The sequence below is a fragment of the Pseudomonas sp. BN102 genome, assembly GCF_029871245.1.
Taxonomy (GTDB): Bacteria; Pseudomonadota; Gammaproteobacteria; order Pseudomonadales; family Pseudomonadaceae; genus Metapseudomonas.
On record NZ_SSON01000067.1, the window covers coordinates 114,010 to 167,877 of the forward strand.

General features: G+C 65.7%; 54 protein-coding genes (1 of these 54 only partly in view). 29 read left to right on the forward strand and 25 right to left on the reverse strand.

The genetic code is table 11. The features are described from left to right. Nucleotides 1-1,026: the 5' portion of a branched-chain amino acid ABC transporter substrate-binding protein gene (locus E8F12_RS15050; protein WP_280326054.1), read on the reverse strand. Its footprint begins 96 nt before the window's first position; only the first 1,026 of its 1,122 coding nucleotides appear in the window; the start codon lies at nt 1,024-1,026; the stop codon falls past the left edge of the window. Nucleotides 1,027-1,328: 302 nt separating this feature from the next. Here E8F12_RS15050 and E8F12_RS15055 point away from each other — a divergent pair, with 302 nt between their 5' ends. Both E8F12_RS15055 and E8F12_RS15060 read left to right on the forward strand, forming a co-directional pair. Continuing rightward, complete coding sequence (locus E8F12_RS15055; protein ID WP_280286856.1) at nt 1,329-1,646, forward strand: DUF2288 domain-containing protein; 318 nt, start codon at nt 1,329-1,331, stop codon at nt 1,644-1,646. A gap of 147 nt (nt 1,647-1,793) precedes the next feature. After that, nucleotides 1,794-2,162, forward strand: a complete 369-nt coding sequence (locus E8F12_RS15060; RefSeq protein ID WP_280326055.1) for a DUF5064 family protein — start codon at nt 1,794-1,796, stop codon at nt 2,160-2,162. A gap of 251 nt (nt 2,163-2,413) precedes the next feature. On the opposite strand, the gene phnE is transcribed toward E8F12_RS15060, so the two are convergent. Genes phnE through E8F12_RS15080 form a run of 4 tightly spaced genes read right to left on the reverse strand, consistent with a single transcriptional unit; the run spans nt 2,414 to nt 5,653 of the window. Continuing rightward, nucleotides 2,414-3,181: a phosphonate ABC transporter, permease protein PhnE gene (gene phnE / locus E8F12_RS15065; protein WP_280326056.1), complete on the reverse strand. Its 768-nt coding sequence runs from the start codon at nt 3,179-3,181 to the stop codon at nt 2,414-2,416. Further along, complete coding sequence (locus E8F12_RS15070; RefSeq protein WP_280291164.1) at nt 3,178-4,005, reverse strand: ABC transporter permease; 828 nt, start codon at nt 4,003-4,005, stop codon at nt 3,178-3,180. Before E8F12_RS15070 ends, phnE begins: the two co-directional genes overlap by 4 nt. Beyond that, nucleotides 3,999-4,805 (reverse strand): ATP-binding cassette domain-containing protein, encoded by an 807-nt coding sequence (locus tag E8F12_RS15075; protein WP_280326057.1) that lies wholly within the window; start codon nt 4,803-4,805, stop codon nt 3,999-4,001. The genes E8F12_RS15070 and E8F12_RS15075 overlap by 7 nt, the downstream gene beginning before the upstream one ends. Next, the gene (locus E8F12_RS15080) at nt 4,802-5,653 is read right to left on the reverse strand and encodes a putative selenate ABC transporter substrate-binding protein (protein WP_280326058.1); all 852 of its coding nucleotides are present in this window, start codon (nt 5,651-5,653) and stop codon (nt 4,802-4,804) included. Before E8F12_RS15080 ends, E8F12_RS15075 begins: the two co-directional genes overlap by 4 nt. 125 nt (nt 5,654-5,778) lie before the next feature. Between E8F12_RS15080 and E8F12_RS15085 the strand changes: the two genes are divergently transcribed. From E8F12_RS15085 to mnmH, 4 genes are all read left to right on the forward strand, one after another. Further along, nucleotides 5,779-6,666, forward strand: a complete 888-nt coding sequence (locus E8F12_RS15085; protein WP_280326059.1) for an NAD(P)-dependent oxidoreductase — start codon at nt 5,779-5,781, stop codon at nt 6,664-6,666. Then, the gene (locus E8F12_RS15090) at nt 6,666-7,451 is read left to right on the forward strand and encodes a TIM barrel protein (protein ID WP_280326060.1); all 786 of its coding nucleotides are present in this window, start codon (nt 6,666-6,668) and stop codon (nt 7,449-7,451) included. Before E8F12_RS15085 ends, E8F12_RS15090 begins: the two co-directional genes overlap by 1 nt. Nucleotides 7,452-7,597: 146 nt before the next feature. Then, nucleotides 7,598-8,632, forward strand: a complete 1,035-nt coding sequence (selD, locus tag E8F12_RS15095) for a selenide, water dikinase SelD (RefSeq protein WP_280326061.1) — start codon at nt 7,598-7,600, stop codon at nt 8,630-8,632. Continuing rightward, the gene (mnmH, locus tag E8F12_RS15100; RefSeq protein WP_280326062.1) at nt 8,632-9,723 is read left to right on the forward strand and encodes a tRNA 2-selenouridine(34) synthase MnmH; all 1,092 of its coding nucleotides are present in this window, start codon (nt 8,632-8,634) and stop codon (nt 9,721-9,723) included. Before selD ends, mnmH begins: the two co-directional genes overlap by 1 nt. 95 nt (nt 9,724-9,818) lie before the next feature. On the opposite strand, the gene E8F12_RS15105 is transcribed toward mnmH, so the two are convergent. Next, complete coding sequence (locus E8F12_RS15105; protein WP_280326063.1) at nt 9,819-12,020, reverse strand: bifunctional diguanylate cyclase/phosphodiesterase; 2,202 nt, start codon at nt 12,018-12,020, stop codon at nt 9,819-9,821. Nucleotides 12,021-12,319: 299 nt separating this feature from the next. Between E8F12_RS15105 and E8F12_RS15110 the strand changes: the two genes are divergently transcribed. After that, nucleotides 12,320-13,645 (forward strand): MFS transporter, encoded by a 1,326-nt coding sequence (locus tag E8F12_RS15110; protein WP_280326064.1) that lies wholly within the window; start codon nt 12,320-12,322, stop codon nt 13,643-13,645. A gap of 126 nt (nt 13,646-13,771) precedes the next feature. Here the strand turns inward: E8F12_RS15110 and rapA are convergent, their stop codons facing one another. Next, nucleotides 13,772-16,621, reverse strand: coding sequence for an RNA polymerase-associated protein RapA (gene rapA, locus E8F12_RS15115; protein ID WP_280326065.1), 2,850 nt, complete (start codon nt 16,619-16,621; stop codon nt 13,772-13,774). A 155-nt stretch (nt 16,622-16,776) separates the two neighbouring features. Here rapA and E8F12_RS15120 point away from each other — a divergent pair, with 155 nt between their 5' ends. From E8F12_RS15120 to E8F12_RS15140, 5 genes are all read left to right on the forward strand, one after another. Then, a complete protein-coding gene (locus E8F12_RS15120) occupies nt 16,777-17,073 on the forward strand; it encodes an aspartate-semialdehyde dehydrogenase (protein ID WP_280326066.1) in 297 nt (98 codons plus the stop codon). Between the two features lie 44 nt (nt 17,074-17,117). Beyond that, nucleotides 17,118-17,714, forward strand: a complete 597-nt coding sequence (locus E8F12_RS15125) for an alpha-ketoglutarate-dependent dioxygenase AlkB (RefSeq protein WP_280326067.1) — start codon at nt 17,118-17,120, stop codon at nt 17,712-17,714. Continuing rightward, on the forward strand, nt 17,711-17,866 hold the full coding sequence (locus E8F12_RS15130) for a hypothetical protein (protein WP_280291152.1): 156 nt from the start codon (nt 17,711-17,713) through the stop codon (nt 17,864-17,866). Before E8F12_RS15125 ends, E8F12_RS15130 begins: the two co-directional genes overlap by 4 nt. Before the next feature lie 206 nt (nt 17,867-18,072). Beyond that, nucleotides 18,073-18,189, forward strand: coding sequence for a cytochrome c oxidase subunit CcoM (ccoM, locus tag E8F12_RS15135; RefSeq protein ID WP_280326068.1), 117 nt, complete (start codon nt 18,073-18,075; stop codon nt 18,187-18,189). A gap of 100 nt (nt 18,190-18,289) precedes the next feature. Next, nucleotides 18,290-19,417 carry a GNAT family N-acetyltransferase gene (locus E8F12_RS15140; protein WP_280326069.1) on the forward strand — a complete coding sequence of 376 codons (1,128 nt, stop codon included), beginning with the start codon at nt 18,290-18,292 and terminating at the stop codon, nt 19,415-19,417. Here the strand turns inward: E8F12_RS15140 and E8F12_RS15145 are convergent, their stop codons facing one another. The 6 genes from E8F12_RS15145 to E8F12_RS15170 form a co-directional block, all read right to left on the reverse strand. Beyond that, a complete protein-coding gene (locus tag E8F12_RS15145) occupies nt 19,418-19,774 on the reverse strand; it encodes a DUF2790 domain-containing protein (RefSeq protein WP_280326070.1) in 357 nt (118 codons plus the stop codon). Nucleotides 19,775-20,159: 385 nt separating this feature from the next. After that, nucleotides 20,160-20,426: a DUF2790 domain-containing protein gene (locus E8F12_RS15150; protein ID WP_280290086.1), complete on the reverse strand. Its 267-nt coding sequence runs from the start codon at nt 20,424-20,426 to the stop codon at nt 20,160-20,162. A gap of 144 nt (nt 20,427-20,570) precedes the next feature. Continuing rightward, on the reverse strand, nt 20,571-22,403 hold the full coding sequence (locus E8F12_RS15155) for an ABC transporter ATP-binding protein (protein ID WP_280326071.1): 1,833 nt from the start codon (nt 22,401-22,403) through the stop codon (nt 20,571-20,573). A 54-nt stretch (nt 22,404-22,457) separates the two neighbouring features. Beyond that, entirely contained in the window at nt 22,458-23,012 is a 555-nt protein-coding gene (locus E8F12_RS15160; RefSeq protein WP_280326072.1) for a peptidylprolyl isomerase, read from the reverse strand. Further along, on the reverse strand, nt 23,006-23,815 hold the full coding sequence (locus E8F12_RS15165) for an alpha/beta hydrolase (protein WP_280326073.1): 810 nt from the start codon (nt 23,813-23,815) through the stop codon (nt 23,006-23,008). The genes E8F12_RS15160 and E8F12_RS15165 overlap by 7 nt, the downstream gene beginning before the upstream one ends. A gap of 13 nt (nt 23,816-23,828) precedes the next feature. Beyond that, nucleotides 23,829-24,755 carry a LysR family transcriptional regulator gene (locus E8F12_RS15170; protein WP_280326074.1) on the reverse strand — a complete coding sequence of 309 codons (927 nt, stop codon included), beginning with the start codon at nt 24,753-24,755 and terminating at the stop codon, nt 23,829-23,831. A 109-nt stretch (nt 24,756-24,864) separates the two neighbouring features. On the opposite strand from E8F12_RS15170, the gene E8F12_RS15175 reads away from it, so the two are divergent. The 3 genes from E8F12_RS15175 (at nt 24,865) to rarD (ending at nt 27,293) form a co-directional block, all read left to right on the forward strand. Beyond that, entirely contained in the window at nt 24,865-25,179 is a 315-nt protein-coding gene (locus E8F12_RS15175) for a 3-phosphoglycerate kinase (RefSeq protein ID WP_280290081.1), read from the forward strand. 161 nt (nt 25,180-25,340) lie between these two features. Continuing rightward, a complete protein-coding gene (locus tag E8F12_RS15180) occupies nt 25,341-25,940 on the forward strand; it encodes an FMN-dependent NADH-azoreductase (protein ID WP_280326075.1) in 600 nt (199 codons plus the stop codon). Between the two features lie 444 nt (nt 25,941-26,384). Further along, on the forward strand, nt 26,385-27,293 hold the full coding sequence (gene rarD / locus E8F12_RS15185) for an EamA family transporter RarD (RefSeq protein WP_280326076.1): 909 nt from the start codon (nt 26,385-26,387) through the stop codon (nt 27,291-27,293). 10 nt (nt 27,294-27,303) lie between these two features. On the opposite strand, the gene E8F12_RS15190 is transcribed toward rarD, so the two are convergent. Then, nucleotides 27,304-27,699: an NUDIX domain-containing protein gene (locus tag E8F12_RS15190; RefSeq protein WP_280326077.1), complete on the reverse strand. Its 396-nt coding sequence runs from the start codon at nt 27,697-27,699 to the stop codon at nt 27,304-27,306. Then, nucleotides 27,696-28,241 (reverse strand): dihydrofolate reductase family protein, encoded by a 546-nt coding sequence (locus E8F12_RS15195; RefSeq protein ID WP_280326078.1) that lies wholly within the window; start codon nt 28,239-28,241, stop codon nt 27,696-27,698. The genes E8F12_RS15190 and E8F12_RS15195 overlap by 4 nt, the downstream gene beginning before the upstream one ends. A gap of 137 nt (nt 28,242-28,378) precedes the next feature. On the opposite strand from E8F12_RS15195, the gene E8F12_RS15200 reads away from it, so the two are divergent. Both E8F12_RS15200 and E8F12_RS15205 read left to right on the forward strand, forming a co-directional pair. Continuing rightward, nucleotides 28,379-29,710, forward strand: coding sequence for a DEAD/DEAH box helicase (locus E8F12_RS15200; RefSeq protein ID WP_280326079.1), 1,332 nt, complete (start codon nt 28,379-28,381; stop codon nt 29,708-29,710). Between the two features lie 3 nt (nt 29,711-29,713). Continuing rightward, nucleotides 29,714-30,010, forward strand: coding sequence for a DUF1294 domain-containing protein (locus E8F12_RS15205; RefSeq protein ID WP_348532424.1), 297 nt, complete (start codon nt 29,714-29,716; stop codon nt 30,008-30,010). 99 nt (nt 30,011-30,109) lie between these two features. Here the strand turns inward: E8F12_RS15205 and E8F12_RS15210 are convergent, their stop codons facing one another. Continuing rightward, nucleotides 30,110-31,087: a zinc-dependent alcohol dehydrogenase family protein gene (locus E8F12_RS15210; protein ID WP_280326080.1), complete on the reverse strand. Its 978-nt coding sequence runs from the start codon at nt 31,085-31,087 to the stop codon at nt 30,110-30,112. 352 nt (nt 31,088-31,439) lie between these two features. On the opposite strand from E8F12_RS15210, the gene E8F12_RS15215 reads away from it, so the two are divergent. Together E8F12_RS15215 and E8F12_RS15220 are read left to right on the forward strand one after the other, a co-directional pair. Then, nucleotides 31,440-32,498, forward strand: coding sequence for a haloacid dehalogenase-like hydrolase (locus tag E8F12_RS15215; protein WP_280326081.1), 1,059 nt, complete (start codon nt 31,440-31,442; stop codon nt 32,496-32,498). Nucleotides 32,499-32,667: 169 nt separating this feature from the next. Next, entirely contained in the window at nt 32,668-34,017 is a 1,350-nt protein-coding gene (locus tag E8F12_RS15220; RefSeq protein WP_280326082.1) for a phospholipase, read from the forward strand. Here E8F12_RS15220 and E8F12_RS15225 read toward each other — a convergent pair. After that, a complete protein-coding gene (locus tag E8F12_RS15225; protein WP_280326083.1) occupies nt 33,967-35,070 on the reverse strand; it encodes a DUF2855 family protein in 1,104 nt (367 codons plus the stop codon). The two genes, E8F12_RS15220 and E8F12_RS15225, sit on opposite strands and share 51 nt — an antisense overlap. Nucleotides 35,071-35,152: 82 nt before the next feature. On the opposite strand from E8F12_RS15225, the gene E8F12_RS15230 reads away from it, so the two are divergent. After that, nucleotides 35,153-35,797: a TetR/AcrR family transcriptional regulator gene (locus E8F12_RS15230; protein ID WP_280326084.1), complete on the forward strand. Its 645-nt coding sequence runs from the start codon at nt 35,153-35,155 to the stop codon at nt 35,795-35,797. 43 nt (nt 35,798-35,840) lie between these two features. Here the strand turns inward: E8F12_RS15230 and E8F12_RS15235 are convergent, their stop codons facing one another. Next, nucleotides 35,841-38,174 (reverse strand): LTA synthase family protein, encoded by a 2,334-nt coding sequence (locus E8F12_RS15235; protein ID WP_280326085.1) that lies wholly within the window; start codon nt 38,172-38,174, stop codon nt 35,841-35,843. Between the two features lie 268 nt (nt 38,175-38,442). Here E8F12_RS15235 and E8F12_RS15240 point away from each other — a divergent pair, with 268 nt between their 5' ends. After that, on the forward strand, nt 38,443-39,279 hold the full coding sequence (locus tag E8F12_RS15240) for a S1-like domain-containing RNA-binding protein (RefSeq protein ID WP_280326086.1): 837 nt from the start codon (nt 38,443-38,445) through the stop codon (nt 39,277-39,279). A gap of 141 nt (nt 39,280-39,420) precedes the next feature. Beyond that, nucleotides 39,421-39,804 carry a DUF3509 domain-containing protein gene (locus E8F12_RS15245; protein ID WP_280326087.1) on the forward strand — a complete coding sequence of 128 codons (384 nt, stop codon included), beginning with the start codon at nt 39,421-39,423 and terminating at the stop codon, nt 39,802-39,804. 46 nt (nt 39,805-39,850) lie between these two features. On the opposite strand, the gene E8F12_RS15250 is transcribed toward E8F12_RS15245, so the two are convergent. Next, a complete protein-coding gene (locus E8F12_RS15250; RefSeq protein WP_280326088.1) occupies nt 39,851-40,174 on the reverse strand; it encodes a hypothetical protein in 324 nt (107 codons plus the stop codon). A gap of 284 nt (nt 40,175-40,458) precedes the next feature. On the opposite strand from E8F12_RS15250, the gene E8F12_RS15255 reads away from it, so the two are divergent. Further along, the gene (locus E8F12_RS15255) at nt 40,459-41,373 is read left to right on the forward strand and encodes a c-type cytochrome domain-containing protein (RefSeq protein ID WP_280326089.1); all 915 of its coding nucleotides are present in this window, start codon (nt 40,459-40,461) and stop codon (nt 41,371-41,373) included. A 70-nt stretch (nt 41,374-41,443) separates the two neighbouring features. Here the strand turns inward: E8F12_RS15255 and E8F12_RS15260 are convergent, their stop codons facing one another. Continuing rightward, nucleotides 41,444-42,379 carry a DMT family transporter gene (locus E8F12_RS15260; RefSeq protein WP_280326090.1) on the reverse strand — a complete coding sequence of 312 codons (936 nt, stop codon included), beginning with the start codon at nt 42,377-42,379 and terminating at the stop codon, nt 41,444-41,446. Nucleotides 42,380-42,505: 126 nt separating this feature from the next. Here E8F12_RS15260 and E8F12_RS15265 point away from each other — a divergent pair, with 126 nt between their 5' ends. Next, the gene (locus tag E8F12_RS15265) at nt 42,506-43,429 is read left to right on the forward strand and encodes a LysR substrate-binding domain-containing protein (protein WP_280326091.1); all 924 of its coding nucleotides are present in this window, start codon (nt 42,506-42,508) and stop codon (nt 43,427-43,429) included. A 62-nt stretch (nt 43,430-43,491) separates the two neighbouring features. Here E8F12_RS15265 and E8F12_RS15270 read toward each other — a convergent pair whose 3' ends face one another. The 4 genes from E8F12_RS15270 to E8F12_RS15285 all read right to left on the reverse strand — a co-directional run bounded on the left by E8F12_RS15270 (nt 43,492) and on the right by E8F12_RS15285 (nt 45,962). Continuing rightward, on the reverse strand, nt 43,492-44,046 hold the full coding sequence (locus tag E8F12_RS15270; RefSeq protein WP_280326092.1) for a magnesium transporter: 555 nt from the start codon (nt 44,044-44,046) through the stop codon (nt 43,492-43,494). A 188-nt stretch (nt 44,047-44,234) separates the two neighbouring features. Then, nucleotides 44,235-44,414 carry a hypothetical protein gene (locus tag E8F12_RS15275; RefSeq protein WP_280290060.1) on the reverse strand — a complete coding sequence of 60 codons (180 nt, stop codon included), beginning with the start codon at nt 44,412-44,414 and terminating at the stop codon, nt 44,235-44,237. 94 nt (nt 44,415-44,508) lie between these two features. Next, nucleotides 44,509-44,718, reverse strand: a complete 210-nt coding sequence (locus E8F12_RS15280) for a cold-shock protein (RefSeq protein ID WP_280290059.1) — start codon at nt 44,716-44,718, stop codon at nt 44,509-44,511. A gap of 344 nt (nt 44,719-45,062) precedes the next feature. Further along, nucleotides 45,063-45,962, reverse strand: a complete 900-nt coding sequence (locus E8F12_RS15285) for a LysR family transcriptional regulator (protein WP_280326093.1) — start codon at nt 45,960-45,962, stop codon at nt 45,063-45,065. Between the two features lie 129 nt (nt 45,963-46,091). Here E8F12_RS15285 and E8F12_RS15290 point away from each other — a divergent pair, with 129 nt between their 5' ends. Next, nucleotides 46,092-46,850 carry an SDR family oxidoreductase gene (locus E8F12_RS15290; RefSeq protein WP_280326094.1) on the forward strand — a complete coding sequence of 253 codons (759 nt, stop codon included), beginning with the start codon at nt 46,092-46,094 and terminating at the stop codon, nt 46,848-46,850. 136 nt (nt 46,851-46,986) lie between these two features. Here the strand turns inward: E8F12_RS15290 and speB are convergent, their stop codons facing one another. Next, entirely contained in the window at nt 46,987-47,961 is a 975-nt protein-coding gene (gene speB, locus E8F12_RS15295; RefSeq protein WP_280326095.1) for an agmatinase, read from the reverse strand. Between the two features lie 157 nt (nt 47,962-48,118). On the opposite strand from speB, the gene E8F12_RS15300 reads away from it, so the two are divergent. From E8F12_RS15300 to gcvP, 4 genes are all read left to right on the forward strand, one after another. Continuing rightward, complete coding sequence (locus E8F12_RS15300; protein ID WP_280290056.1) at nt 48,119-49,036, forward strand: LysR family transcriptional regulator; 918 nt, start codon at nt 48,119-48,121, stop codon at nt 49,034-49,036. A gap of 17 nt (nt 49,037-49,053) precedes the next feature. After that, a complete protein-coding gene (locus E8F12_RS15305; protein WP_280326096.1) occupies nt 49,054-50,577 on the forward strand; it encodes a sigma-54-dependent transcriptional regulator in 1,524 nt (507 codons plus the stop codon). Nucleotides 50,578-50,991: 414 nt separating this feature from the next. Next, nucleotides 50,992-51,369 (forward strand): glycine cleavage system protein GcvH, encoded by a 378-nt coding sequence (gene gcvH / locus E8F12_RS15310; protein ID WP_280326097.1) that lies wholly within the window; start codon nt 50,992-50,994, stop codon nt 51,367-51,369. Nucleotides 51,370-51,382: 13 nt separating this feature from the next. Further along, a partial coding sequence (gene gcvP, locus E8F12_RS15315; RefSeq protein ID WP_280326098.1) for an aminomethyl-transferring glycine dehydrogenase occupies nt 51,383-53,868 on the forward strand: 2,486 nt, incomplete at its 3' end.

Here is a 53,868-nt window from a genome sequence, read left to right on the forward strand (position 1 = left end):
GGTCGGGGTGGGGAAGGTGTTGGCGCGCAGGGCCGCAGCGACCTTGGCGGTGTCGTCTTCGCCGGCTTTCTTGATGCCTTCGGCGATGACTTGCACAGCGGCGTAGGCCGGGAACACGAACGGACCGGTCGGGTCTTCGTTCTTGGCCTTGAAGGCGTCTACCAGGGCCTGGTTCTTCGGATCCTGGTCGAAGGACTTCGGCAGGGTTACCAGCAGGCCTTCGGAAGCCGGGCCAGCGATGGCGGAGAGCTCTTTGTTGCCCACGCCTTCCGGACCCATGAAGCGAACTTTCAGGCCTTTCTCAGCCGACTGGCGCAGCAGCAGGCCGAGTTCCGGGTGGTAGCCGCCGTAGTAGACGAAGTCCACGCCGCTCTGCTTGATCTTGGCGACGATGGTGGAGAAGTCCTTGTCGCCGGCGTTGATGCCTTCGAACAGCGGCACCTTGACGCCCTTGCCTTCCAGGGTCTGCTTCACGGCAGTGGCGATGCCTTCGCCGTACTGCTGCTTGTCGTGGATGACCGCTACGCTTTTCGGCTTGACGTGGTCAGCGATGAAGTTGCCGGCGGTCGGGCCTTGCAGGCTGTCCAGGCCGATGGTGCGGAAGACCAGCTGGTAGCCACGGGAGGTGATGTCCGGGCTGGTGGAAGCTGCGGTGATCATCAGGATGCCTTCGTCTTCATAGATGTCGGACGCGGGCTGGGTGGAGCTGGAGCAGAGGTGGCCAACCACGTAGTGAATACCGTCGTTGACGATCTTGTTGGCTACGGCAACGGCCTGTTTCGGGTCGCACGCGTCGTCGTAGACCACGCCTTCGAGCTGAGAGCCGTTCACCCCGCCGGCCTTGTTGATCTGCTCGATCGCCATCTTGGCGCCGATGAACTGCATCTCGCCGTACTGGGCAACCGCACCGGTCACCGGGCCGGCCAGGGCGATCTTGATGGTGTCGGCCGCTACGGAATAGCTGGCGACACCGGCGAGAGCCATGGCGGCGAACAGTTTGGAAATCTGCTTGGTAGCCTTATTCATAGTGCTCCACTCTTGTGTTTTTCATTGTTGTTGTCCTGTTTGCCGAAGCTACGGGACAGGGAATTGCACCCCGCCAACACCCCCCGGCAACTGTACCGGAACAGTGTAGATTGCCGGTTTGCGGCTTGAAAAGTCGGGTTTTGATGGCGGAATGATCTTGTGTCGCTAAATCGAAACAAACGTACAGAAATACGGCGTGTCTCGGGCGTGGCAGGTGTCGTCGAGCCGGGCTTGTCTGAATGTTGACCGACGCTATCATTGCGCCCCCAATCCCTTTGTTACCAACCAACACGAAACAGGCCATGAACGATAACGCTAGCACCCTCTATGCCAAGCTGCTCGGCGAAACCGCCGCTATTTCCTGGGAGGAGCTGCAGCCCTTCTTCGCCCGTGGCGCCCTGCTCTGGGTGGACGGCGCTGCCGACCTGGTGGGCGTGGCACTGGCCGTGGCCGAGGACGACAAGGCCCAGGTCGCGGCCCTGCTGGCAGCCGGAACGCTCGGCAAGGTTGAGGAGGATCGCGCCCAGGACCTGCTGGCCCGCGACCCGAAACTCTGGGCGGTGGTGGTGGCGCCCTGGGTGCTGATCCAGGAGCGGGACGAGGCGCCTACCCGACATTGAAAGCGGCGTTCCAGAGCGGCAGGGAACTGATCCAGGTGCGTGCCGCCGGTCCGGGCTGGCACTGATCCGGGGCAACGGCAAAGGCGGTGGGGCGAGCTAGACTGAATCCACCTTCTTTTACGTTGTTCATCAACAGGGAGCGCCATCATGTTCGAGCCAGGCCATGTACATCGGGCCAATGTGCCCGGAATTCCGGGGCAGCAGGAATTCTCCATCGACCTTTATTACCAGGCCCGCCCAGACGCCAAGGAAGGGACCATGCTGCACTTCCGCATGGTGGGCGAGATCGGCGGCAAGCATTTCGAAGAGGAATTCGAGATGCACCGTGATACGGCGTTCAACTTCGCCGCGGTGGTTTCCAAGGTCGCCGTGAAAAACGGGCTTAACGCCAATCAGACGCTGATCATGCGCAACCACAAGGAATACGACCTGATCTTCGAAGACATCCGTCGCGTACTCGGCGCCAAGCCGGGTGAGTCGGTCAACCTCGACCATCTGGAAAAGGACGGTCTCTGACCGTTTTCCTGCCCAAGCCACTCAGCTTGGGCTTTTCCTGTGGGGGCGAATTCATTCGCCAAGGGCAGCAACGCTGCCCCCGGGACATCCGATGGGCAGACCTTCGGCCTGCTCAGCGATTGAAATTGCCCCCACAGGCCAGCCGCTGAAAATTGGGTGCGCCGCACGCACCAGCCGTTTCGACCGGATGAAATCCAGCCCGGACCTCAGGTTTCTCGGTGCGCATGGCGCACCCTACCGTTGAGTTCGCTCTACGCGCTGACCCAGCGCTGGCGCATCCAGCCGCTCAGGGCATCCACTGCCAGGACCAGGACCAGCATCGCCAGGATCACGCTGGCCGCCTGGGCTTCCTGGAACAGGCTGAGGCTCATGTAGAGCATCTGCCCCAGCCCACCCGCGCCGACGAAGCCAAGCACGCTGGCCATGCGGATGTTGTTTTCCCAGCGATAGAGCATGTAGGCGACCAGTTGCGGCCAGACTGCTGGCAGAGTGCCGTAGCAGAAGGCGGCGACCCGTCCGCCGCCGTTGAGGCGGATGGCTTCGGCCGGTTCGGCCGGGGTGTTTTCCAGGGCTTCGGCGAACAGCCGGCCCAGCACGCCGGCTGTGTGCAGCGCCAGGGCCAGGGTGCCGGCGTTGGGGCCGAGGCCGGCGGCCAGCACCATCAGGGCTGCCCAGACCAGTTCCGGCACCGCGCGCAGGGCATTGAGCAGCAGGCGCGCCGCGCCTTGCGCGAGGCTACCGAAACGGCCGGCGGCGGGCAGGGCGAAGAACAGCCCCAGCAACGCCGCCAGCAAGGTGCCGAGGGCCGACATGGCCAAGGTTTCCAGGGCGCCGCGGGCGATGGCCTGCAGATGTGGTGCGGACAGGTCGGGCTTGAAGAAGCGCGCCGCGTAGCTGCCCATCTGCTGCAGGCTGTCGCCACTGACCAGGGCGCCGAGGTCGATTCCCAGCCCTATGAAGGAAACGAGCACCGCCACCAGCAGGACCAGCAGCAGGAGGAGATTGCCCAGGCGATTCACGTGAACCTCCAGCGCAGCAGCCGGCTGAGCTGGTCGGCCAGCAGCACCAGGGCGAGGAAGGTCAGCAACATGCTGGCCACTTCGCCGCCGGCGAACATGCGCATGGACAGGTCCATCTGCTGGCCCAGGCCGCCGGCGCCGACGAAGCCCATCACCACCGAGGCGCGCACCGCGCATTCCCAGCGGTAGACGGTGTAGGAAATCATTTCCGCCGCCGCGCTGGGCAGCACGCCGTAGGCGAACGCCGCCAGGCGCGGGCTGCCGGCAGCGAGCAGGGCGCGGGAGGGGCGTGGGTCCACGGATTCGAAGATTTCCGCATAGACCTTGCCGAGCATGCCGCTGTAGGTGATGGCGATGGCCAGCACCCCGGCGGTCGGGCCCAGGCCCACGGCGCGGACGAAGAGCAGCGCCCAGACGATCTCCGGCACGCTGCGCAGGAATATCAGCAGGCCGCGCACCGGCCAGCGCAGGGCCTGGGCCCACCAGGCCGGTCGGCCGCCACGGTGCAGGGCGGTCAGCGACAGCGCACGGCTGGCCCAGAGCGACGCAGGCAAGGCGATCAACAGTGCCAGGCTCATGCCGGCGGTGGCGATGGCGAGGGTTTCCAGGGTCGCCCGCCACAACAATTGGAGGAATTCCTCGCCATGTTCGGGCGGCCAGAAGCCCGAGAGGAACTGGCCCATGGTGTGGACGTTGCCCGGGTCCAGCAGCACCGCCGGGTTCAGTTCGCTCAGCTCCAGGCCAGGCCAGAGCAGCGCCACGGCGAGCAGGGTGAGCAGCAGCCGGGGCAGGGCCGCAGGGTCGCGTGGAGCGGTGGTCAGCATCGTGGAATGTGCAGCGCGGGGGCCGGGATGGGCGGCGAACTGGGGGCGCTGCCGCGCAATTGTTCGTTGGCATAGAGGGCGTCGAGGTCGGCCTGGCTGACGTCGTCCCGCCGGCGGTCGAAGGCGATGTGCCCATCGCGTACCCCGACTATGCGCGGAAAGTGTTCCAGCGCCAGTTCTACCGCGTGCAGGCTGGCCAGCAGGGTGACGCCGCGGCGACTGGCGTCGGCGCAGAGCACGCCGAGGGTGTGGTCGGCGAGCACCGGGTCCATGGCGGAAACCGGCTCGTCGGCCAGGATCAGTTCCGGTGCCTGGTAGAGCACGCGGGCGATGCCGACTCGTTGCAGCTGGCCGCCGGAAAGCTGGTCGCAGCGTTCGAAGAGCTTGTCAGCCAGGTCCAGCCGCGCCAGGGCGGCAGCGGCACCGGCGCTGTCCAGCGGGTGCAGCAGGCTGAGCAGCCCCTTGGCCAGGGGCCACTGGCCAAGCTTGCCGGCGAGCACGGCCGTGACCACCCGCTGGCGCGGTGGCAGCGGCGGGGCCTGGTGGATCAGGCCGATGCGCGCACGGAGGCGCTGGCGGGCGCCGGCGGAGAGCGACCAGGGCGCCGCGCCGAGCAGCTCGAGCTGCCCGGCGGCGGGTTTCAGGTTGGTGGCGAGCAGGCGCAGCAGACTGGTCTTGCCGGCGCCCGAGGGGCCGATGATGGCGACCCGTTCGCCGTTGCCGACGACGAGATCGATACCTCGGAGCGCAGGCTGACCGTTGGCGTGGACCAGGTCCACGCCTTGCAGCGACAGGCTCACTTCAACAGGCCGGCCGAGCGTGCGGCTTCCTCGATGCCCACATAGTTCTCGGGTTTGGTCGGAATGAAGCGGGAGGCGGCCTGCAGGTCGAGGATCGCCTTGTGCTCCGGGTTGGCCGGGTCGAGGGCGAGGAAGGCCTGCTTGATCTTCTCGGCCAGGGCCGGGTCCAGGGTGCCGCGCACGGTCCAGTTGTAGTCGTAGTAGGGAGGGGTGGTGGCGAAGACCTTCACCTTATTGGTGTCGACCTTGCCGGCGTCCACCAGCTTCTGCCAGACGCTGGCGTTGAGCACGCCGCCGTCCACCTTGCCGGCCTGGACCCAGGCCACGGTGGCGTCGTGGGCACCGGAGTAGGCAACGCGGGAGAAATACTGCTCGGGGACTATGCCGTCCTTCTGCATGAAGTAGCGTGGCATCAGGCTGCCGGAGGTGGACGATACCGAGCCGAAGGCGAAGGTCTTGCCCTTGAGGTCCTGCAGGGATTTCACCGCCGGGTCGGCGCTGATGAACTTGCTGGTGAACTTCTCGTCCTGCTCACGCTGCACCAGGGGAATCGCGTTGCCAGTCTTCAGGCGCGTCTGCACGAAGGTGAAACCACCGAGCCAGGCCATGTCGAGGCGATCGGCCGCGAGGGATTCGACCACGGCGGCATAGTCGGCCACGGGCACGAATTCCACCTTCATGCCCAGCTGCTTTTCCAGGTAGGCGCCGAGAGGCTTGAACTTGCGCAGCAGTTCGGTCGGTGCCTCGTCGGGGATGGCAGAGACCTTGAGGGTGTCGGCGGCTTGGGAAATGACGGCGGAAAACGATAGAGCGATGCCGGCCACGACGGCCAGGGAGCGTTTGAACATGGGATTCTCCGGTTCAATAGCGGAAAAGGCAGGCGGATTATAGTTATCGGGCGGCTGCTTGGTAGCTTCACGTGGCTGACCAGGCAGTTAAGATGTGCGTTTCGCCAACTGCATGGAGTTTTGGCATGACCACCCCCCTGCCTTCCATCGCCTTCGCCGGCATCGGCCTGATGGGCCTGCCGATGACCTGCCGCCTGCTGGCCGCCGGCTTTCCGCTGACCGTCTGGAACCGTTCCCCGGAGAAGTGTGCGCCGCTACTGGAGCAGGGCGCCCGCCAGGTGCGGACACCGGCCGAGCTCTGCGCCGAGGCGGATATCGTCATGCTCTGCCTGGCCGACACCCGCGTGGTGCGCAAGGTGGTGTTCGGCGAGGGCGGCATAATCGAGGGCGCCCGGCCCGGCCAGTTGCTGGTGGATTTCTCCAGCCTGGAGCCGGCGGCCACCCGCGAGATGGCCGCCGAACTGGAAGCCCGCACCGGCATGCGCTGGATGGATGCACCGGTGTCCGGCGGCACCCCCGGTGCCGAAGCCGGGACCCTGGCAATCATGGCCGGCGGTCATGAAGACGATGTCGAGCGGGTGCGGCCCATCCTCGCCCACCTCGGCCAGCGCGTGACCCGCATGGGCGGTGTCGGCGCTGGGCAGGTGACCAAGGTGTGCAACCAGATGATCGTCGCCTGCAATGCCCTGGTGATCGCCGAGGTGGTGGCCCTGGCGGAGAAGGCCGGGGTGGACGCCAGCCTGATCGCTCCGGCCCTGGCCGGCGGTTTCGCCGACTCCAAGCCGCTGCAGATACTCGCGCCGCAGATGGCCGAGAGCCGCTTCGAGCCGATCAAATGGCACGTGCGCACCCTGCTCAAGGATCTGGACACCGCGGTGCGCCTGTCCCGCGAGCATGATTCAGCCACGCCGGTCAGCGCCCTGGCGGCACAATTGATGCGCCTGCATGGCAGCCAGGGCAACCTGGAGCGCGATCCGGCTACGCTGGTGGAAATGTATCGGGAGAATCATTGATGAAGATCGCCGCCAACCTGTCCCTGCTGTTCACCGACCGCCCGTTGATCGAGCGCGTCATCGCTGCCCGCGTCGCCGGCTTCGACGGCGTCGAGGTGCAGTTTCCCTACGAGTTGCCGGCGATCCGCATGAAGGAAGTGCTGGAGGCGGCCGGCTTGCCGCTGATCCTGATCAACCTGCCGGCCGGCGACCTGATGGAAGGCGGCCCTGGCCTGGCCGCGGTGCCGGAGCGCCAGGAGCAGTTCGACGATGCCCTGGAGCAGGCGTTGAGCTATGCCGCCATGACCCGGCCGCGCTTCGTCAACGTCCTGGCCGGGCGCCAGGCCGTCGGCGTCAGCCGCGACCGCGCCCTGGCCTGCCTGGCGGCCAACCTGCACAAGGCGGCCGAGGCCTTCGCCGTACTGCGCATCGGCGTGGTCTGCGAGGCGATCAACCCACTGGACATGCCGGGCTTCCTGGTCAACACCCCCGAGCAGCTGGACATGCTGCTGCGCGACGTCGACCACCCCAACCTCCAGGCCCAGTACGACCTTTATCACATGGCCCGCCAGGGCGTGGACCTGGCAGCGGGCATCCGCCTGCTGTCCGGCCGCATCGGCCATGTTCAATTCGCCGACAGCCCGGGGCGCGGCGAGCCGGGCAGCGGCAGCACCGATTTCGGCCCGGCCCTGCGTGCCTTGCAGGACGCCGGCTACCCTGGCTGGTTGGGCGCCGAATACAAACCCACCGGCGTCACCGCCGACAGCCTCGGCTGGCTGCCGGAGTGGAAGGCGCGCCTGGCCTGAGCCGGTGCGGACACAATTTGTAGGGGCGAATTCATTCGCCAAGGGCCGAGCAGCCGCCCTGGCGGACTTTCAGGGCAGGCCGTTGGCCTGCGTGGCGAATGAATTCGCCCCCACAGGAAATCGATTCGGATTTTTGAGAGAGAACCATGACTGACCCCATCCGCCTGACCCAGTACAGCCACGGTGCTGGTTGCGGCTGCAAGATTTCCCCCAAGGTGCTGGACGTGATTCTCGCCGGCAGCGGAGCGCAGAACCTCGACCCCAAGCTCTGGGTGGGCAACGCTTCCAAGGACGATGCGGCGGTCTACGCCCTGGACGAGGAGCGCGGGGTGGTGTCCACCACGGACTTCTTCATGCCGATAGTGGATGACCCCTACGACTTCGGCCGTATCGCCGCGACCAACGCCATCAGCGATATCTACGCCATGGGCGGCGACCCGCTGATGGCCATCGCCATCCTCGGCTGGCCGGTCAATCTGCTGCCGCCGGAAGTGGCCCGCGAAGTGGTACGTGGCGGCCGCGCAATATGCGATGAGGCGGGCATTCCCCTGGCAGGCGGGCATTCCATCGACGCGCCCGAGCCGATCTTCGGCCTGGCGGTCACCGGCGTGGTGGACAAGCGCAACATGAAGCGCAACGACACCGCTACCCGAGGCTGCAAGCTCTACCTGACCAAGCCGCTGGGCATCGGCATCCTCACCACGGCGGAGAAGAAGGGCAAGCTGCGCGAGGGCGATGTGGACCTGGCTCGCGACTGGATGTGCACCCTGAACAAGCCGGGCAGCCGCTTCGGCAAGCTGGCAGGGGTCAAGGCGATGACCGATGTCACCGGCTTCGGCCTGCTCGGCCACCTGGTGGAGATGGCCGACGGCAGCGGCCTGACCGCGCGTATCGACTACGCCAAGGTGCCCAGCCTGCCGGGCGTTGAGTATTACCTGGAGCAGGGTTGCGTTCCTGGCGGCACCCTGCGCAACTTCGACAGCTATGGCGAGCGCCTGGCGCCGCTCGCGGAAGTGCAGAAGCTGCTGCTCTGCGACCCGCAGACCAGCGGCGGACTGCTGGTGGCGGTAACCCCGGAAGGGGAGGCGGAATTCCTTGCCGTGGCCGAGGCGCTGGGCCTCACCCTGGCGCCCATCGGCCATCTGCGCGAGCGACAGAGTCTCGCGGTCGAGGTGTTCTGATGCGTCCGGATACCTCGAACTACCGCGAAATCTTCCTCTACGACCGGCCGATGATGGATGCCCGCGCCCCGGTGGAGTTCGTCAAGGGCGCCTTCCCGCATACCGTCAACCTGCCCCTGATGAGCGATACCGAACGGCAGAAGGTCGGCACCTGCTACAAGCAGCATGGCCAGCAGGCCGCGATCGCAACGGGTCACCAACTGGTCAGCGGCGCCCTCAAGACCGAGCGCATCGAAGCCTGGGCGGCCTTCGCCCGGAACAATCCCGATGGCTACCTCTACTGCTTCCGTGGTGGCCTGCGTTCGCAACTGGTCCAGCAGTGGCTGAAGAACGAGGCCGGCATCGATTACCCCCGGGTGATCGGCGGCTACAAGGCGATGCGGACCTTCCTCCTTGAGACCACCCAGGACGCCGTGGCCCGGTGCGATTTCGTCCTGGTGGGCGGCCTCACCGGCACCGGCAAGACCGAGGTGATTGCCCAACTGGCCAACAGCCTGGACCTGGAAGGCCATGCCAACCATCGAGGCTCCAGCTTCGGCAAGCGCGCCACGCCGCAGCCGGCGCAGATCGATTTCGAGAATGCGCTCGCCATCGACATCCTCAAGAAGCGCGCCGCCGGCCATCAACAGTTCGTACTGGAGGACGAGGGCCGTATCGTCGGCAGTTGCTCAGTGCCTCTGGAGCTCTACCACGGCATGCAGGAGTACCCGCTGGTCTGGCTCGATGACAGTTTCGAGGACCGCGTGGAGCGCATTCTGCGCGACTACGTGACCAACCTCTGCGCCGAGTTCATCGCCACCCACGGCACCGAGCACGGCTTCTCGCGCTTTGCCGAGCGCCTGCGCCAGAGCCTGGGCAACATCGTCCGGCGCCTGGGCGGCGAGCGCCACCAGCGCATCTCGGCGCTGATGGATCAGGCCCTGGCCGAGCAGGAGGCCACCGGCAAGGTGGACCTGCACCGGGGCTGGATCGAAGGGCTTCTGCGCGAGTACTACGACCCGATGTATGCCTACCAGCGGGAGAGCAAGGCGTCGCGCATCGAGTTCGCCGGGGAGCAGGCGGCGGTGCTGGAATATCTGCGACAGCGGTAGTTGGCAAGGGGATGGGCAGCCCTTCGGGCTGCCTGGCGAATGAGTTCGCCCCTACAAGAAAAGTGCAGTCCCCCGCGAGGTTGCGGACTGCCCCCTCATGCCGGGCTCGAATCCACTGGTCGCAGCGGCAGCACGTTGCTGCTGAAGATTCCATGGGGTTGGCGCAGGAATTCGGCGATGGCGACCAGAGGTTGCGGCTTGCTGAGCAGGTATCCCTGGATGAAGTCGCATCTGTGGCTGCGGAGGAAGTCCAGCTGCTCGCGGGTTTCCACTCCTTCGGCCACCACTTGCAAGTGCAGGGTGTGGGCCATGCCGATGATGGCCTGGACGATCTCCATGTCGGCGTGACTGCCAGGAATATCCATGACGAAGGAGCGGTCGATTTTCAGGGTGTCCAGGGGCAGGCGCTTCAGGTAGGCCAGGGATGAATAGCCGGTGCCAAAGTCGTCGATGGAGATGCTCACGCCCAGCCCGCGGATACGTTCCAGCAGGCGCAGGGCCTGATTGACGTTGCTCATCAGGGCGTTTTCGGTGACCTCCAACTCCAGGCGTTGCGGGCGTATTCCGGATTCCTGCAGGGCGCGCAGCACCTCGTCCGCCAGCTCATCGTGGCTGAAGTTGAGGGCCGAGCAGTTCACCGCCACGCGCAGGTCGTGGAAGCCCTGGGCGGCCAGGCTGGCCAGGTCCCGGCAGGCGCGGCGCAGCACCCAGGCGTCCAGTTCTGCGATGAAGCCATTGGCCTCGGCCACGCCGATGAAGCGGTCCGGCGCGAGCAGGCCGAGCTGCGGGTGCTGCCAGCGCACCAGGGCTTCCAGCTTGGTCACCTGGCCGCTGTTGAGGTCGAGGATGGGCTGGTAGTTGAGGACCAGGCCCTGGTCCTTGGCCAGGGCCAGGTGCAGTTCCTCTTCCAGTTGCAGCTCGAAGGTGGCCTTGTTCTTCAGGTGCTGGCTGAAGAAGTGCAGGTTGTTGCGGCCGCTGCTCTTGGCCTGGTAGAGCGCGAGGTCGGCGTGCTTGAGCAGCTCCTTGCAGGTCTCGCCATCGTCGGGGAAGAGGCTGATGCCGATGCTGGTGGTCATGGTGACGTTGCGCCCGGCCAGGGTGATGGGTTCTTTCATGCGCTGCATGATGCGCTGGGAGAGCGCCTTGGCCTCCGCCAGGTTGCCCAGGCTGGCGAGCACGCAGAACTCGTCGCCACCCAGGCGCGCGATCACGTCATCGCGACGCAGGACGCTGCGCACGCGTTCGGCCACCACCTTGAGCAGTTCGTCGCCGGCATCGTGGCCGAGGCTGTCGTTGATGCGCTTGAAGTGGTCGATGTCGAGAAACATCACCGCCAGCGACTGCCTGAGCTGGGCATGCCTCTGCAGTTTTTCGACGAAGAAGTCGTTGAAGGCGCGGCGGTTGGGCAGGTTGGTCAAGGCGTCGTAGTGGGCGACGTTCTGCAACTTCACCTTCACCTGCTCCAGTTCCCGCAGCAGATTGTTGACGTGCAGCAGGTCGCGCTCCTTGCTCTGCAACTTTTTGTCCGCCCAGGCCACCGCCAGGGCGCAGAGCAGCACCATGCCGGCGATCACCGCCAGGCCGAGACCGAGTTGCAGGGCGTTGTCGGCGCGCTCCAGGCGCAGCTCGGTGCCCACCGGCACGGACAACTGCAAGGCGAGCATGCCGGTGAAGTGCATGCTGCAGATGGCGCCGCCCATGGCCAGGCAGGCAGGAATCTTGAGCAACTGGTGGCCTTCGCTGCGATCGCGGAAGAATGCCGAGAGGAGCAGGGCGGCAAAGCTGGCGGCGATGGCGACGCAGACCGATACGGAGACGACAACGGGGTGGTAGTACTGGGTCGCCACCGAGCGGATGGCCGCCATGCCACAGTAGTGCATGGCGGCGATACCGAGGCCGATGGCCAGGGCCGCCGTCAGGTAGTGGCGCGGCTCGACGCTGGGTCGGCCAAAGGTGTACATGGCCACCAGCGAAGCGGCCACCACTATCACCAGGGACAGGGCGGTGGTGGGGAGGTCGTAGGCGATGGCGACTGGCGCTTCGAAGGCCAGCATGGCGATGAAGTGCATCGCCCAGATACCGCCACCCAGGCAACAGGCGCCGAGCCAGCACCAGCGCCGTCGGGTTTCCGGTTGCTGGGCATGGGCCACCCGTTCGGCCATGTCGAAGGCGCAGTAGCCGGCTCCCGAAGCTACCAGGAAGGCCAGTAACACCAGCCAACTGTTGTGGGTACAGGCCAGGAGTACCTGGTCATCCGCCGGAAGTTCACGAGCGAAACGCAGGCCCAGCCAATCCATAGAGGCATTCCCATGCAGAGGGTTCAACTTCGGGAAACGGTGTTTGCTGGCACAATGCGATCAGTATAGACAGCATCGGCAGCGCACCTTGGACGTCCGTACCTTGGCGCTGAGCGGTCGTTTTCGGGGGACGACCGGCAATCGACGGGCTGCTGGGCGAGACCCGTGCCCTCTGCCGTATCGGGTTACATAAATGCAACGAATTGTCGCAGACAGCAGTCGGTGACAGCCTCTAGATTGCAGGGTCGAGCCCGGTTGGCGGTTACCCGGGCGCCCTAAAACAAGAACGAGACCGACTCATGCAGCAATCCCCTCAAGCGGCCAATGCCTGGCGCGTGCTCTTCCTGCTGTTCCTGGCCAACCTGTTCAATTTCTTCGACCGGACCATCCCGGCCATCATCATCGAGCCGGTACGCCATGAGTGGAGCCTGAGCGACTTCCAGCTGGGCCTGATCGGCACCGCCTTCACCCTGGTCTACGCCATCGCCGGCGTTCCGCTGGGGCGCATGGCCGATACCGGCGCGCGCCGGAAGATCATGGGTTGGGGCCTGGCGGTATGGAGCGGACTGACCGCGGTGAACGGCCTGGCCTGGAGCTTCTGGAGCTTCCTGGTGGTGCGCATGGGTGTCGGCATTGGCGAGGCCAGCTACGCGCCGGCGGCCAACTCGCTGATCGGCGATCTTTTCCCGGCCCACAAGCGCGCTCGCGCCATGGGCATCTTCATGCTCGGCCTGCCCCTGGGGCTGGTGCTGGCTTTCTTCACCATCGGCTCCATGGTCAAGGCCTTCGACAGCTGGCGCGCGCCCTTCTTCATCGCCGCCGTACCGGGACTGATCCTGGCGCTGTTCATGTTCTTCATCAAGGAGCCCGCCCGCGGCGCCGCCGAAAGCGTACGGGTGACCGCCACGCCGCTGGATAAGCCGCTGCGCCGGGTGCTGGCGATCCGTACCTTCTGGTGGCTGACGCTGGCGGGCCTGACCTTCAACTTCGCCACCTACGCCACCAACTCCTTCATGGTGCCGATGTTGCAGCGCTACTTCCTGATGCCCCTGGAACAGGCGGCCATCGCCACCGGCATCATCACCGGCCTGACCGGGCTGGTAGGCCTGACCCTGGGCGGCTGGGTGGCGGACAAGGTGCACCAGAAGTCCGAGCGCGGCCGCCTGCTGCTGGCCGCCTTCAGCATGCTGGTAGCGGCGCTTTGCACCGGCTTTGCGCTGCTCGCCGGACGCATCGAGATGGGCCTTTTCGTCGGCGTGTTCAGCCTGGGTTGGCTGTTCGCGTACAACTTCTATACCTGTGTCTACACCGCCATCCAGGACGTGGTGGAACCGCGCCTGCGGGCGACCGCCATGGCGCTGTTCTTCGCCGGCCTCTACCTGCTTGGCGGCGGCCTGGGCCCGGTGGTGGTGGGGCTGCTGTCGGACCATTACTCCCAGGCCGCGATGCTGGCCGCCGGCGCCAGCGAGATGAACGAGACATTCAAGGCCGTGGGGCTGCACAACGCCATGCTCCTGATCCCGGCGGCGCTGACCCTGACCATGCTGGCGCTGTTCCAGGCTGCACGCTGCTTCGTGCGCGACGCCGCGAGCATGCGCCAGGGCATGGTAGCTGCGGCGGCCTGATACTTCGCCGGATGCAAAAAGGCCCGCGATTGCGGGCCTTGTTGTTGGGCTGAGCTGTTCCGGGCTGCGCTTTTCCTGTGGGGGCGAATTCATTCGCGAAGCAGGCCGCCGGCCTGCCCCGGATGCCTACCCGGCGACGAGCACCCTGATCGATTCCAGCCGCAGTGCCGCCTTGTCCAGCAGTTGCAGGCCTTCATTGCGCTGGTGACGCACGGCCTCCAGTTCGCTGTCGCGCACGCTGGGGTTGACCGCCTGGAGGGCGGTGAGGCGGGCCAGTTCTTCGTCCAGTTCGGCCTTCAGGCGGTGCAGGGCCTCGGCCACACGCTCGGCGTGGCGAGGGGCGATCTTGGCTTCTGCTGCGTTGATCTGCGCGGCGAGCACGTCGTGCTGGGCCTGGACGAACTTGTTGGCGCTGCCGCGCGGCACGCTTTCCAGCTGGTCGTTGAGGGTGTCGAAGGCGACCTTGGACGCCAGGTCGTTGCCGTTGGCGTCGAGCAGGCAGCGCAGGGCCTTGGGCGGCAGGAAGCGGCCCAGTTGCAGGGCGCGCGGGGCCACCACTTCACTGACGTAAAGCAGCTCCAGCAGTACGGTGCCGGGCTTGAGCGCCTTGTTCTTGATCAGCGCCACGGCGGTATTGCCCATGGAGCCGGAGAGCACCAGGTCCATGCCACCCTGCACCATGGGGTGTTCCCAGGTGAGGAACTGCATGTCCTCGCGGGACAGGGCCTGGTTGCGGTCGTAGGTGACGGTCACGCCTTCGTCGTCGCCCAGCGGGAAGCCGGCGTCGAGCATCTTCTCGCCAGGCTTGAGCACCAGCGCGTTCTCGGAGTGGTCCTCGCTGTCGATGCCGAAGGCTTCGAACAGGGCTTCCATATAGATGGGCAGGGCGAACTGGTCGTCCTGCTCGAGGATGTCTTCCACCAGGCGCTCGCCTTCGCCGGCGCCACCGGAGTTGAGTTCCAGCAGGCGGTCGCGGCCATTGTGCAGTTCGCCTTCCAGGCGCTTGCGCTCGGCTTCGGCTTCATCCGCCAGGGCTTGCCACTCGCCGTCATCGCCGCCGTCCAGCAGGGGCAGCAGGCGCGGGCCGAACTGGTGCTGCAGGGCGTTGCCGGTGGGGCAGGTGGCGAGGAAGGCGTTCAGCGCCTGGTTGTACCACTGGAACAGGCGTTCCTGCGGGCTGGTTTCCAGGTAGGGCACATGCAGCTGGATGGTGTGCTTCTGGCCGATCCGGTCGAGACGGCCGATGCGCTGCTCGAGCAGGTCCGGGTGGGCCGGCAGATCGAACAGCACCAGATGATGGGCGAACTGGAAGTTGCGGCCTTCGGAGCCGATTTCCGAGCAGATCAGCACCTGGGCGCCGAATTCTTCGTCGGCGAAGTAGGCTGCGGCGCGGTCGCGCTCGAGAATGCTCATGCCTTCGTGGAACACGGTGGCGGGGATGCCGGAGCGCACGCGCAGGGCGTCTTCCAGGTCGAGGGCGGTTTCCGCGTGGGCGCAGATGACCAGCACCTTGAACTTCTTCAGCATCTTCAGGGTGTCGATCAGCCATTCGACGCGCGGATCGAAGCGCCACCAGCGCTCGGACTCGTCGCTGCTGTCATGCTGGGACTGGAAGCTGACTTCCGGGTAGAGGTCCGGGTTGTCGCCGATGGGCAGCTCCATGTACTCCACCGGGTTCGGCAGCGGATAGGGGTGCAGATGGCGCTCGGGGAAGCCGCGCACGGCGGCGCGGGTGTTGCGGAACAGCACGCGGCCGGTGCCGTGGCGGTCGAGCAGCTCGCGCACCAGGCGCGGCGAGGCTTCGGTGTCGCCGGCGGCCAGGGCTTGCAGCAGGCCTTCGCCTTCCTCGCCGAGGAAGCCCTTGATGGTCTTCTCGGCCTTGGCACTCAGGCGGCCCTGGTCCAGCAGCTCCTGCACGGCCTCGGCCACCGGGCGGTAGTTGGCGCTTTCGGCGCGGAAGGCTTCGAGGTCGTGGAAGCGGCTCGGGTCCAGCAGGCGCAGGCGCGCGAAGTGGCTTTCCTGGCCGAGCTGTTCCGGTGTGGCGGTGAGCAGCAGGACGCCGGGGATGACCTCGGCCAGTTGCTCCACCAGGCGGTATTCGGGGCTGGCCTGTTCCGGGTGCCAGACCAGGTGGTGGGCTTCGTCCACCACCAGCAGGTCCCAGCCGGCGGCGAAGGCCGCGTCCTGGGCGCGCTCGCTTTCCTTCAGCCACTCCAGGGACACCAGCGCCAGCTGGCTGTCCTCGAAGGGGTTGCTGGCGTCGCTTTCGGCGAATCGCTCGGCGTCGAACAGGGTGACCTGCAGATTGAAGCGGCGGCGCATTTCCACCAGCCACTGGTGCTGGAGGTTTTCCGGCACCAGGATCAGCACCCGGCTGGCGCGGCCGGAGATCAGTTGGCGGTGGATCACCAGGCCGGCTTCGATGGTCTTGCCCAGGCCCACTTCGTCGGCCAGCAGTACGCGTGGCGCAACGCGGTCGGCCACTTCACGGGCGATGTGCAATTGGTGGGCGATGGGCTGGGCGCGGGTGCCGCCCAGGCCCCAGAGGGAGGACTGCAGCAGGCGCGAGCGGTGCTCCAGGCTGTGGTAACGCAGGGCGAACCAGTTCAGCGGGTCGATCTGGCCGGCGAACAGGCGGTCGCTGGCCAGGCGGAACTGGATGAAGTTGTTCAGCTGGGTTTCCGGCAGGGTGCGCGGCTCGTTCTGCGCAGTGATCCCGTGGTAGACCAGCAGCCCGTCGATGTCCTCGACTTCCTGGACATTCAGTTTCCAGCCGTCGAAGTGGGTGATCTCGTCGCCCGGGGCGAACCGCACACGGGTCAGGGGCGCATTGCGCAGGGCATACTGGCGGGTCTCGCCAGTGGCCGGGTAGAGCACGGTGAGCAAGCGGCCATCCGTTGCCAGGATGGTTCCGAGCCCAAGCTCCGCTTCGCTGTCACTGATCCAGCGTTGCCCCGGTTCATACTGCTGCGCCATGCGTGTCTCCCTGTCGTGAAAAAAGCCGGCTATGTTAACGGAACGCAATGCGCAGGGCGACGCCGGATGCGGGCCGTATGTCCGCAAAAGTGTAGCGAGCACCTATAAAGAAGCGCCCGCTAAGGCCGATAGGCTGACCAAAGGAGGGCCCAATCATGCTGCCGCCCATTCCACAAGGCCTGGTCCCGGTCACCGCCCAGCAGGACGCGGTGAAACCGCGCCCGGATATCCCGCCGGTCACGCCGATGCAGGAGGGCGCGAAGGAGAGCGCCGTCAGCCTGGACAAGCGCCATCCCCAGGAAGCCGACGAGCTGATGCGCGAGGAGCAGCGGCGGCGCCAGCGGCGCGGCTATACCCCGGAGGAACTGGCGTCCGGCGAGGTGGCCGAGGCGGACGAGTCCGAGCTGCGCGAGCTGCCGCGCCGGGGGCTATGGGTGGATGTGGAGGTCTGAGACGCGCAGAATGGACCCTGTCTCCATCCCTGAAGTCCATGCCGGTGGATCTGTTCGACGATATCCCGCTCCAGCTGCCCGACGCTGAGCTGCGCTACGAGCCGCACTTCCTTTCCGCGATCGAGGCCAGCGACTGGCTGGCGCGGCTGCTGGCCGAGACGCCCTGGGAGCAGCCCCAGGTCCATCTCCATGGCCGCTATTACCCGGTGCCGCGCCTGGTGGCCTGGTACGGCGACCCCGAAGCCAGCTACCGCTATTCCGGCCTGACCCACCAGCCGTTGCCCTGGACGCCCCTGCTGGCGCAGATCCGCACGCGGGTCGAGGACGCCGTGGGGCAGACGCTCAATGGCGTGCTGCTCAACTATTACCGTGATGGCCAGGACTCCATGGGTTGGCACAGCGACGACGAGCCCGAACTTGGCCGCAATCCGCTGGTGGCGTCGCTCAACCTGGGTGGCAGCCGCCGTTTCGACCTGCGCCGCAAGGGTGGCAACCGCATCGAACGCTCCCTGGAACTGGGCCACGGCGCGCTACTGGTCATGAGCGGGCCGACGCAGCATCATTGGCAGCATCAGGTGGCGAAAACCCGCACGGCCTGCGCGCCCCGCCTCAACCTCACCTTCCGTTGGATCCGCAGATGAGCAATGACGAAAACCTGATTGACTTCGGCGCCGAGCGCGACAAACGCATCCATGACCTGCACGAGAAGCGCCTGAACGACATGCGCAAGGCTTTCGAACAGGCCATGCCGCTGGCCAAGGGCAAGAAAGGCAAGAAGCCGAAGAAGCGCTGAGCCGCCCGCCGGTTCTCATTTTCTCTTTTGTGGATGGGTCGGCCCTGCTTCCGACCTGCCGCATCCTCCGAAAATTGATCTGGATCAGTATCCCGCCAGGCTCCCGGCGGGCCCTGCCGCGCTATTGATCCAGATCAATTTTCCGTTCCTGCCGCGCGGTTAACTTGAACCCATCGAAGCAACAGCGCCAAAGCAGGAGGCAGATCATGTTCGTCGATGTAGTGGTTCTCGCCGGTATCGGCACCGTCGGTCTCATGGTCGCCTTCTTCGCCGGCGTCGGTTACTTCATCTGGAAGGACTCGCACAAACGCAAGCCGCGTTGAGTCCACCGGGTTTACAGGCACGCAAGGCACCTCGGGCGACTTCGGTCGCCCTTTTTTTTTCCTGCTTTTCTTCCTTCGCGCCCCGCGCCAGACTGGCGCCATGCCGATCCAGACCCTTTCCCGCCTCACCGATCTCGACCCGCGGCAGTGGGATGCCCTGCTGCCGGACGAGCAGCCGTTCCTGCGCCATGCCTTCCTTTCCACCCTCGAGGAGAGCGGCAGCGTGGGCGGTCACAGTGGCTGGCATCCCGCGCACCACGTGTTGCTGGGCGCGGGCGGTGAGCTGAAGGCCGCGCTACCGGCCTACCTCAAGAGTCATTCCTACGGCGAGTATGTGTTCGACTGGGCCTGGGCCGACGCCTGCCAGCGCGCCGGCATCCGCTACTACCCCAAGCTGCTGGCGGCGATACCCTTCACGCCGGTGGGCGGCGCCCGGTTGCTGGCGGTGGACGATGGGGCGGCCAGCGAGTTGCTCGACGGCGTGTTGGCCGATGTGGTCGTGGACGGTCTTTCGGGGCTGCATATCAACTTCACCGACGCCTTTGCCGACCACCACCTGCGCGGTCGCGACGGTTGGCTGGAGCGCCTGGGCTGCCAGTTCCACTGGCGCAACCACGGCTACCGGGACTTCCAGGACTTCCTCGATGCGTTGAGCTCGCGCAAGCGCAAGCAGATCCGCAAGGAGCGTGAGCAGGTGGCGGGGCAGGGGATCGACTTCCAATGGCGCCAGGGTCATGAGCTGGCCGAGGCGGATTGGGATTTCGTCTACGCCTGCTATGCCAACACCTATCGGGTGCGGGGCCAGGCGCCTTATCTGACGCGCACCTTCTTCAGCCTGCTGGCCGAACGGATGCCGGAAGCCATACGCGTGGTCCTGGCGACGCAGGCGGGCCGGCCGGTGGCCATGGCTTTTTCACTGCAGGGCGGGGATACGCTCTACGGCCGCTACTGGGGCTGCCTGGCGGAGTTCGACCGGCTGCATTTCGAGACCTGCTTCTACCAGGGCATCGACCAGGCGATCGCTTCAAGGCTCCAGCGTTTCGACGCCGGCGCCCAGGGCGAGCACAAGTTGGTTCGGGGTTTCGAGCCGGTGATCACCCGCTCCTGGCACTGGCTCGCCCACCCCGGCTTGCGTGCGGCCGTGGACGATTTCCTGGTGCAGGAGCGGGGCGGGGTGCTGGCCTACGCCGACGAGGCGCGCGGCCTGCTGCCCTTCAGGCGGGATTGATCAGCCGATCTGGCTGTCAGGGGCAATGTCGATCTGGCTGGCGAGTGTAACGTCAGCGGTGGCAGCTTCGATCTGGCTGGCGAGGGTACCGTCAGCCGTGGTGCCGCCCCATTCGAGGAAGCGAAGCTTGCGGACTTCACCTTCGCTGTCTTCGTAGACAAGGGTGACCGGCACGACGCCTGTCTTGTCGGACGTGTCGGTGCGGTGCAGCACCTTCTGGATATCGACGTCCATTCCATAGTGGTAGTCCACGGCCGGCAGGGAGGCACTGTGGCTCTGATTCTGAATGCCATCCTGGGCGAATACGCTGGGCGCTAGACTGGAGAGCAGGGCGCTTACAACCGAGGCCATTTTCATAAGGCTTGTATTCCTCTGTTGGGTTTTCGCTGACAAGGGACTTCATGTGACCCGACGAGAACGGTTAGTTCAATCCCCCTCTTCGACGACCTCCGAATTGAGCGTTTTTTAACCACTTGCAATCGCCCGTGCTTGAGGCGTTGCGACCGTTTGTCGCAGATACTGAATTTTTTTCGATCATGGTCTACGGGAAGGACTCATTCCATCCCATTGAGCCGTCCGTCTGATGCTGCAGGTTGGGTAGGCGCCGCCCCGGTTGTCGAGATTCGTGTTCCCGAGGGGCGGGGCGCACGACGCACGCTGCGGGCAGGAACCGGAGCCTTGCTCCGGCGTGGTCCTGCGCAGGTGGTATCGGTTATCGGAGCGAGGTTTTCCGGCTCCGCGATCAACTGGCGCTGGTATGGCTGCCCCATTCCAGGAAGCGGATCTTGTGCAGTTCGCCCTGGCTGTCCTCATAGACCAGGGTGACCGGTACCACGCCAGTGCGCTGGGACGTGTCGGTGCGGCTCAGGACGCGGTGCACGTCCAGTTCCATGCCGTAGTGGTAGTCGACGGCGGGAATGCCCGATCCGGGCTCCTGGTAGATGTCCTGGGCGAACACGCTGGGGGCGAGGCTGGAAAGCACGGCGCTGACGACGGATGCGATTTTCAATGGCTGATCCTCTGCTGGGGTCCGATGACGGCCTCTGGCGAGGCCGGGTACGGGCTCCATATGACCAGCCGGACGCGCCTGGCAGAAATCGAAGCGCCTTGTAGTCGAGATCAGCCGCGTCGATAGTGCGGCGCGGCCCGGGCGTCATTCCACGCCGACGAAGCCGCCGGTCTGGTGCTGCCAGAGGCGCGCGTAGAGGCCGCCGTGCTCCAGCAGCTCGGTATGGCTGCCGCTCTCCACCACGCGGCCCTTGTCCAGCACCACCAGCCGGTCCATCCGCGCGATGGTGGAGAGGCGGTGGGCGATGGCGATCACCGTCTTGCCGCGCATCAGGGTTTCCAGGCTTTCCTGGATAGCCGCTTCCACTTCCGAGTCCAGTGCCGAGGTGGCTTCGTCGAGGATCAGGATCGGCGCGTCCTTGAGCAGCACTCGAGCGATGGCGATGCGCTGGCGCTGGCCGCCGGAAAGCTTCACGCCGCGCTCGCCGACATGGGCGTCGAAGCCGCGTCGGCCCGCCGCGTCCGAAAGCTGCGGCACGAATTCGGCGGCGCGGGCCTTGCGTATCGCCTCCAGCAGGTCGGCGTCGCTGGCGCCCGGGCGGCCGTAAAGCAGGTTGTCGCGGATGGAGCGGTGCAGCAGGGACGTGTCCTGGGTAACCATGCCGATCTGCGCGCGCAGACTTTCCTGGGTCACCTGGGCGATGTCCTGGCCGTCGATGAGGATCCGCCCGCCTTCCAGGTCGTAGAGCCGCAGCAGCAGGTTGACCAGGGTGGACTTGCCGGCGCCGGAAGGTCCCACCAGGCCGATTTTCTCGCCGGGCCGCACCCGCAAATCGAGGCCCTCGATCACGCCGCTGCCCTTGCCATAGTGGAAGGCGACGGCTTCGAAGCGCACGTCGCCGCGCTCGACCACGAGAGGCTTGGCATCCTGGCGGTCGGTCACCAGGCGCGGCACCGCGATGGTCTGCATGCCGTCCTGCACCTGGCCGATGTTGTCGAAGATCCCGGTGACCACCCACATGATCCAGCCGGACATGTTGATGATGCGGATCACCAGGCCGGTGGCCAGGGCGATGGCGCCGACGCTGATCAGCCCCTGGTCCCACAGCCAGAGGGCCAGGCCGCAGGTGGTGACGATCAAAAGGCCGCCCATGGTGGTGATGGTGGCGTCCATGGCGGTGATCACCCGCGCCGTCATCTGGGTCTTGCGGGTCTGCTCGTCGATCGCCTCGCGGGCGTAGTCCTCTTCCTTGCGGGTGTGGGCGAACAGCTTGAGGGTGGTGATGTTGGTGTAGCCGTCGACGATGCGGCCCATCAGCCGCGAGCGGGCATCGGAGGATTCCACCGAACGCTGCTTGACCCGTGGCACGAAATAGAAGATCGCGACTATGTAGCCGGCGATCCAGACCACCAGGGGCAGCACCAGGCGCCAGTCGGCCTCGGCGAACAGCACCAGGGAGCTGACGGCGTAGATCAGCACGTGCCAGAGGGCGTCCACCGCCTGCACCGCCGAGTCGCGCAGGGAGTTGCCGGTCTGCATGATGCGTTGGGCGATGCGCCCGGCGAAGTCGTTCTGGAAGAAGCCCAGGCTCTGCTTGAGCACGTAGCGGTGACTCTGCCAGCGGATCAGGTTGGTCAGGCTGGGGGTGATGGCCTGGTGCACCAGCAGGTCGTGGAGGCTGTTGAACAGTGGCCGCAGGACCAGGGCCACCAGCGCCATCCAGGCCAGCTCATGGCCGTGCTGTGCGAAGAACTGGCCACGGGGCGCTGCCTGCGCCAGGTCGACGATTCGACCGAGGAAACTGAACAGCGCCACCTCGATCAGGGCCACGATCAGCCCCACCAGCAGCAGGGCACTGAAGATCGGCCAGACCTGGCGCAGGTAGTGGACGTAGAAGCGCAGTACGCTGCGCGGGGGCATCTGGTCAGGCGCCTGGCGGAATACATCGATCAGGCGCTCGAAGCGTTGGAACAGCATGGGCTCCATCCTGGTTGGGGCCTGTGGCCCGGGCTTCCTGCCCGGGCCTTGGGCTCAAAGGCGCTTGGCGGAAAGGATCAGTACCGGTTGCAGCGGGACGTTCTGGTGCATGCCGCGGTTGCCGGTGGGCACGCTGGAGATCTGGTCGACCACGTCCATGCCGCGCACCACCTTGCCGAACACCGCGTAGCCGAAATCGCGGCTGCCGTGGTCGAGGAAGGCGTTGTCCTTCTGGTTGATGAAGAACTGGCTGGTGGCCGAGTCCACCACCTGGGTGCGGGCCATGGCCAGGGTGCCGCGGACGTTGCGCAGACCGTTGTCGGCTTCGTTCTTGATCGGCTCGCGGGTGTCCTTCTCGGCGTAGTCGGTATCGAAGCCGCCGCCCTGGATCATGAAACCGGGGATGACGCGGTGGAACACGGTGCTGTCGTAGTAGCCGGCGTCCACGTATTCGAGGAAGTTCTTCACGCTGATCGGGGCCTTGTCGGCATCCAGTTCCACTTCGATTTCCCCGGCGCTGGTGGTCAGCAGCACATGGGGTTTGTCGGCGGCCAGCAGGTTGAGGGAGACGAGCAGGGCGCAGGCGCCCAGGACGAGTTCTTTCAGCATGGGATTTGGTCCTTGTTGCGCTCCACTTCGGCAAGGAAGTCGAGCAGGGTGGCGTTGAATCGTTCGGGTTGGTCCAGGGGAGTGGCGTGGCGGGAATTCTCGATGATTACCAGCCGCGCGTCTGGCATTTCGTTCACATAGACCCGCTTGAGCGCCACGGGGGTGTAGTCGCGGTCGGCGGTGATCACCAGGGTAGGGCAGGTGATGCGCGCGAGGCGTTCGCGCACGCCCCAGCCGATGATGGCGTCAAGGGAAGCCAGGTAGGCGCGCTTGTCGTTCTGCGGCCAGCGTTCTTCGATCTTGCGCCGCAGTTCGGCCTGTTCGGGCAGGGGGAAGAGTAGGCGGCCGAGACCCTTGGCGATGGTCTCCAGGCTGAGCAGGCGCGACAGGCTCCAGCGCTTGGCGATCTCGAGGAATTCACGCGGGGCCCTGGGGATCACCTCCGGCCCGCTGTTGACTATGGTCAGGCTGCGCAGCAGTTCGGGGCGGTCGACGCCCAGCTGGAAGCCGATCATGCCGCCCATGCTGATGCCCACCAGGTGGACATCGATCAATCCCAGGTGCTCGATCAGCGCCGCCACGTCATCGGCGAAGGCGGAGATGCTGTAGCGCTCGCGGGGCTTGTCGGAGCGGCCGTGACCGCGAACGTCCAGGACGACGACCCGGTAGTGGGCGGCGAGGGCCGGGACCTGATATTCCCAGTCCAGGGTGCTGGAGCCGAGGCCGTGCACCAGCACCACGGGCATGCCGTGGCCGTAGACCTCGTAGTGCAATTGGCAGCCGTCGTTCTCGAAGTAGGACATGCATGACCTCCTGTCAGGCGCTGGAAATGGGCGCCGCGAAGGGGGCATCCAGGGGCGCGGCGTCGAAGGTCTTGATCAGTTCGACCAGGATCTGCGAGGCGGGGCCCAGGCCCTTTTCCTTGTTGGCATAGAGATAGAAGGAGGGGTGCCGGCTGCCGCCCTGCTCCAGGGGGAGGGGCTTGAGCTGTCCGTCCTTGAGCTCGCGTTCGATCAGGTGGCGCGGCAGCCAGGCGAAGCCCAGGCCGCTGCTGACGAAGTTGGCGGCCGTGGACAGGCTGCCCACCGTCCAGCGTTGCTCGGCGCCGAGCCAGCCGACGTTGCGTGGCTGGGTGCGGCCGGTGTCGCGGATCACCACCTGCAGCTGGCTTTCCAGATCCTGGAAGCTGAGCTGGCGCTGCAAGCGATGCAGCGGGTGGTCGGGGTGGGCGACGGCGATGAACTCCACCGAGCAGAGCCCGGCGCCCAGGTAGCCCTGGATGTCCAGGCCGGTGATGGCGAGGTCCGCCGAGCCCTCCAGCAATACTTCCTCGACGCCGGACAGCACCTCCTCGCGCAGGCGCACGCGGCAACCGCGGCTCTGCGGCATGAAGGCGGAGAGTGCACGCACCAGGCGGGCATTGGGGTAGGCGGCATCCACCACCAGGCGCACCTCGGCTTCCCAGCCCTGTTCCATGTGGTGGGCCAGATCCTCCAGCTGGCTGGCCTGCCTGACCAGCTGCCGCGAGCGCCGCAGCAGCACCTCGCCGGCCTCGGTCAGCACCGCCTTGCGGCCTTCGATGCGCAGCAGGGGCACGCCGAGCTGTTCCTGCATGCGCGCGACCGTGTAGCTCACCGAGGATTGCGAGCGGTGGGTGGCTTCGGCCGCCTGGGCGAAGCCGCCGTGGTCCACCACCGCCTGGAGGGTTCGCCACTGGTCCAGGGTTACGCGCGGGGCTTTCATGCTCTGCTGCTCCTCTAGCTGCTCCTGCCGCCGAATTGCGCGCACCCATGGCGCTGATTCCGCTTGCGGCGCTCTGTTAAGCTGGCGTTCTCTGCACTGGAGAACGTCCATGAAAAAACTGTGCTGTGCCTTGTTCGCCCTGCTGCCCACCTTGGCCTTCGCCTACCCGATCGAAGTGGAGAAGCAGTACAACGGCGCCGAGATCACCTACGACACCACCGACATCAGCGATAACCTGGCCGCCATCAATATCCGCAACCTCGGCGAAGCCACCGCCGAGTGCAAGGCCGTATTCGTCAACGGACCGGAAACCCCGAAGGTGCGCAAGGCAATCATCGAGGGCGGCAAGAGCGCCTACCTGACGTCCAATTTCAACCGCGCGGTGATCAAGTTGCGGATCAAGCTGACCTGCAATCCCAAGTAGTTCGCGGACGATTCCGGGCACAGGAACCAGCCTAGTGCCCTGCCTGGTACAAATCAACTTTCTTGATACTTTGTAGCGGATATTTACGCTTTTTTATCGATATGTGACGACCTAATCTGCACTCCATCGACGCACAACAACCCCCGATGGAGGTAGCCCACATGTCCCGCGTACTCGTCATCGAAAGCAGCGCCCGCCAGCAAGGTTCCGTATCACGCCAACTGACTCAGGACTTCATCGCCCAGTGGCAGAGCGCCCACCCGGCCGATGAGATCCAGGTCCGCGACCTCGCCGTCGACCAGGTGCCGCACCTCGATGCCGACCTGCTGGGGGGCTGGATGAAGCCAGCCGACCAGCAAAGCGCGAGCGAGAAGGCCGCCCTGGAACGCTCCAATCTGCTCACCGAAGAACTGCTGGCCGCCGACGTGCTGGTCCTGGCCGCGCCCATGTACAACTTCGCCATTCCCAGCACCCTGAAGTCCTGGCTTGACCACGTGCTGCGCGCCGGCGTCACCTTCAAGTACACCGAAACCGGCCCGAAAGGCCTGCTCACCGGCAAGCGCGCCTTCATCCTGACCGCCCGCGGCGGCATCTACTCCGGCGGCCCGCTGGACCATCAGGAGCCCTACCTGCGCCAGGCCATGGGCTTCATCGGTATCCATGACGTGACCTTTATCCACGCCGAAGGCCTGAACATGGGCGACGAGTTCCAGGAAAAAGGCCTGGCCTCGGCCAAGGCCCAGCTGGCCAAGGTCGCCTGACCCGCGGCGCCTCAGCTTCCCTGTGGTGCGCCATGGCTCCTTGAGCGCACCCGCCAACCCGGCCTGGTTTCAGGCCGGGTTTTTTATGCCCGGGGTTGGAATGGCAGGACTGCGTCCTGCTTCGCGAATGAATTCGCCCCCACAGGAAACGCGCAGCGGTCGAGCTTCCTGCACGAGCGGCTCCCTCTACCTCTGGGAGAGGGCTGGCGTGAGGGATGCTGGGCATGGCTGGCGGTCTTTCGCGAATGAATCCGCCCCTACAGGGTCTTTGCTAGCGAGGACAGAATGCCGCTTTCGGCAATGCCAGCGACGGCTCTGTCCGGATGGTCAGCAATTGCCCTTGTTAAGCTTTCGCTCGCGGCAAGGAAGGCGTATGTTCGCCGGCTGCTTTGCGAGGCCCGAGATGATTTCGCTCCATTCCCTTTCCTGCACATCGTGGCGGCCATGAGGCTGTCCGGTCGTGGAGTCGCGCTGTCCCTGATAGCGTCCGTATTGTTCGCCCTGATGCCCGGTTATGTGCGCGAACTGGCGCCACTGGACGGCGTGCAGGTGTTCGCCCAGCGAGTGCTCTGGTCGATCCCCGTGGTCCTGTCGTTGCTGGTGCTGACTCGCCAGTGGCCGGCCTTCGTCACGGTACTCGGACGCTTGCGGCGCGAACCGCTTCTGCTGGCGGCCCTGCCGCTGTCGGCGCTGCTGATCGGCCTGCAGTGGGGTCTGTTTCTCTGGGCGCCGTTGCAGGGACGGATGCTCGAGGTCTCCCTCGGCTACTTCCTGCTGCCCCTGGCGATGGTGCTGGCCGGGGGGGTGTTCTATGGCGAACGCCTGCGGCCCTTGCAGCTGCTGGCGGTTTGCTGCGCGGTGTTGGGCGTGCTCCATGAGCTTTGGCTGACCCGCGCCTTCTCCTGGCTGACCCTGGTCACCGCCCTGGTCACCGCCCTGGGCTATCCGCCCTATTTCATGCTGCGCCGCTGGATGAGGCTGGACGCGTTGTCCGGCTTCATTCTCGAAATGGCGGTACTCGCGCCCCTGGCCATCTGGCTGATCCTCAGCTTCTCACCGCCGGGGGCATTCAGCGATTCGCCGCAGCTCTGGTGGCTGATTCCCGGCCTGGGGCTGCTGGGCACCCTGGCGTTCGCCGCGATGATGGCGTCCAGCCGGCTGCTGCCCCTGGGGCTGTTCGGCATCCTCAGCTATGTGGAGCCGGTGCTGCTGTTCGCGGTGGCGGTGGCGTTCCTGGGCGAGGCCTTCAACCCGGCCCAGCTCTGGACCTACCTGCCCATCTGGCTGGCGGTGCTATTGATCGGCTGGGACAGCGCCATGCTGCTGCGCAAGCAGGCCCGGCAGGGGTTCTAGCCGGCAGTTTTCAACTATCGGCCAGGGCTGGCAGCACATGGTCCCGCAGCAGCGGGGCGAGATTCTCCGGGTGGGGCTCGCTGGGTTCCAGCCAGGCCAGCTCTTCCAGCTCGGCCGCTGCTTCCACCACATGGGGCAGGCGGGCGACGAAGATATCGGCATCCACCCAGGTGTCCGCCTCGTTGGCGGCCGGCGCGCGAAAGCGGCCGAGGGGCTTGAGGGCCGAGCCCTCCAGACGCAGCTGGAGTTCTTCCCAGAGCTCACGTTGCAGGGCTTCGAGCGGGCTTTCGCCGGCTTCGCGCTTGCCGCCGGGCAGCATCAGCGCCCGGGTGCCGCGCTTGCGCACCAGCAGCAGGCGATCATGCGGGTCGAGCAGGCAGGCGGCGGCGATATTCAGGGTGGTCATGCTGTCTCGGTATCGGGCAGGAGTTGGTAATGCAGTTGCACCACGCCGGTGGGGAAGCTGCGTTGCTCGCGGAGCTGGAGGCGACGTTCGAGACCAGTGGCGAACATCGGGATACCGGCGCCCAGCAGGTGCGGGATGAAGCTGACCACCAGCTCGTCGAGCAGGCCGGCAGAGTAGCAGGTCCCTGCCAGCGAGCCACCCCCGACCAGCCAGATGCGCCTGCAGCCGGCGGCGGCCAGCTGGTCGATGGCCTGGGCCGGGGTGTCGTGGCTGATTTGCACTTCCGCGGCGGCGCGCGGCGGGTCGCCGCGAGTCAGCACGGTGCAGGGTTTGCCGGAGTAGGGCCAGGCACCACCGAAGGCCAGGATGGTTTCGTAGGTCACCCGGCCCATCAGCAGGCCGTCGATGCTGTCGTAGAAAGCCTGGTAGCCATGGTCGTCCCCGGCTTCCTCGATCGGTTTCAACCAGTCCACGCGGCCATCCGGACGGGCTATGTAGCCGTCCAGGCTGGCAGCGACGTAATAGATGAGGGCCGCATTCATGATGGGGTTCCTGGAATGGGTGGTGTGAGCGTATACCCGCTCGCGGATTCCGTCGCCGTGTCGCACGTAAATCGGGCGTTCGGCTGCGAGTCCGGGTAACCTATGCAGCTGTTTACGCTTTCGATCGAGGTAGTCCTGTGTTTTCCCAATTCGCCCTGCACGAACGTCTGCTCAAGGCCGTTGCCGAACTGAATTTCGTCGAGCCGACCCCGGTGCAGGCGGCGGCCATCCCGCCGGCCCTGGAAGGGCGCGACCTGCGGGTGACCGCCCAGACCGGCAGCGGCAAGACCGCCGCCTTCGTCCTGCCGCTGCTCAACCGCCTGATCGGCGAAGCCAAGCCGCGCGTGCGCATCCGCTCGCTGATCCTGCTGCCGACCCGCGAACTGGCCCAGCAGACCCTGAAGGAAGTGGAGCGCTTCTCTCAGTTCACCTTCATCAAGTCCGGCATCGTCACCGGCGGCGAGGACTTCAAGGAGCAGGCGGCGCTGCTGCGCAAACTGCCCGACGTGCTGGTGGCCACACCCGGCCGCCTGATCGAGCACCTCAATGCCGCGAGCCTGGACCTGCGCGAAGTGGAAGTGCTGGTGCTGGACGAGGCCGACCGCATGCTGGACATGGGTTTCGCCGAGGACATGCAGCGCATCACCGAACTCTGCGCCAACCGCGAACAGACCCTGCTGTTCTCCGCCACCACCGGCGGTGCGGCCCTGCGTGACGTATCCGCCAAGGTCCTGCGCGACCCGCTGCACCTGCGCCTGAACAGCGTCGACCAGCTCAACGAGGGCACCCGCCAGCAGATCATCACGGCCGACCATGTCGAGCACAAGGAGCAGCTGGCGCGCTGGCTGCTGGCCAACGAGACCTACCAGAAGGCGATCATCTTCACCAACACCCGCGTCCAGGCCGACCGTCTCTACGGCCACCTGGTGGCCGGCGGCTACAAGGCCTTCGTGCTCCATGGCGACAAGGACCAGAAGGACCGCAAGCTGGCCATCGAGCGGGTGCGCCAGGGCGGTACCAAGGTGCTGGTGGCCACCGACGTCGCCGCCCGCGGCCTGGATATCGAAGGCCTGGACCTGGTGATCAATTTCGACATGCCGCGCTCCGGTGACGAGTACCTGCACCGCATCGGCCGCACCGGCCGTGCCGGTGGCGAAGGCCTGGCGATCTCGCTGATCTGCCACAACGACTGGAACCTGATGTCGAGCATCGAGCGCTACCTCAAGCAGAGCTTCGAGCGCCGCACCATCAAGGAACTCAAGGGCACCTACACCGGCCCGAAGAAGGTCAAGGCCTCCGGCAAGGCGGCCGGTGCCAAGAAGAAAAAGACCGACAAGAAGGGCGACAAGAAGACCACCGCCAAGGCCGCCGCACCCAAGCGCCGGCCGAGCAAGCCGCGCGAAGAGTCGCGCGTGGTCAGCAGCGACGGCATGGCGCCGCTCAAGCGCAAGAAGCCGGCGGCGGAGTAAGCCTTGTCATTGGACCTCGCCTGGCCCGTCCAGGCGCTGCTGCTCACCTACCTGGCAATGAGCCTGTTGTGCTTCGTTGCCTATTGGCGTGACAAGCGCCTGGCTGTCATCGGCCAGCGGCGGATACCCGAATCGCGCCTGCACTTGTTGGAGCTCCTGGGCGGCTGGCCGGGTGGCCTGCTGGCCCAGCGACTGATCCGCCACAAGAACCGCAAGCTCGCCTACCAGGTGAAATTCTGGCTGATCGTGGCCGTGCACCTGGGGTTACTGGGGAGCTGGGTGATCAGTAGGTTGGGCTGAGTTCCGCGAAGCCCAACGATCCCGAGGCACGCTACGCGCGCCATGTTGGGCTTCGCTTCGCTCAGCGCCAACCTACCGATAACACCGAATCACCCTGCCTCACGGCACCAGCACGATCTTCCCGTCCCGCTCCCCGGCGGCCGCCGCCGCCACGGCTTCCTTGATCCGGCTGATGTCGTAGGTGGCGGCGATGCGCGCCTTGAGCTTGCCGCTGGCGATCAGCTGGATCAGCTCGCCGAACAGCTGCATCTGCTGTTGCGGGGTGGCCTGGCGGAACCAGCGGGCCAGCCAGAAGCCTTTCAGGGTCACGTCTCGGAACACGAAGGAGCTGGGGTTGATCTGACAGGGCTCGCCACTCATGCGGCCGTAGTTCACCAACACGCCACCCTCGGCCAGGCTGGACGCCAGGTGGTCGGTGGAGGCGCCGCCCACAGCATCGATGCCCAGTTTCACCGGCGCGCCACCAGTGGCTTCGCGCACGCGCTTGGGCAGGTCCGGGCCATCCACCAGCACCACATCGCCGCCTTCGGCCTGCACCGCCGCCACGGCCGAATCGCGGCGCACGACGTTGACGGTCTTCAGCCCACGGATCTTCGCCAACTGGATGAGGTAGCTGCCCACGCCCGAGTTGGCCGCGTTCTGGATCACCCAGTCGCCCGGCTGCAGTTCGACGAAGTCGCGCAACATCAGGTAGGCGGTGGGCGGGTTGACGGTGAGCATTGCCAGTTGCTGCGGATCGGCGCTGGGCAGCGGGATCAGTTGCCTGGCTTCGGCGATCAGGTGGGTGCGCCAGGTGCCGCTGCCCACCGGCAGCAGCACTGTCTGTCCCACCTTGAGGTTGCCGACGTCGGCGGCGACCTCCAGCACTTCGCCCACGCCTTCATTGCCGCCGATGGCGGGCAGGGGCGGCAGCATGCCGTACTCACCGGTCAGGGTGAGCACATCGGAGGGGTTGATGGGGGCTGCCAGCACTTTCACCAGCGCCTGGCCGGCACCAACCGGCGGCAGCTGGAGTTCCACGGCTTCGATAACGTCCTGGGGCACCGGGCCACGGGTCTTGTATTCGGCTTTGAGCATGACGCTTCTCCTGGCGGCTTGGGGGCTTTGAGTCTAGCCGCTGTCGCGCGCGCAGCGCTGAATCCCCCGGCATTTGCGGCGTTGATGGCATGGCGCGATCTGGACGCGGGAGGTCGCTCTGGAGCCGGTCCGGGGCGGGACCTTTGCTAGGTTCGGTTTCGAAAATTCGCCGAGCGATGGTCAGGCTAGGCAAAAGTCGGTGAGAACGCGGAGTTAACGAGTTGTTAATGAGCAGTTCGAATCGACTTTTAACGACGCATGGCCGAAGCGCAGGCAGTTCTCGCACCGAACCTGGGTTCGGCGGCGAAGCTGGAGTAGGGCTTCCTCACGTCACCAATAAAGGAATAAGAAGATGAAGATCGCCAAGACACTGATGTCCGCCGTACTTAGCCTGGGCCTGGCCGGCGCCGCCCAGGCCGCCACCGAGCTGAAGCACTGGCCGGAACCCGCCGCCAAGCAGTTGGACGCGCTGATCGCCAAGCACGCCAATCAGGGCAACTTCGCCGTATTCGACATGGATAACACCAGCTACCGCTATGACCTGGAGGAGTCCCTGCTGCCCTTCCTGGAAATGAAGGGCGTGCTCACCCGCGAGAAGCTCGATCCCTCGCTCAAGCTGATTCCCTTCAAGGATGTGAAGGGCCACAAGGAAAGCCTCAACAGCTACTACTACCGACTCTGCGAGGTGGATGACCTGGTCTGCTACCCGTGGGTCGCCCAGGTGTTCTCCGGCTTCACCCTGCGTGAGCTGAAGGGCTACGTCGACGAGCTGATGGCTTACGGCAAGCCGGTCCCCGCCACCTACTACGAAGGCGACGAGGTGAAGACTGTCGAGATCAATCCGCCCAAGGTTTTCAGCGGGCAGAAGGAACTGATGAACAAGCTCAGCGAGAACGGCATCGAGGTCTACATCATGACCGCCGCCCTGGAGGAGCTGGTGCGCATGGTCGCCTCGGACCCGAAGTACGGCTACAACGTCAAACCGGAGAACGTCATCGGCGTCACCACCCTGCTGAAGGACCGCAAGTCCGGCGCCGTGACCACCAGCCGCAAGCAGATCACCGATGGCCAGTATGACGAGAAGGCCAACCTCGACCTGGAACTGACCCCCTATCTCTGGACTCCGGCCACCTGGATGTCCGGCAAGCATGCGGCTGTCCTCACTTATATCGATGAATGGAAGAAGCCCATCCTGGTAGCGGGCGATACGCCCATCAGCGACGGCTACATGATGTTCCACGGCACCGACGTCGGCAAAGGCGGCATCAACCTCTGGATCAACCGCAAGGCCAAGTACATGGACCAGATCAGCACCATGCAGAAGAAGAACGCCGAGGCCCAGGCCAAGCTGGGCCTGCCGGTGACGGCAGACAAGAACTGGGTGGTGGTGACGCCCGAACAGATCCAGTAACGCGCGGACCAGTGCTGCAAGCGGCCACCCAAGGGTGGCCGCTCTGCTTTGCACTAGAGTGATTCCTGCCGGCCTGATCGGTGAGTCCGGCTGTCCTGGCTGGACAGTGGAGCCACGCGCCGTGGCTGTTACGCTGCCGGGCTTGCTCGAACCTGTCCTGGAGTGATCGATGAAGTACCTGGCGCTCGCCCTCAGCCTGAGCCTTGCCGGCCTGCCGTCCGCGGCCCTGGCCTGGTCCAACCACGCCCTGGGTACCGCCCTGGCGCTGGCCGGCCTGCCGCAGATCAAGGACGCGCCCATGGTAGAGGTGGAAAGCCTGGAGTCCTTCCTGGAGGAGGAGGGCGTCGCCCTGGAGCAATTTCTGGACGAGCAGGAGGAGTTCTTTCGCGACAACCTGCCGGACTACCCGTCCAGGCCCGACGACCTGCGCTGGATCCCGACCCACGGTGGCGACCACCGCCGGGCCTTCCTCATGGCGTTGCGGGTCAACCCCGAGATCAAGCTGGCCTATTTCGTCCAGGCCCTGCCGGGTATGGACTGGAACGGCCATACGCCCATGGACGCATCCGAGGTGCTGGTGTTCCGCAAGCTCAGCCTGTGGCGCGAATGGCGCTTCTATCAGGTGAATCCCGGCGAGAAGCTGCCGGCCCTTGCAGTAGTGGCCAGCGCCGCCGACGAGCCGGATTACGGCCACGATATCAATCTGTACAGCGACAACCCGGGCGAGGCGGGCGCGCGCTACAACTTCGGCAAGCAGCCCTTTGGCGATGCCCGTTTCGAGTATTCCTCCCAGGCGCCTTTCCATATTGGCTACTACCACGAGGACGCGCTCATCTACCGCACCGCGCCCTATCTCGCGCGCACCTATCCAGAGGTGCGCGTGCAGCAGTACCTCGGCCTGGCACGCTTCGCCTTCGAGAGCGGCCATCCCTACTGGGGCTACCGCTTCCTCGGTTGGGGCTTGCATTACATCCAGGACCTGACCCAGCCCTACCATGCCAAGGCCCTGCCGGGGCAGGGCACGCCCCAGCTGGTCTGGATCGCGTTCAAGGCCGCGCTGGGCCTGGATGGCGACAAGCTGGCGGCCATGGAACAGGTCGCCAACCGTCACACGGAGGTGGAGCAGTACCAGGCCAACTGGCTGCGCCAATTGCTGCGTGAAGGGCGCAACGACAGCCCTCTGCTGCGCGCCTACGCCGACAGCCGGACCGACGACGACTATCCGCCCTTCGATGGCGAGTCCCTGCGCCTGGTGGTGTCCCAGGAGGCCTATGACGCCGCCGACGATTTCGATGCGCGCATCGCCCACTGGCTGAACAACGGGCACGGCCAGGCGGACTTCAGGCAGGGCAACAGCCTGGCGCCACAGCAGCAGGACCTCCCGCTCGAGCAGGCGCTGGTGCGGCTGATCCGCCACTTCGGCGCCCACAGCCGCAACGCGACCCGCACCATCCTGTCGCAGTCCGCTTCAGAGACGGATAACGTGGCCCTCGTCCGCGGCGACCCGGCCGTGGAATAGCGCGGTGATCAGCTGCCGCGCCGCCTCGTAGCCCTGGCTTTCCTCCACCCGTAGCCAGGGCCGGGGCGGGCGGCCGACTTGCTGGTAGAAGTCCAGCAGGCCCTCGCCTATGTGTCGGCTCACCTGTTCCGGCCCCCACTCGGCATTGCGCTTGCGGATCTGCACCGGCGCGAAGAAGAACTCCGGCTGCGGCCCCAGCGGGCAACCCAGCACGTTGGCTTCCGGCGTTTGCGCGGACCCGGCGAAGCAGCTGTAGACCAGGCTGGCGCCGAAGTGCCAATGCACCCGTTCACGCAGCGCCAGGTCGCCGGAGAAGTCGACATAGAGCGTCGGCTGATCGCTGGCCAGGCTTTCCAGCTGGTCGTAGCTGCAGCTCTGCTGGTAGCAGCCCAGGCCTTCGACGAAGTCGAGGTTGCGCGGCGAGGTGATGCCCAACAGCTGACGGCCGGCTTGGCGTCCGATGCAGGCGGCGGTGCCGTAGGCGGTCTTGCTCGAGGCGCTGGAGAACACGACCTGGCGGGCGCCGAACAGCTCGTTGTCTTCGAGGAAGTCGGCCAGCATGGACGAGGTCAGGAACAGCGGCTTGAGGAGGATCTGCAACGCCTCGGTGGCCGGGCTGTAGTAGATGTCCCAGCTGCAGCGGGTGTACTGGTTGTAGGCCGAGGTGAGCGTGCGGCGGTGCTCGGCGCCATCGTAAAAGCCCCGCGGGGTGATCCGCTCCGGTTGCATGCGCACGTGACTGGCGATGGGGAAGTAACCGTAGAAGCGCTCGCCTGCCGCAATCCCCTCCACTTTCGAATCCAGCACATCGGCAAAACCCCAGACCGGCATATGGCCCCAGTCGTCTTCGCCGCTGGGGAAGAATTGCCAGTACCGCATGGAGTCGCCGAAGGCGGCGTAAGTGATGTTGTTGGTGGTGAGGGAGAAGAGGTCCAGGCGCAGGACTATCTCGCCCTCGGCGGCGTCCAGGCTTTCTTCCTGCTGCACCAGGCGGGTCTGGTCGAGGGCGTCCTTGCGGGTGAACAGACGTGATACTGTGCTGCGGTTCGGCATTTCCGACTCCTGCTTTTGGTGGGGTCGGAACAGGCTAACAAGGGCCCCCGCACCGCGGGTTCGGAAACCGCCAGAGGTCCCCATGGAGTCCGCAAAACCCCGTAACAAGCCGCTCAAGCGACCCACCCAGGCCCGCGCCCGCTTCACGGTCGAGGCCATCTTCGAAGCCTTCGTTCGGATTCTTCGCCAGCGTGGCTGGAGCGGAGTGACCACCCGCGCGGTCGCCCTGGAAACCGGTGTCGCGGTGGGCACGCTCTACGACTATTTCCCCAGCAAGGAGGCGCTGCTCTCCGGCTATGTCCGTCACCAGCTCGATCTGCTGCTTCAGCGCCTGGAGCGTGAAGTGGTGCTGGCCACCGGCCTCGACTGGCAGACCCGCGTGCGTCGCCTGGTGCGCCTTTCCTGCGGGCAGTCGGAAGAGCAGGTGCGGCCCTTCTTCGATGCCGAGCTGATGGAAGTGGAGCGCGCCATCGCCGAGCCCTGGCACCATCAGCGGGTCTACCAGGAGCTTGCCGGCAAGTGGCGCCAGGCCGTGGCCGCCTGCGCCGACCTGCCACGCCAGCCGCGCCCGGAAAGCATCGATGCGCTCTTCGTCGCCGTCTGGGGTGGGCGCCGCTATGGCCTGACCGCCCAGTTGAGCAGCCAGCAGGTGGAAGCCTGGCTGCTGGAGATGGAGGAGCTTTGCTGCGCGCGCATCCTGATGGAGCTGGCGCGCAGCGAGGAATAATCAGCGGCCCACCCTCCCTTGGAGGAGCTTCGCCTGCGGCGCTTCAGTGATACTGCTGCAACCGCAGCTCGGTGCTTTCGGGAAGCACGGCGCGTTCCTCGCCAGGATTTTCCAGTTCGCCTTCCAGGGCATCCTGTTGGCGGGCGAGCAAGCCGAAGAGGGTGGTGATGGGGTGCAGCGGGCGTTTCTGGGCGACCTGGCCACGGTCGTCCGTGGCGATGGCCTGGGCGGGCAGGGGCTCGGTGGTCACCCGGAAGTCGCTGATCTCGATCACCCCGCGGCCTTCGGCCAGCAGGTGGAAGGAGAAGGCCTTGCGTGCCTCGGGGTTGTCGAAGGCAAAGCTCACCGTCAGCGGCTTGCCCTTCTTCAGCGGCGGCATTTCGGGAATCGGCAGGGCCACGTCACGCTCGAACTCCTTGGCCTTCAGTCGCAGCTGGGCACCCTGGCGGTCCATGCGCAGCACCTTGACGGTCATCTGCACGCTGGTGCGGCTGTTCTTCGGCAACTCCATGTACTGCGCGCCGATCAGGTTGTCGGCCCAGTCGTCCTTGGCCTTTTCCTTCAGGCGGATACGCTCGCGGGTGGCGAACTGGTATTCCTGGCCGAGGGTGCCGCCCTGCAGCGACTGGTCCAGCAGCGCCGCGCGCTGGGATACCAGGCGCGCCTTCTTGCCTCCATAGCTGCCCAGGTAGCGTGCCTCGTCGGCGATGAAGCCTTCGCTGCGATAACGCCGGCAGACCTGGCGGAAGTCGCACTCGGTGAAGGTTTCCTTGCCATCGTGGTAGCGCAGCTTGCCGTTGGTGTAGGACATCATCTCGCGTCCGCTGGCGTAGTCGCGGAACAGCGAACGGCCGGAGAGGTTCTGCGGCACCCGGTAGCCGAAGTAGTCGAGGATCGAGGTGGTCAGGTCGACATGGCCGTAGACGCCGCTCTTGATCGGCGGCAGGGCGGCCTGCTCCGGCGCCAGCACCAGGTTGAAACCCCAGGCCGAGGCGAGGCGAACCTTGTCGATGCCGTGGGATTCGTCCGAGGTGACGATCACCAGGGTGTTCTTTAGCACGCCCTGTTTCTCCAGGCCGCGGAGGAAGGCATCCACCGCGTCATCCAGATAGGCGATCGCGGCCTTCTTCGAATCCGGGTAGCGCATCAGGTAGTCGGCTGGCGCGGAGTAGGGCTGGTGGGTGCCGACCGTGAGCAGGGTGAGCATCCAGGGCTTCTTCTGCTGGCGCAGTTGCTTGACGTAGGTCAGCGCGCCTTCGAAGAAGGCCTTGTCGTCCATGCCCCAGGGAAATTCCAGGTAGGCCTTGTTGCGGAACCAGTCGCGCCCCAGGGTCTTGTCGAAGCCCATCTGCGGCATGATCTTGTCCTTGGCCATGAAGCGCAGCCCGGCACCTTGCAGGAAGTGGGTGCTGAAGCCGTGCTGGTGCAGCTGCGACGGCAGGCAGGCCTTGGCCCGGGCCGGGTTGTGCAGCAGCTCCAGCCCCTTGGGCGTGCCCGAATCCAGCTTGCTGTAGTCGCCGCAGAGCATGGCGTAGAGGCCGCGGATGGTCTGGTGGCTGTGCATCACGTAATCCGGCGTGGTCATGGCGCGCTCGGCCCAGCCGCTGAGCTTGGGCATCAGCGAGTCCTGGTAGCTGCTGTTGATCGCCGCGCGATTGGCGGCGATGTAGGCGCCGGGAATGCCCTCCAGGGTGATCACCAGTACGTTGCGCGCGCGGCCGGGTCCGGCGAGCAGGGGCGCTCCGTCGAGGTCCAGGCGCGCCAGGCCGGCGATGTCCGGCAGGGTGTCGGGCTTGTCGCCGTCGAGCCAGTCCTCGACCGCCAACTGGCCGCTGTTGACGGCGCTGGCCATCACCTTGTGCGGCAGGTTGAACTGCTGCCACTGGTCGGCGTCGCTGGGCTGCACATACTGCAGGGTGACATGGCCCATCAGCAGCGCGGCCGGTGCGGCGAACCACTTCCAGGACAGCGGCCGGTGCTTGCTCCGCCAGCAGAGCAGGCTAGCCAGCAGGCAGGCGCCGAGTGCCAGGCCCAGGTAGGGGTGGGTGATGCCGCCACCCTGGGTGGAGTGGCTGACGAACTGCGGGTCGAGCAGATACTTCAGGTCGCTCGGCTCCGGCATCCGGCCGACGGCGCCGATCAGCTCGGCGTTGCCCAGGAGCATCAGGCTCCAGAGCAGCATCAGCGGCAGCGCCAGGAACAGCGAGCGGCCGTAGAGCAGGAGCATCAGGAAGCTGCCGAAGGCGAGGTCGGAGAGATAACCGAAGGGGTTGGACCAGCCCAGCAAGTAGCGGCTGGCCAGGGGAATCACCAGGAAGAGCACGCCGAGTGTTGCCAGCGATGCGGATTGCGACAGCCAACGGCTGAATGGGCGCACGGGAGCTCCTGAGATGGGGCAGTGAGAATCCGTCAAGTGATGTCCGAAATCATGGCTCTTGGTATTGACGACATGATTCTGAAACATCGTTGTGCTATGGGCTAGTAGACAGTGTTGCAGAACGAAAATTCACGCGGGATGCGTTTGGCCCGCGCAATTGCGCGCGGCCCGGTCGCGAGGATCGAAAGGGGCAGCCGCTCACTGCGAGGCTCACCCGGCGCCCGGTCCAACAGGTAGAATGCCGCCTCGACTCACAGAGGTAGCGAAGATGGCACTTATCGGGCGTTTCAATTCACTGCAGGTTGCCAAGCACACGGACTTCGGCCTGTACCTGGACGGCGGCCCGGACGGCGAAATACTCCTGCCCAAGCGCTATGTGCCGAAGGACGAGCCGACAGAAGTGGGCGACTGGCTCAATGTGTTCCTCTATCTGGACAGCGAAGACCGCCCAGTGGCCACCACCCTCAAGCCCAAGGTGCAGGTAGGCGGCTTCGCCAGCCTCAAGGTGGTGGAAATCAACCGGATCGGCCTGTTCCTCGACTGGGGCCTGCCCAAGGACCTGCTCCTGCCGCATTCGGAAGAGAAGCGCCCGCTGCAGGTCGGCGACTACTGCGTGGTGCACGTCTACCTCGACAAGCGCACCCGCCGCATCACCGCCACCGCCCGCCTGGACCGCTACCTGGACGCCACGCCGCCGCGCTACAAGCCCGGCCAGGCCGTCGACCTGCTGGTGACGGAGAAGACCGACCTCGGCTTCAAGGCCATCATCGAGGGCCAGCACTGGGGCCTGATCCACAAGAACGAGGTGTTCAAGTTCCTCCGCGGCGGCATGCGCGAGCAGGGCTTCATCAAGGAAATCCGTCCCGACGGCAAGATCAGCCTGAGCCTGCAGCCGGTGGGCGAGCAGGCGGCCAGCGGCTTGAGCGAGCAGATCATCGCCGCGTTGCGGGCAGAGGGCGGCGTGTTGAAGCTGTCCGACAAGAGCCCGCCGGAGCTGATCAGCCAGCGCTTCGGGGTCAGCAAGGGCAACTTCAAGAAGGCCATCGGCGGTCTCTACAAACAGGGCCTGATCCGCATCGAGGACGATCGGATCGAACTGGTCTGAAGCAGCCGCCAAAATCTCCCCAGGCCGCGCCGGGCGCGGTCCTGATACCGAAGCCCCCGCTCGGACACGTGCTCCGGATGGGGGCTTTGCATTGGTCGCGACGTGCAATTTGCACGCTCGAAATGGCCAGGATCGTGCGCAATGCATGGAAAAATCTGTCAAAAAAATCTGCAACCGACTGATTTATTTGGCGTTTCCGTTGTCATAGCCCTGGCATGCACGCTGCTGGGGTGCAGGAGCAATCAACTTTCTTGGAGAGAAGACATGGATCTGGATTTTGACAAGCTGATCAGCGCCTTTCCGGAATACGTACTGAGCACCAAGGCTAGGCCGGATGGCGGTTTCGTGCTGACGCTCGAACGCGAGGGGAAATTCTTCCAGCGCGTCGTGGCGGCTACGGCGCAACTGGATTGGCTGGTCAGCACGCTCAAGCGCGACCTGGCGCTGGAGCATGGGGAGGTTCCGCCGACGGAGTCGCTCAAGGTGCTTCATCGCAAGCCCTTGCCGCGCTACCTCCGCGCCTGAGGGCGAATGGCCGCGACAGGGCAGTCGCGGCCGGAGCTTCAGCCATTCAGGTTTCGATACCCGAAGGAGGCAGCATGGCATCGTCGTCCTTGCCTTCACCCTTGCCCGATGGCGCGCGTGGCGGCTGCTCGCGGGGCTCTTCCTTCTGCCGCTCACCGAGCAGTTCCTTGGCCGAAGCCTGGGCTTCGTCCACCTTCTTGTTCAGTTCATTGACCGCTTCGCCTATGGCTTCCCGGGCGATTTCCTGGGCGGCCGCCTCGGCTTTCTCCGCCAGTTTGTTGGCCGATTCCTCGGCCAGGTCGCAGCCGGCCAGGCTGGCCAGCAGGCCCGTTCCGAGCATCAGGGCAGCGAGGCGGGGGGCAGGTTTCATGCAGTGATTCTCCAGTGATGCGATACGCGGCGGCCATCATTGCCTACGGCAGGCTCCGAGGAAACAAACCGATTCGGCGATTCTGTATACAGACGTTTCTGAATATTGCGCGCAGAGGCAAGCCCCGGGGTCCGCAGCGGCGACTGAACAGAGCCCAGGGCTTGGAGCCGGCATTCACCGGCCTCGAATAGACTGACCGGCGGATCAGGGCGGGGTTCCGCGCGCCTGCGCAAATTGGCTTGTTTCACTAGGCTTAGCCTGGCAATCAGGTGCAGGGGGCTGGGATGGGCAAGCGACTGACGCCGGTCATGCTGTGTTCGCTGCTGCTGCCGTGGCTGCAGGCCCTCGCGCAGGACGTGAGTTTCGACGAAATCCAGCCCATCCTCCAGGCCCGCTGTGTGATCTGCCATGCCGGCGAAGCCGCGCCCCTGGGCCTGCGGCTGACCAGCCTCGACGAACTGCTCAAGGGCAGCAAGAGTCGCCCGGTGGTGCAACGCGGCGAGCCGAGCGACAGCGAGTTGATCAAACGGCTGAAGGGCCTCAGCCAGCCGCGCATGCCCATGACCGGGCCGCCCTTTCTCAGCGATGCCGAGATCGCCCTGTTCGAGCGCTGGATAGCCGGCGGGCTCAAGCCCGGCAGCCGGTCGTCGACCGCTACTATCCCTCCGACGCCGCTGCAGCATCCGTCCGCCGGCCAGCCGGTCACCTACGCCCATGTGGCGCCGATCTTCGCCAGCCGCTGCGTGAAATGCCATTCCGCATACGGCCTGATGGGCTCGGCACCGGAAGGCCTGTTGCTGAACGCCTACGTCGCCATCCTCGATCGCGACGAGCGTGTTCGCGTGGTGCCTGGCTCCTCTTTGGCCAGCGAACTGGTGCGGCGTATCCGCGGCCAGTCCCAGCCGCGGATGCCCTATGACGGTCCGCCCTACCTCAGCGATGAGGAAATCCAGCTGATCGTCGACTGGATCGACCAGGGTGCCCGCGATGCCGACGGCCGCCCAGCGCCCAGCCCGGTGGGCTCGCGGGTGCGCCTGCAGGGCGTGCTGGGGGAGGGCTGGACCCTGGATTCGCTGCAATTGGTGGTCGGCCCCGAGAGCCGCATCGACAAGTCACCCGGGGTTGGCGACTACGTCGAAGTGCGCGGGCGCTGGAGCCAGGACGGCCGGGTGCTGGTGGAGCGCATTCGCCGGCGCTGATCACTGGCCGCTGGCATTGCCCATGGTCCCTGCTCCGGCTTCGGCGCGCACAGGTCGCGCTTGAACGCCGTCAGGCTTCGGAAGGGGCCAGGGCCTTGCGTTGCTGGCGGCCGCGCAGCAACTCGGTGCCGCTGACCAGCACTATGCCGCCCAGCACCAGGGCGGCACCCAGGGCGAAGGACAGGTCGATGCGCTCGCCCAGCACCAGTACGCCGAAGGTGACGCCGAACAGGGGCGTCATGAAGGACAGCACCGAGAGCCTCGACGCCAGGTAGCGGCGCAGCAGCCAGAACCAGGCCAGGTAGCTGACCAGGGCGATCACCACCACCTGGAAGCCGAGGCTGATCAGCGCTCGCTGGGTCAGCTGCATCTCGGTCTGGTCGGTGCCGAAGGCCACTGCCGTCAGCAGCAGGGCGGCGCCGAACAACTGGTAGAACAGGGTCTTCACCGGCGACGCCTCGGACAGCTTTGATCCGCGGATCACCAGGGTGGTCGCACCCCAGGCCAGGGCGCCTAGCAGCGCATAGCCGTCCCCCAGCAGCACGTTGCCAGGAGCGCCGGCCGGCTGGCCGAGGAAGGCCATGGCGATGCCGCCGAAGGCCACCAGTACGCCCAGCCATTGCAGGGGCGAGAGGCGTTCCTCGGGCAGCATCAGGTGCAGGCCGAGGGCGGCGAACATGGGGGCGGTGTAGAGGAACACCGACAAGTGCGAAGCGCTGGTGTGGTTCAGTCCTTCGCCGATGAACAGGAACTCCAGGGCGAACAGCGCGCCGACCGCGACCCCGGGCAGCAGGGTGCCGTCGCTGAAGGCCGCACGCCCCTCGCGCCAGAGCACCAGGGCGCCCAGCACCAGGGCCGCGCCGCCGGAGCGGATGGCCAGTTGCAGGATCGAGGGCACGTCGTCGAGGGTCAGCTTGATCGCCACCTGCTGGAAGCCCCAGCAGATGCAGAGGACGAACATCAGGCCACAGGCGAACCAGTCCAGGGGCAGGCGGGAGGGTTTCATCGTTCAACTCACAAGGCAGAAGGTGCGGCAGGGCCGCCAGTGCCTGGCAGGATCGGTCCGCAGGCGCCTTGCTTTCAAACGATGATTTGTCATCATGCTTTGACTTCAACTCAAAGCGAACTCGCCATGCGTCTTCCGTCGCTCATCGCGCTGCGCACTTTCGAAGTGGCCGCCCGCAGCCGTAACTTCACCGAAGCCGCGCAGGAACTTTCGGTGACCCCGGGTGCGGTCAGCCGGCAGATCCGCCTGCTGGAGTCCGAACTGGGGGTGAGCCTGTTCGACCGGACCCGCAACACCGTCAGCCTCAACGACAATGGCCGCCGCCTGGCCGCCACCGTCGCCCAGGCCTTCGAATTGCTCACCCGCGGCGCCGACGAGCTGCGCGGCCAGGACGAAGGGCCTATCCACATCACCTGCGCGCCCTCTATCGCCAGCCATTGGCTGATGCGCCGGCTCAACCAGTTCGCCGCCGGCAACCCGGACATCACCCTCAGCCTGGAGGCCACCGAGCAGCTGGTCGACCTGGAGCGCGGCGAAGCGACCCTGGCTATCCGTTTCACCACCACGGACGCGCCCATGCCCGCCAGCGAGCTGCTGTTTCATGAAGAGTTCTTTCCCGTCTGCAGCCCGGCCTACCTGGAGCAGTACGGCCCGGTGCGAGAGCCGCGCGACATGCTGGGCGCACGGCTGATTCACACCCACTGGAAGAATGCCGCCAACCTGCACTTGCCGAGTTGGGAAGACTGGTTCGCCACCTATGTAGGCGAGCCGGGCCCGGTGAAGGGCGGAATGCGTTTCGGCCTGATCGGCCATGCCATCCAGGGCGCTGTCAGCGGCCAGGGTTTTGCCCTCGGCTCCACCGCCCTGGCCTTCGACGACATCGCCAACGGCCGGCTGCTGTTGCCCTTCGGCGAGCATTGCCGCCTGTCCACGCCCTGGGCCTATCGGCTGGCCTGGAGCCGCAGGTCGCCGCCGGCGGAGAAGGTGCGCCGCCTGATCGACTGGCTGCTGGCCGAGGCTCGCGCCAGTACGGTGCCGAACCAGGGATAGGACGGAAGAGCGGTAGCGGCGGATGACGCCAGGCGTTGCATCCGCCGCTTCATGCCGGATTGCTACATCATCTTGCGCAGCTGATGCAGCCGGTGTTGCAGGCCTTCGGCCCAGGCCGGGGCGGCCTGGCCGGTGCCGGCCATCTTGAGCAGCGGATGGTGGCTGACGACCCGGTCGAGTATGGCTTCCTGGGCAGGTTTCACGTCGACGAAGAAGATGTGCTTGCCTTCGCCCAGGGGGCGCTCGAAGCGTTTCACCACCGGATTGGGGGTCTGGATCCCGAACAGGCTGCCCTCCCAGACGCTGAAGCCGAACAGCGCGATGGCGAGGAAGATGAAGGGAATCCAGCCGGCTGCCGTGCCGGTCCAGCCGCTGATCCAGGCCACCAGCATCACCAGTGCCGCCAGCGCCAGGCCGATGCCGACGCCGATCATGCCGGAGTGCATGATGTCTTGCTTCAATACAGAGGGCACGTCGTGCAGGCGATGCCGCTCGACTTCGGCGTCGCGCTCACTGAGGACGTGGATTTGCTCGTGGTCGATGCCCTGGGCCTCGAGTTCGCTTTCGACCTTCTCCAGGTCGTTGAGGTTGTCGCTGATGTAGTAATGCCGCTGCATGGGTTACCTCCCATCTGGCTGCGCCGGCCCCCATCCGGCCATCACCCCCAGGTTCGGGCCTCTTTCGGCCTGCCTGGAAGTTTAGACGGGGGCGTTTCGGTGCAAGCGGCATCCGCCCACCGGCAGGGTGGACGGTGGCGCCCGGCGGAGGGTCTTGCACCCATCCGCCTACGGGCGCCGCGACGGTCTTACTTGTTGCCGATGCGAATATGGCGGCTCGGCGCCACCTGGGCGCTGACGCCCTTGGCGATTTCCTGGATCTCGCCGCCCTGCTTCAGGAAGGCCGCGACCTGGGCTTCCAGGGATTCACTGGTGGCGGTCGCCGGTGGCGGCTTGGGGGTGCTGCTGTGGGAGTTCTTGATGCGCATCTCGCTTCCTCTGTGCGGGCCGCTCCTGGCGCGGCCCTAAAAACCTGCTGAAAAAAAAACCGGCCCGAAGGCCGGTTCTTCTATCGGCGAGTGATCAGATCACTTGCACTTCGTCGGCTTGCATGCCTTTCTGGCCCTGCACGGCGATGAAGGAGACCTTCTGGCCTTCCTTCAGGCTCTTGAAGCCGGCGCTTTGGATGGAACGGTAGTGAACGAACAGATCCGGGCCGTTATCGGTGGTAATGAAGCCGAAGCCTTTTTCATCGTTGAACCACTTGACGGTGCCGGTTTGGCGCTCGGACATTTGAATGTCTCCTAGAAACTGAGTTATTGCTTGGCTGGATCATTCCAGCCTGTCACTGAGTGCAGAGAATCGGCAACCGCTGAATACGGGACCGCTAGGGTACAGACCGCTTTTCAAGGTGACACATGCATCACAGCGTTTGACACAATACCTGTGCTTTCGAGGATTGCCTAACCTTTTATGCTCCCGATTGTCCGATCAGGGCCTGCAGATAGGATCAGACGGTTCTATTCGCGAACGATTTCGCCCCCACGGACTCCTCCCAGGCCGCTCCCGGTCGAGCCGTTCCTCACCTCGCTTCGGGACGCTCCGCATGGAGCGCCGGCAACTGAACCACCCGGGATTCAGACCCGGGTTTCTTCCCGCAGCACCTGCTCCAGCCAGTCCATGAAGGCCTGCACCCGCCGCGGCAGGCGGCGGTGGGCATAGAGCAGGGTGGCCTGCAGGGGCGGTGCCGGGTACTCCGGCAGCAGCGCCACCAGTCGGCCGCTTTCCAGGTGATCGCGCAGACCGTGCAACGGCGCCTGGATAAGCCCCAGGCCGCCCAGGCAGCCGGCTTCGTAGGCCTCGGCATTGTTCACCGTCAGGCTGCCGGCCATGGACTGGTGCCGCACCTTGCCGCCGTCCAGGTATTCGAAGCCCGGCGCACGGGCGCCCAGTGTCGACACGTAATGCACCAGCCGGTGCCCGGACAGGTCCTCCAGGCTGCGCGGCACGCCGAACGCGTCGAGGTAGGCCGGGCTGGCGCAGTTGACCATGGGAAACGGCTCCAGCGGCCGTGCGACCAGGGAGGCGTCAAGTACCGGACCGATCCGCAGCACCAGGTCGAAGCCTTCGCGCACCAGGTCCACCCGGCGGTCAGTGCTGCTCAGTTCCAGCTCCAGGCCGGGGTGCAGGCGGGTGAATTCCGCCAGGCGCGGCAGCACCACCTTGCGCGCCAGCACCGTCGGCATATCCACCCGGACGCGCCCAGCCAGCACCGTGGCTTCCTGGCGGAACAGCCCTTCCAGTTCGTCCATCTGCGCCAGCAACTCGCGACTGCGTTCGTAGAGCAGCAAGCCGTCCTGGGTCGCCTGGACCTTGCGCGTGGTGCGCTGCAGCAGGCGCGTGCCCAGCAGCTCCTCCAGGGCCTGCACCTGGTCGGACACGGTGGAGCGGGGCAGGCGCAGGCTGTCGGCGGCCTGGGTAAAACTTGACAGCTCGCTGACCCGTACGAAGGTTCTCAGTAGCTCCAGCTTGTTCATCCGTGTGGGGCCTTCTCCGGATTGTTCGCAATGGGCGATCAGTTCTTCCGGTAACAGCATATTTATCGGTCGAGATTCGGACAATAAGCTCCTCACCACTCCCCACCACCTGCAACCAGGAGCACAGCAATGACCCGCAAGATCGCACTCATCACCGGCGCTAGCCGCGGCCTCGGCAAAAGCATGGCGCAGCACCTGGCGGCCCAGGGCATCGACATCATCGGCACCTACCACAGCAAGCTGGAGGATGCGGAATCCCTCAGCCGCGACATCATGGACCTCGGCGGACACGCCGCGATGCTCCAGCTGGACGTGAGCAAATGCGCCGCCTTCGACGATTTCGTCGCGAGCCTCGGCCGCCTGCTGAAGAACGAGTTCGGCCGCGACAACTTCGACTTCCTGGTGAACAACGCCGGCATCGGCATCCACGCCAGCTTTGCCGAAACCACCGAGGAACAGTTCGACCAGCTGGTGAACGTCCAGCTCAAGGGGCCCTTCTTCCTTACCCAGAAACTGCTGCCGCTGATCGCCGATGGTGGGCGCATCCTGAATATCTCCACCGGCCTTGCCCGCTTCGCCCTGCCAGGCTATGCGGCCTACGCCGCGATGAAGGGCGGCATCGAAGTGCTGACCCGCTACCAGGCCAAGGAACTGGGTGCGCGCGGCATCTCGGTGAACGTGCTGGCGCCCGGAGCGATCGAGACGGACTTCGGAGGCGGGGTGGTGCGCGACAACGCTGACGTCAACGCCTACATCGCCAGCAACACCGCCCTGGGCCGCGTCGGCCTGCCGGAGGACATAGGCGGCGCGGTGGCCATGCTGCTCTCCGACGCCGGCCGCTGGATCAACGGCCAGCGGGTGGAAGCCTCGGGCGGGATGTTCCTGTAGGGGCGAATTGAATCGGTAGTCTCGAATTCATTCGGGAGGCAGGCGTAGGGGGCGCTGCGCGCACCGGAACCCTCGTGCGGGCTGCCCGGTGCGCATGGCGCACCCTACGGTTGGATCCGGCGATTCCCGCGCTCCGTCAGCCCTTGGCCTGCTTCCTGGCGTGGAACACGAAGCCGATGCTGTTCATCAGCAGCTGTGCCGCGAGGATCGAGGTCATGCCGGTGGGGTCATAGGCCGGGGCCACTTCCACCAGGTCCATGCCGACGATGCGTCCCTGGCAGCGGTTGGCCAGACCCTGGATGATCTCCAGCACCTCGTAGTACTGGAAGCCGCCATGGCTCGGGGTGCCGGTGCCGGGGGCGATGGAAGGATCGAAGCCGTCGATGTCGATGGTGATGTAGTAGGACTCGCACTCGGGAATCAGGTCCAGCACACCATCACGGCCCAGGCGGCGCACATCGCGTACCGAGAGGATGTTCGAGCCGGCTTCGCGGGCGGCGTTGTAGTCGCTGCGGTTGGAGGAGGACACGTTGCGGATGCCCATCTGGGTCATGCCGACGATATGGTCCATCTCCGAAGCGCGGCGCAGCGGGTTGCCGTGGCCAAAACGTACGCCGTGGCGCTCGTCGACGAAGTCCAGGTGGGCGTCGAAGTGGATGATATGGATCGGCCCGCGGCCTTCGAAGGCCTTGATCACCGGTGCATGCACCGAATGGTCGCCGCCCAGCACGACCGGCATGGCGCCAGCGTCCAGCAGCTTGCGCACGGCGTATTCGATATTGGCGTTGCTGGTGTTCATATCGGTATGAACGATGTCGGCATCGCCGACGTCGACGATGCGCACATCCTCCTGCTGGAGGTACATCACATCATCCTCGAAGTCGTAGGCACCGCTGTGACCGAAGGAGAACAGGGTGGATGCCTCGCGGATGCCGCGCGGTCCGAAGCGCGCGCCGGAGCGCCATTGGGTGCCCATGTCATTGGGCGCGCCAAGCACCGCCACGTCTGCATCCAGCGTCTCCCAGTCAAGGCAGACGGGGGACTTGGCGAAGGTGCAATGGCCCACGAAGGGCAGGTTCAGGCGGCCGTTTTCATAGCTGTTGCTGGACATTTTCAGGCGTCTCCACTTTGTTCTTGTAGGGTGACCGGCGAAGTGTTCGCACCTCGACCATGGGCCTATCCTGGGCTTTACCCGCGCCTTTAAAAATGACAATGATGCGATGCGCAAATCGTTAAAACCGATGTAATCGCTACCCGCGAGGTGCAGGATGATCCAGTTGCACGACGTGGACCTGAAGCTGCTCAGGGTCTTCAACACCATCGTCAAATGCGGTGGTTTCTCGGCCGCCCAGGCAGCCCTCAACGTCGCCCAGTCCACCATCAGCGAGCAGATGGGCCACCTGGAGACGCGCCTCGGCGTCAAGCTCTGCGAGCGCGGACGCAGCGGCTTCCGCCTGACCGAACAGGGGCAGGCGATCCACGAAGCCACCCAGCGGCTGCTGGGCGCGGTGGAGGATTTCTGCGTGGATGCCGATGTGCTCAAGCGCCAGGTCAGCGGCACCCTCAACCTGGGGGTGATCGACACCACCATCACCGATCCGGCCTGCCCGCTGAAGCAGACCACCCAGCGTTTCGTCCAGCGCGGCCACGAGGTCCACCTGCACGTCTACATCGGCACCCCGGCCGAGCTGGAAGAACGGGTTCTGGACGGCCGGCTGCACCTGGCGGTGGGGCATTTCCCTTTCCGCGTCCCGGGGCTGTCCTACGCGCCGCTCTACCAGGAGCGCCACGGCTTCTACTGCGGCCGCAACCACCCGCTGTTCGGCAGCAAGGCGCCCAAGGCGGACCTGCTGGAACGCATCGCCGCCAGCCGCGTGGTGGCGCGCGGCTACCTGCAGCATCGTGACTTGCAAGCCCTGGGTGTGGAGCAGGCGGCCGCCACGGTCGACAACGTCGAGGCCCAGGCCATGTTGATCCTCTCGGGGGCCTATGCCGGATTCCTGCCCGAGCACTATGCGCGGCAGTGGGTGGAGGCGGGCGACCTGGAACACCTGGAGCCCGGCCGCCTGCAACTGCTCTCGGCCTTCGAGACCATCACCCGCCGCGGCGTGGCGCCGCCACTGATCCTGCGCGCCTTCCTCGACGAACTGCTGCACTGCGCCCGCGCCATCGCCGCGCAGAACTGACCGCACCGGGACCCTCCATGCGAATCCACGTCACCTTCATCGATCGCGTCGGCATCACCCAGGAAGTCCTGGCGCTGCTCGGCGCGCGCAATCTCAACCTGGACGCGGTGGAAATGATCCCGCCCAACGTCTACATCGACGCGCCGGCCTTGTCCCGGGGCGTCCTGGACGAACTTCACCACGCCCTGCTGCGGGTCGATGGCGTGCAGGCGGTGGAGCTGGTGGACATCCTCCCCGGCCAGCGCCGGCACCTGCAACTGGACGCCTTGCTCGCCGCCGTCAGCGACCCGGTCCTGGCGGTGGACCCCGGCGGCCAGGTGCTGCTGGCCAACCCGGCCCTGGTCGGGCTCTACGGCCGCGAGCCGGCGGGGGAACCCTTGTCCAGCCTGTTCGCCGAGGCGGACCTGGCGCAGAGGCTGATCGACAAGGGCTTCCGCCTGCCCATGTGCGAGGTGAGTTTCCAGGGACAGTCCCTGCTGCTGGACGCCACGCCCATCAGCGGTGGGGCGGATGCGCTGGTGGGTGGCCTGCTTACCCTCTACCCGCCGAGCCGCATCGGCGAACGCCTGGCCTCCCTGCATCACGACCACGCCGAAGGTCTGGACGCGCTGCTCGGCAAGTCGGCGGTGCTCAAGGACCTCAAGGCGCGGTTGCGCAAGGTGGCCAGCCTGGATGCACCGCTGCTGATCCAGGGCGAAACGGGCACCGGAAAGGAACTGGTGGCGCGCGCCTGCCACGCCATGAGTGCGCGGCGAGACGCCCCCTTCCTCGCGCTGAACTGTGCGGCGCTGCCGGAGAGCCTGGCCGAGAGCGAGCTATTCGGCTATTCGGCCGGCGCCTTCACCGGCGCCCAGCGCGGCGGCAAGCCGGGCCTGCTGGAGCTGGCCGACAGCGGTACGGTGTTCCTCGACGAGGTGGGCGAGATGTCGCCCTACCTGCAGGCCAAGCTGCTGCGCTTTCTCAGCGATGGCTGCTTCCGCCGTATCGGTGGCGACCGCGAGGTGCAGGTGAACGTGCGCGTGCTTTGCGCCACCCACCGCAACCTGGAGCGCATGGTGGGGGAGGGCAGCTTCCGCGAAGACCTCTACTACCGCCTCAACGTGCTCAACCTGATGGTGCCGCCCCTGCGCGAGCGCGGGCAGGACATCCTCCTGCTCGCCGAGCATTTCCTGCGCCAGGCCTGCGCGCAGATCCAGCGCCCGCCCTGCCGCCTCGCCCCGGCTACCCACCCGGTGCTGCTGGGTAATCGCTGGTCGGGTAACGTACGCCAGTTGCAGAACGTGATCTTCCGCGCCGCCGCCATCAGCGAGGGGGAGCTGATCGACTGCGACAGCCTGGAACTGGCGGGTACCGCCCTCAGCACCCGCGAGGCCGATCCCCTGGACATCACCAGCCTGGAGGAGGCGGTGCAGGGGTTCGAGAAGGACCTGTTGCAGCGCCTCTACGCGGTCTTTCCCTCCACCCGGCAACTGGCGGCGCGACTCAATACCTCCCATACGGCGATTGGGCAGCGGCTGCGCAAGTACGGCATTTCGCGCTGAGGCGGGGCTTGGAACCGCTTGTCCTGTAGGGGCGAATTCATTCGCCATGCAGGACGCAGTCCTGCCCTTGGTGGTTCTGGAGGGCAGCGCAGCTGCCCTTGGCGAATGAATTCGCCCCGACCGAAGTGCTTTCCGGCGACCTGCAAATACTTCGGTTCGATTACGTTCCGCCGGAGCGATTTCGCTCCACTTCCCTCAAGGCCCCGGTTTCCGGGGCTTTCCGTCATTCAGGCTGATCGATGCTCCACGACGGGGTGGAGCGATATCGTTCCAAGGCAACAGATAAATTCAATGGTTAATTAATCAAGTATTTGATTTATAAGGTTTTTTAAATATTGGCACTGCCCTTGCTCTTGTTCCATCAGCCGAGCCCGAAAACGCTCGGGACCCCACCTGATAACAAGAGGAAGATCCATGAGCACTCTGCGTTTTACCCCCGAGCACGAATGGCTGCGCGTTGAAGCATCCGGCGAACTGACCGTCGGTATCACCAGCTTCGCTCAGGAAGCCTTGGGCGACGTGGTGTTCGTCCAGCTGCCGGATGCCGGCCGTTACGACGAGGGGCAGGAAGTCGCGGTGCTGGAATCGGTGAAGGCCGCCAGCAACATCACCATGCCGCTGACCGGCGAAGTGGTGGAGGTGAACCAGGCCCTGGCCGACAACCCCGAGCTGGTCAACGAGGCGCCCATGGGCGATGGCTGGTTCTTCCGCATCCGTCCGGACAATCCCGAAGCCTTCGCCAGCCTGATGGACCAGGCCGGTTACGACGCCTTCCTCGCCGACAACGCCTGAACCGGGTGCCGACATGACCAGAGCACATATCCCCCTGGGTACGGACAACGAGTTCATCGCCCGCCATATCGGCCCGCGTGACGCGGACATCACCGCCATGCTGGCGCTGACCGGCCATGACTCCCTGGATGCGCTGATGGCCAGCGTTATCCCCGAGAGCATCAAGGGCACCAGCGTGCTCGATCTGCCGGCCGGGCAGGGCGAGGCCGAGGCCCTGGCCGCGATCAAGGCCATCGCCGCGAAGAACCAGCTGTTCAGGAACCATATCGGCCAGGGCTACTACCCCTGCCACACGCCGACACCGATCCTGCGCAACCTGCTGGAAAACCCGGCCTGGTACACCGCCTACACCCCCTACCAGCCGGAAATCTCCCAGGGGCGCCTGGAGGCGCTGCTGAACTTCCAGACCCTGGTCAGCGACCTCACCGGCATGGAGATCGCCAACGCCTCCCTGCTCGACGAAGCCACCGCCGCCGCCGAAGCCATGACCTTCTGCAAGCGCCTGTCGAAGAACAAGGCGCCAGCTTTCTTCGCTTCCGTCCATTGCCACCCGCAGACCCTCGACGTGCTGCGCACCCGTGCCGAGCCTCTGGGCATCGAAGTGGTGATCGGCGAGGAAGCCGAACTGAGCGATCTGTCCGGCTACTTCGGCCTGCTGCTGCAATATCCCGCCAGCACCGGCGATGTACCGGACCACCGCGCCCTGGTACAGCGCGCCCATGGGGCCGGCGCCCTGGTGGCAGTAGCCGCCGACCTGCTGGCCCTGACCCTGCTGACCCCGCCCGGCGAATTCGGTGCCGACCTGGTGCTCGGCAGCGCCCAGCGCTTCGGCGTGCCGCTGGGATTCGGCGGCCCGCACGCGGCCTACTTCGCCACCCGCGACGCCTTCAAGCGCGATATGCCTGGCCGTCTGGTCGGCATCTCCATCGACCGCCACGGCAAGCCGGCCCTGCGCCTGGCCATGCAGACCCGCGAGCAGCACATCCGCCGCGAGAAGGCCACCAGCAACATCTGCACTGCCCAGGTGCTGCTGGCCAACATCGCCAGCATGTACGCCGTCTACCACGGCCCGCAGGGCCTGGCCGGCATCGCCCGGCGCGTGCACCGGCTGACGTCGATCCTGGCCCAGGGTCTGGCGCAGCTCGGCCACCGGGTGGAGCAGTACCATTTCTTCGACACCCTCAGCATCGTCACCGCCCGCCCGGTGGATGAGCTACATGCCGCCGCCCACGCGGCACGCATCAACCTGCGCGCGCTTGACGAGGTGCGCGCCGGTGTGTCGATGGACGAAACCTGCGACCAGTCCAGCGTCGAGGCGCTCTGGGCGGTGTTCGCCGGCGATGGCCAGGCCCTGCCGGACTTCGCAGCCCTCACCGTCAGCACCGGCGATTGCCTGCCCCTGGAGCTGCTGCGCGAGTCGCCCTTCCTCCAGCATGAGGTGTTCAACCGCTACCACTCGGAAACTGAGCTGATGCGCTACCTGCGCAAGCTGGCGGACAAGGACCTGGCGCTGGACCGCAGCATGATCCCGCTGGGTTCCTGCACCATGAAGCTGAACGCCGCCAGCGAGATGATCCCGGTGACCTGGGCCGAGTTCGGTGCCCTGCACCCCTTCGCTCCCGCCGAACAGAGCGCCGGCTACCTGGAGCTGACCAGCGAACTGGAAGCCATGCTGTGCAAGGCCACCGGCTATGACGCCGTGTCCCTCCAGCCCAACGCCGGCTCCCAGGGCGAATACGCCGGTCTGCTGGCGATCCGCGCCTACCACGCCAGCCGTGGGGAAGGGCAGCGTGACATCTGCCTGATCCCGCAATCGGCCCACGGCACCAACCCCGCCACCGCCCAGATGGCCGGCATGCGCGTGGTGGTGACCGCCTGCGACGCCCGTGGCAACGTGGACATCGCCGACCTCAAGGCAAAGGCCGAGGAGCACAAGGACCGCCTCGCCGCACTGATGATCACCTACCCGTCCACCCACGGCGTGTTCGAGGAAGGCATCCGCGAAATCTGCGACATCATCCATGCCAACGGCGGCCAGGTGTACATCGACGGCGCCAACATGAACGCCATGGTCGGCCTCTGCGCCCCGGGCCAGTTCGGCGGTGACGTGTCCCACCTCAACCTGCACAAGACCTTCTGCATCCCCCACGGCGGCGGCGGCCCCGGCGTCGGCCCGATCGGCGTGAAAGCCCACCTCGCGCCCTTCCTGCCCGGCCACGCGCACATGGCACGCAAGGAAGGCGCCGTCAGCGCCGCGCCCTTCGGCAGCGCCAGCATCCTGCCCATCACCTGGATGTACATCCGCATGATGGGCGGCGAAGGCCTCAAGCGTGCCTCGCAGCTGGCGATCCTCAGCGCCAACTACATCGCCCGCCGCCTGGAGGAGCACTACCCGGTGCTCTACACCGGCGAGAACGGCCTGGTGGCCCACGAGTGCATCCTCGACCTGCGCCCGCTCAAGGAGAGCAGCGGCATCAGCGTCGACGACGTGGCCAAGCG

Coding starts and splice junctions, on each gene's coding strand:
- E8F12_RS15055 (WP_280286856.1), top strand. CDS start 1,329: ATGAACGATAACGCTAGCACCCTCTATGCCAAGCTGCTCGGCGAAACC.
- E8F12_RS15060 (WP_280326055.1), top strand. CDS start 1,794: ATGTTCGAGCCAGGCCATGTACATCGGGCCAATGTGCCCGGAATTCCG.
- E8F12_RS15070 (WP_280291164.1), bottom strand. CDS start 4,005: ATGCTGACCACCGCTCCACGCGACCCTGCGGCCCTGCCCCGGCTGCTG.
- E8F12_RS15080 (WP_280326058.1), bottom strand. CDS start 5,653: ATGTTCAAACGCTCCCTGGCCGTCGTGGCCGGCATCGCTCTATCGTTT.
- E8F12_RS15085 (WP_280326059.1), top strand. CDS start 5,779: ATGACCACCCCCCTGCCTTCCATCGCCTTCGCCGGCATCGGCCTGATG.
- E8F12_RS15090 (WP_280326060.1), top strand. CDS start 6,666: ATGAAGATCGCCGCCAACCTGTCCCTGCTGTTCACCGACCGCCCGTTG.
- selD (WP_280326061.1), top strand. CDS start 7,598: ATGACTGACCCCATCCGCCTGACCCAGTACAGCCACGGTGCTGGTTGC.
- mnmH (WP_280326062.1), top strand. CDS start 8,632: ATGCGTCCGGATACCTCGAACTACCGCGAAATCTTCCTCTACGACCGG.
- E8F12_RS15105 (WP_280326063.1), bottom strand. CDS start 12,020: ATGGATTGGCTGGGCCTGCGTTTCGCTCGTGAACTTCCGGCGGATGAC.
- E8F12_RS15110 (WP_280326064.1), top strand. CDS start 12,320: ATGCAGCAATCCCCTCAAGCGGCCAATGCCTGGCGCGTGCTCTTCCTG.
- rapA (WP_280326065.1), bottom strand. CDS start 16,621: ATGGCGCAGCAGTATGAACCGGGGCAACGCTGGATCAGTGACAGCGAA.
- E8F12_RS15120 (WP_280326066.1), top strand. CDS start 16,777: ATGCTGCCGCCCATTCCACAAGGCCTGGTCCCGGTCACCGCCCAGCAG.
- E8F12_RS15130 (WP_280291152.1), top strand. CDS start 17,711: ATGAGCAATGACGAAAACCTGATTGACTTCGGCGCCGAGCGCGACAAA.
- ccoM (WP_280326068.1), top strand. CDS start 18,073: ATGTTCGTCGATGTAGTGGTTCTCGCCGGTATCGGCACCGTCGGTCTC.
- E8F12_RS15140 (WP_280326069.1), top strand. CDS start 18,290: ATGCCGATCCAGACCCTTTCCCGCCTCACCGATCTCGACCCGCGGCAG.
- E8F12_RS15145 (WP_280326070.1), bottom strand. CDS start 19,774: ATGAAAATGGCCTCGGTTGTAAGCGCCCTGCTCTCCAGTCTAGCGCCC.
- E8F12_RS15155 (WP_280326071.1), bottom strand. CDS start 22,403: ATGCTGTTCCAACGCTTCGAGCGCCTGATCGATGTATTCCGCCAGGCG.
- E8F12_RS15160 (WP_280326072.1), bottom strand. CDS start 23,012: ATGCTGAAAGAACTCGTCCTGGGCGCCTGCGCCCTGCTCGTCTCCCTC.
- E8F12_RS15165 (WP_280326073.1), bottom strand. CDS start 23,815: ATGTCCTACTTCGAGAACGACGGCTGCCAATTGCACTACGAGGTCTAC.
- E8F12_RS15170 (WP_280326074.1), bottom strand. CDS start 24,755: ATGAAAGCCCCGCGCGTAACCCTGGACCAGTGGCGAACCCTCCAGGCG.
- E8F12_RS15175 (WP_280290081.1), top strand. CDS start 24,865: ATGAAAAAACTGTGCTGTGCCTTGTTCGCCCTGCTGCCCACCTTGGCC.
- E8F12_RS15180 (WP_280326075.1), top strand. CDS start 25,341: ATGTCCCGCGTACTCGTCATCGAAAGCAGCGCCCGCCAGCAAGGTTCC.
- rarD (WP_280326076.1), top strand. CDS start 26,385: ATGAGGCTGTCCGGTCGTGGAGTCGCGCTGTCCCTGATAGCGTCCGTA.
- E8F12_RS15190 (WP_280326077.1), bottom strand. CDS start 27,699: ATGACCACCCTGAATATCGCCGCCGCCTGCCTGCTCGACCCGCATGAT.
- E8F12_RS15195 (WP_280326078.1), bottom strand. CDS start 28,241: ATGAATGCGGCCCTCATCTATTACGTCGCTGCCAGCCTGGACGGCTAC.
- E8F12_RS15210 (WP_280326080.1), bottom strand. CDS start 31,087: ATGCTCAAAGCCGAATACAAGACCCGTGGCCCGGTGCCCCAGGACGTT.
- E8F12_RS15215 (WP_280326081.1), top strand. CDS start 31,440: ATGAAGATCGCCAAGACACTGATGTCCGCCGTACTTAGCCTGGGCCTG.
- E8F12_RS15220 (WP_280326082.1), top strand. CDS start 32,668: ATGAAGTACCTGGCGCTCGCCCTCAGCCTGAGCCTTGCCGGCCTGCCG.
- E8F12_RS15225 (WP_280326083.1), bottom strand. CDS start 35,070: ATGCCGAACCGCAGCACAGTATCACGTCTGTTCACCCGCAAGGACGCC.
- E8F12_RS15230 (WP_280326084.1), top strand. CDS start 35,153: ATGGAGTCCGCAAAACCCCGTAACAAGCCGCTCAAGCGACCCACCCAG.
- E8F12_RS15240 (WP_280326086.1), top strand. CDS start 38,443: ATGGCACTTATCGGGCGTTTCAATTCACTGCAGGTTGCCAAGCACACG.
- E8F12_RS15245 (WP_280326087.1), top strand. CDS start 39,421: ATGCATGGAAAAATCTGTCAAAAAAATCTGCAACCGACTGATTTATTT.
- E8F12_RS15250 (WP_280326088.1), bottom strand. CDS start 40,174: ATGAAACCTGCCCCCCGCCTCGCTGCCCTGATGCTCGGAACGGGCCTG.
- E8F12_RS15255 (WP_280326089.1), top strand. CDS start 40,459: ATGGGCAAGCGACTGACGCCGGTCATGCTGTGTTCGCTGCTGCTGCCG.
- E8F12_RS15260 (WP_280326090.1), bottom strand. CDS start 42,379: ATGAAACCCTCCCGCCTGCCCCTGGACTGGTTCGCCTGTGGCCTGATG.
- E8F12_RS15265 (WP_280326091.1), top strand. CDS start 42,506: ATGCGTCTTCCGTCGCTCATCGCGCTGCGCACTTTCGAAGTGGCCGCC.
- E8F12_RS15270 (WP_280326092.1), bottom strand. CDS start 44,046: ATGCAGCGGCATTACTACATCAGCGACAACCTCAACGACCTGGAGAAG.
- E8F12_RS15275 (WP_280290060.1), bottom strand. CDS start 44,414: ATGCGCATCAAGAACTCCCACAGCAGCACCCCCAAGCCGCCACCGGCG.
- E8F12_RS15280 (WP_280290059.1), bottom strand. CDS start 44,718: ATGTCCGAGCGCCAAACCGGCACCGTCAAGTGGTTCAACGATGAAAAA.
- E8F12_RS15285 (WP_280326093.1), bottom strand. CDS start 45,962: ATGAACAAGCTGGAGCTACTGAGAACCTTCGTACGGGTCAGCGAGCTG.
- E8F12_RS15290 (WP_280326094.1), top strand. CDS start 46,092: ATGACCCGCAAGATCGCACTCATCACCGGCGCTAGCCGCGGCCTCGGC.
- speB (WP_280326095.1), bottom strand. CDS start 47,961: ATGTCCAGCAACAGCTATGAAAACGGCCGCCTGAACCTGCCCTTCGTG.
- E8F12_RS15300 (WP_280290056.1), top strand. CDS start 48,119: ATGATCCAGTTGCACGACGTGGACCTGAAGCTGCTCAGGGTCTTCAAC.
- E8F12_RS15305 (WP_280326096.1), top strand. CDS start 49,054: ATGCGAATCCACGTCACCTTCATCGATCGCGTCGGCATCACCCAGGAA.
- gcvH (WP_280326097.1), top strand. CDS start 50,992: ATGAGCACTCTGCGTTTTACCCCCGAGCACGAATGGCTGCGCGTTGAA.